The sequence below is a fragment of the Pseudarthrobacter sp. RHLT3-21 genome (genome assembly GCF_059383495.1).
Genome location: NZ_JBWZCI010000006.1, coordinates 113026 through 169603, shown reverse-complemented (window position 1 = coordinate 169603; position 56578 = coordinate 113026). Strand labels below are relative to the sequence as shown.

Genomic DNA, 56578 nt, shown 5'->3' with positions numbered 1-56578 from the left:
GTGGGATACCGCCGCGTCGGATCGATCAGCAGCGCAGCGGCCGACGCATCAGCAATTTGGGGATCGATGCTCATCGCGCCGGCGACGATGTCGGCCAGACCATCCACGCGCAGGGCCAGGAGGTGGGTTTCACCAATGACGGAGTCCAGGCCGCCTCCGATGATGCCGAACCGGACGCGGCGTCCGAGACGTGAAACAAGCGATTCGTGGGACATGGGTCTGCCTCTTCGTCGAGTGATCATGGCGGGCGGCTGCCCGTACACGCTTTCATGCTAGGCCGATCCGGCCTAATGGGCAACCGGTCGACCATTGATTTCTGCAATGGCTAACCAATTTTGACGAAATGGTAGACCGGTGAACCATTCGAGCGTAGGCTGTGATTTATGCCACGAAAAACACCTTTCCCCTTTCGGGGGCCGACTGTCCGGCCACAGGACACTGTAGGAGCGTCATGAGCAATGCCACAGCGGTAGCCCCGCCACGAGTCACACGACCCGGCGGGGGCAGTTCGGCCATTTCAGCAGCCTTGTGGCTGATGAAACTGGGGCCTGTCCTGATCCTGGTGGTCCTGGCCATCGGAATGACCATCGCCAACCCCGTCTTCGCCTCGGCCCGGAATCTGCAGAATCTCTCGATGCAGTCCGCCTCCATCGCCATCCTCGCCCTGGGAATGCTGCTGGTGATCCTGACCGGCGGCATCGACCTCTCGGTCGGGTCGGTACTCTCCCTGAGCAGCGTCGTCGGGGCCACGGCCTTCGTCAACGGCCTCGGCAACGGCCTGCTGGTGATGGGCGTGATGATCCTCGTCGGTGCGGCGGCCGGGTGGATCAACGGTGCGGTGTTCGTGCTGGGCAAGATACCCAGCCCGTTCATCGTGACCCTGGCCATGCTCAGCGTCGCCAGCGGCCTGGCCCTGTCCATCTCCCGCGGGCAGCCGATCATCGGCGTGCCGGATGAGGTGAACTGGCTTGGAAGTGCTTTCATCGGCCCCATTCCGGTGTCCCTGCTGTTCGTCGCCGTACTGGCAGCCGCCGTGTATGTTCTGACCCGCAAGATGACTTGGGGACGGTGGATCTACGCGATCGGCAGCAACGAGGAAGCGGCCCGCCGGGTCGGCATCCCCGTCCGCAAAGTGCTCATCTCCGTCTACGTCTTCGCCGGAGTATCCGCGGCACTGGCGGCGATCATCGTCTCCGGACGCACCAACTCCGGCTACCCGACCGCGGGATCCCTGGCCGAACTTGACGCCATCGCAGCCGTCATCATCGGCGGCGCCAGCTTCACCGGCGGCCGCGGCGGAATCAGCAACGCCCTCATCGGGGCACTCACCCTCGCGGTGATCCGCAACGGGCTGAACCTGCTCGGCGTCGATCCCTTCCTGCAGATCGTGATCATCGGCGTCACCATCGTCCTGGCCGTCCTGCTCGATGTCTACCGCACACGGGCGGAAGGACGGTTCCGGGCCATGCTGGCCGAAAAGTCGATCCTGGCCGAGAACGGAGTAAGCGCATGAACACCACGGAAGTCCCGGTTCTTGAAGTGCGAAGCGCCGTCAAGCGCTTCGGCAACGTCGTTGCCCTTGACGGGGCTTCGCTCACCCTGGGCCGCGGCGAGATCCTGGCCCTGCTCGGCGACAACGGGGCGGGCAAGTCGACGCTGGTCAAGAGCATCAGCGGCACGCACCAGATCGACGGCGGTGAAATCCTCGTTAACGGTGAGCCCGCGTCCTTCCGCAGCAGCGCCGACGCCAGGGCAGCCGGGATCGAAACCGTCTACCAGGATCTGGCCCTCTTCGACAACCTTCCCGCATCGGCGAACTTCTACGCCGGCCGGGAACTCGTCGGCCCCGGCCGGTTCTCCCGCAGCTGGGGGTTCCTGAAGAACCGCGGCATGCAGACCGAAACCACCAAGCTGCTCGAGGAACTGAAAGTCAGGATCCCCAGCATGACCATGCCGGTCGGGCTCATGTCCGGCGGCCAGCGCCAGGCCATCGCCGTGGCACGGGCCGTGGCCTTCGCCAAACAGGTCGTCCTGCTCGATGAACCCACCGCCGCACTGGGCCTACGCGAAACCCGGAAGGTGCTCGATCTGATCAAAACCCTTCCCGCGCGCGGTATCTCCGTCATCCTCATCTCCCACCAGCTCGACGACGTCATCGAAGTGGCCGACCGCGCCATCGTCCTGCGCCGTGGGCGTGTCGTCGGCGAAGAAATACCCAGCGCCGCCACCCATGAACGGCTCGTGTCGCTCATCGTCGGAGGCGCCGACGCGACAGCCTCCCATGGAAACCAATGACCCACCACGTTGACCAACCAAAGGAAAAGCTCATGACACGAAGTAACTGGCTCAAGGCCGGCGCACTGGCCGGGGCCCTCGCGTTCACAATCACAGGATGCTCCGGCGGATCAGCCCCCGCGGGCCAGAGCAACCCGAAAGTCGGAGTCATCCTCAAGACCGCCAACGCGTACTTTAACGCCATGAAAGATGGCATCAACGGCATGCCCAAGGACGGCATCGACTTCCTGGGCGTGGAGGCCCCCGGCGACGGCAAGGACGCGCAGCCACAGATCACCGCCATTGAAGGCATGGTCACCCGCGGCGCCAACGCCATCGCTATCGCACCCATCGGACCCCAGATCCAGCCGGCCCTGGACCGTGCCATCGCTCAGGGAGTGAAGATCGTCCTGATCGACAACGACCTCCCGGGCTGGAAGGGCGCCTCCAGCTACATCGGAACCGACAACCTGGCCGGCGGCACCAAAGCCGGCAAATACATCAACGAACAGCTCAAGGGTCAGGGCACAATCGCCATCATGTCCGGAGTCCCCGGGGTGCCGGCACTGGACGCCCGCGTCAACGGAGTCCTGGACGTCCTCAAGACCACCGGCATCAAGGTCGTCAACACCCTGGCAACCAACTGCGACCAGACCAAGGGCGTTGACGTGATGCAGGCCATCGGATCCGCCAACCCTGAGGTGGATGCGGTCTACAGTGCCTGCGGCCCGCCGGTCCTGGGCGCCATCGAGGCCCGCAAAAAGTCCGACCCGTTCAAGAAGAACCTGCTTCTGGTCGGTTTCGACGCGCTTCCCGATGAGGCAAATGCCATTCTGGCGGGCACCGAAACGGCAAGCATTGCCCAGTTCCCGCAGAAGATGGGCACCACGGCTGTGACGACGGCCGCTGCTGCCGCGCGCGGGGACAAGGTTGAGGCCCGGATCGATACCGGAACCGAGGTTGTCACCAAGGACAACGCCCAAAAGTTCACCGCCTTCCAGTAATCCGGAACCGGAGTACGCGCAGTGCCGGGTCCTCGATGTGGGCGGCCCGGCACTGCGTGGCCGCAGGCGGCGCACAGCCCAAACGAACCGACACCGGCAGCCTCCGGAGCGGGTAACGCCCTTCGGGAAATCATCTCCATCCAAACGTATATGCATCACGACGGCGCCCCCGCGCGCTGAAGAATCGAAGGATTATGACAGCAGACCATTCCCTCCGGGACAGAATTGCCGCCGGAGACTGCCTCTACGGGCTCATTGTAAAAATGCCGAATCAGCCCATGGTTGAAATGGCCGGTTATACCGGTTTCGACCTGGTCATGATCGATACCGAACATGGCATGGCCGATGATTCGGCGCTGGAAAACCACCTGCGGTCGGCCAGATTGGCCGGCGTGTCAACGCTTGTCCGCCTCGGCCACAATGATCCGCTCCTGATCCTGCGCGCCCTCGATGCCGGCGCCACCGGCGTCGTCGTTCCACACGTATCCACCGCCGGGGAGGCCGCTGCGGCGGTCGCCGCCGCACACTATCCGCCCTTGGGGACACGGGGCCTGGCTGTCAGCACCATCGCCGGCCACCACGGAACGGTGCCGCTGAAGACCCACCTCGACGCGGCGGCGGCAACGACCTTCGTCGTAGCCCAGGCGGAAGACAAAGAAGCGGCCGTCAACAGTGCCGCCATCGCCGCGGTCCCGGGCCTGAACGCCGTCTGGATCGGCCCCAGCGACCTGTCCATGTCCCTCGGACAGCCCGGCCAGACCTCCCACCCCGTCGTCGCGGCCGCCATCGAGCGCATAGCCGACAACGTCACCAGCTCAGCGGACTGCGCCCTGTGCGTCATCGCGGACTCCGCCGAAGAGGCAGCCTCCTGGGCGCAACGCGGCGCCCGGATCATTCTCTTTAACTCCACCAAACTCCTCGCGGACGCATTCCGCGGCGCCGTCGGCAGCGCCAGAGACGCCGTTCAGACGGCGGATACCGGCCCGGGGATGACCACAAGTTCCCGCACGTAACTGATCGCATCGCCGACGACTAACACTACAAACTCTGGAGTATCCAATGGCAGTTTCGGTACCTTTCGATGAGCAATACCTCGAGGACCTTATGGAGGGCGCGGGCATTGATGCCCTACTCGCCACAACAAAACACAACGTGCAGCATCTGCTGGGCGGGTACAGGTTCTTCTTCTTCGCTCATGCTGACGCCACCGGGGTCAGCCGCTACCTTCCCGCCGTCGGAATCGTGCGGGGCAAACTCGATGACTCCTTCTACATCGGCGCAGGCAACGAGGACTGGGGCACCGCGGGCGGAGCCATCTGGGTCTCCGATATCCAGAACATCAGCTGGACCAGCATCGACACAGCCCGGGCCGCAGCGGAAGCCCTGGCGAAGCGCGGGCTCACCCACGCCACCATAGGAGTTGAGAAGTCATTCATCCCCGCGGACGCCCTCGACACCCTGCGCGAACTCCTTCCCGACGCGACATTCGTGGAGGTCCATCCGGTTCTGGAATCCCTTCGCGGTATCAAGTCCGAGAGAGAACTTGAGCTGGTCCGTACCGCGTCCCATGGCATCATCGATTCAATGCAGGCCTCATTCGGCCTGGTCCAACCCGGAATGACCAAACACGACATCGCCGAGATCTTCCGCCTCGAGCAGACCAGGAGAGGCCTGTTCTACGAATACGCCCTGGTCACTCTCGGCGGAGGATCCATGAACCGGTCCCCGTCCTCCGATGTGTGGCGCTCCGGCACCAGCCTCTCGATCGATTCCGGGGGCATGTACGAGGGATACATCGGCGATCTGTCCCGGATGGCAATTGACGCCGAACCCACAGCGCGACAGACCGATCTGCTGGCGCAGATCGAAATCGTGCAGCAGGAGGCACGGACCGCTGTCGCTGCAGGCAAACGCGGCGGCGATATCTTCGTCACAGCGCTCGACACGATCTCGAAGCTGCCTGATGGTGCCAACATGAAATTCGTCGCCCATGGAATGGGCCTGATCACCCACGAAGTTCCCCGTCTGACCTCCACCGGACCCGTTCCCTATTTCGGGGCGCATGCGAATGATCCGTTGAAGTCCGGCATGGTCCTCTCCATCGAGTCGTGGTTCGAGGACCACGAGTCCGGATTCATCAAGCTCGAGGACACATTGATCGTGACCGACGACGGCTGGGAAGCCCCCGGCGACTCCGCACGCGGGTGGAACCGCACCGGCGCAAGCCTCTAACCCAACGGCGGTCCGTCCGATACCCGCCGGACGATTGGTCCAGGAGCCAGGTAGTACTTTTGTCAGGGGGCGGGAACTCGTTGGAGCTCCCGCCTCCTACAAGGGAGGACACCGCCGCCGAGATCGCCGAACTGTTCATGCTGGCCAGAAGCACGGTACGCCGCTGACATGCAAAATCAGGGGCGGGAATCCCCCAACCCATGGACATTCTGTCTCCGGCCTTGTCTCGCAACGCCCTTGATCGACATCATTCACGCCATCCAATTAGGCGACAAAGTTGCGAGGCAGGAACGGCGGGCAACCCCGGGTCGTCGAGGACGCGGTCCGCCATCACCCCGCGGTACGTCTCACGCCACGACCGCACATTCACGCGCGCCATCTCGGCAGCGTCCTCGACGCGCGCGAAACGAACCCTCACCGGGGTTTCCATAGGCGAAACTCTACCGAGATCGGCTCGCGGCGTACCCTGAGGCTATGGACTCCGAAGTCCGGGATCTCACGCTCCGCACCGGCATCACAGTGCCGTGCCTCGCAAAACCGGTGCTGCTGCTGCACGCATGGGGCGAATCCCGCGGCAGCTTTGACCGGCTGGTTCCCCTCCTGACCGGATTCAGGGTCTATGTTCCGGACCTCCGCGGGCAGGGCGGGGCGGACAAACCGGAGCACGGCTACTCCCTGGCGGAACAGGCCGAGGACGCCGCCGCGATCCTGGACGCCCTCAACGTGCCGAGCGCCGCCGTCGTCGGCTCTTCCAGTGGCGGTTACGCCGCCCAGCAGCTCGCCATTGCCCATCCGGAAAAAGTCGCGGCGCTGGTGCTGGTGGGCGCTCCGTTGAGCCTCCAGGGACGGACCGACTTCGCTGACGAGGTGGACAGCCTGACCGACCCCCTGGACGAGGACTGGGTACCGGATTCCCTGTCCTGGTTTCCCTTGGTGCATGAGGTTCCTGCCTGGTACATCGAGGACCGCGTGCGCGACGGTCTCAGGATGCCGGCCCGCGCCTGGAAAGGCATCCTGAACGGGCTGTGCGAGGCCACGCCGCCCACGGAATCGGGAACCATCCATGCCCCCACGCTGATCCTGTGGGGAGAACAGGACGGCTTCCTGCCACGCAGCGACCAGGAAACCCTGGCAGCCCGGATCCCCGGTTTCGCGCTGAAGGTCTATCCCGGTGTGGCACATCCGGTGCTCTGGGAGTGTCCGGACCAGGTGGCAGAGGACACGACGGCGTTCCTCGCCTCCCTCGGCTGAGGTCAGGCACCAAACCAGCGGCCGCCGTCGTGATTCCCGACGGCGGCTGTCCGGCAGGGGCTCAGCTGAGGTATCCGTTCGGGTTGAGGACGTATTTGGTGGCCGCTCCGGCGTCGAACTCGGCATAGCCCTTGGGCGCATCCTCCAGGCTGATCGCCTTCGCGTTCACGTTCCTGGCGATGCTCACCTTGTCATGCAGGATGGCCATCATCAGTTGCCGGTTGTACTTCATCACCGGGCATTGTCCGGTGGTGAAGCTGAGCGACTTGGCCCAGCCGGTGCCCAGGCTCAGGCTCAGCGCACCCTTCCTGGCAGCCTCGTCCACGCCGCCCGGATCGCCGGTGACGTACAGCCCGGGAATGCCCAGCGCACCGCCGGCCGCGGTGACTTCCATCAGCGAGTTCAGCACCGTGGCAGGTGCCTCCTTGGCGTCATGGCCATGCCCACGCGCTTCGAAGCCCACCGCGTCCACGCCGCAGTCCACTTCCGGGACGCCCAGGATCTGCTCGATCTGCTCCGCCGGGCCACCCTCCGCGAGGTCAATCGTTTCGCACCCAAAGCTGCGCGCCTGCGCCAGCCGGTCCGCGTTCAAGTCCCCCACAATCACGACGGCGGCACCCAGCAAGTGCGCGCTGGTGGCCGCTGCGAGGCCAACAGGCCCGGCGCCGGCCACATAAACAGTGGAGCCTACGCCCACCCCCGCCGTCACGGCGCCGTGGAAGCCCGTGGGGAAAATGTCCGACAGCATGGTCAGGTCCAAGATCTTTTCCAGGGCCTGGTCCCTGTCCGGAAACTTCAGCAGGTTCCAGTCTGCGTACGGGACCAGCACATAGTTGGCCTGGCCGCCCACCCAGCCGCCCATGTCCACGTAGCCGTACGCGCTCCCCGGGCGGTCCGGATTGACGTTCAGGCAGATGCCGGTCTTGCGTTCCTTGCAGTTCCGGCACCGTCCGCAGGCGATGTTGAAGGGCACCGAACAGATGTCCCCGACTTTGATGAACTCGACGCCGGGACCCACCTCCACCACTTCACCGGTGATCTCATGCCCCAACACCAGGTTGGGCGGTGCCGTGGTGCGCCCGCGGACCATGTGCTGGTCCGAACCACAGATGTTGGTGGCCACGGTTTTCAGGATGACCCCGTGTGGCACCGAACGCCCCACGTTCGCCGGATTCACGCCCGGGCCGTCCTTGAGTTCGAAGCTTGGATAATCGATGTCGATCAGTTCGACCTTGCCCGGTTCCTTGTAGGCAACGGCTTTGTTTCCAGTCATCAGTGCTCTTCTCTTGTCAGCACGGCAAGGCCCGGTGGGCCGCCATGGATCATGAGTGTTGTGATGGACCCTCGAGCGCAGGGGCCTGCCCGTGGCTTGAGCAGTGGGATGTTTTCCCTGGCGTTCGAGGTCTGGCCAGTCTAGGCACGCCGGTGCGAAGAGGTCTATAGCCCGAGCCCCATATCTGCTCCCCTGCCGGTGCGGGTGCTTTCGCTCGGCGTGGTCGCACCATCGGTGCCGGCAGTGGCCTCGGAGAGATGCGCTGACCGCGCCCGTGATCGGCAAACCACTCCGACCCGTCACCCGTGAGCGTGATGCACACAAAGCCCGGCGAAAGCGTCAGGACGCGGGCCACGCGGGTGTCGACGAGCGCATTCGTGGAGGTCTGGAATGGATTAGGCATGAACGGGAAACATTACTGGAGTTCCCGGGCGGACGCCTCTGCGGAATTCAGGCCGCCCGTCGCGGCCCCAACACCACGTCGACGGGCTCCCTTAGGCCGTCAAGAGCTCAGTTGCGTACTTATTCAGAGGCACTCCTTGGTTTGCGGCTTCTATTACAAGCTTTCGGTGGAGCTCAGGGGGTACCCGAAGGTTGAGCCTGCCGCTAAACGTCTGGCTGGAAATGGGAAGAGGCACAGCTTCTCCAGACTGCCTAAGTTCCTCAATGACATCTGACACCAGACGTTCGAGGCCACGGAGAGCCTCGAATTGATCCTCATCGAGCCACGACAAGGATGGGAACTCAAGGACAGTGGCGACGAACTCCTCGTCCTCTTGCGACCACTGCACTGAGTAACGGTATTGTGCAGCCTCGGACGGCACGGCTGCTTTTCGAGTAGACATCCAGTGCTCCTTGCTCCGATCGATGGCGGCTATGGTTTGCTTCACCTGGTAAGACTTCGCCTTGCCATTCTTGTTCTGTAGGTTGATTCTGGGATCACCCTCCCAGGGCATTTTGAAGATTGCATTGTGGCTGCCTGAACCCGACCGCGGCTCCCCAAAATAGTGAATGCAAAAGTTTGAGTATGTCGCTGTAGGAGACGTTTTCGGGTGAGCTTCTGGCCTGCTTTTCGGTCTTAGAGATACTAGCCACATGCCAATGGTGCCACTTTTGGCACCGCCCTTCAAGCAGCACCTCGTGACGCAGGACTCCAGATCCGCGGGCCATCTACGCGCTCGGGCTTGAAGATAGCATGCATGATGGCGCAGCTCGAATGAATGTCTCCAATAGCGCAATCCCTGAGCCCGCCACGGCTACCGCCTGGCTGCCCCGCCAGCCATGGTCGCGGTCAGGCTACTTGTCATAGATGTCGCGTCGATTCCCCATCGAGAGCACCAAAACGATCAGTTCCTGATCCCTGACTTGATAGATGATTCTGTAGTCCCGGACCCTGACGCGAAGCTGCCCCAGCCTGCCCACCAAAGACTTGGCGGCGGCGGGCCGGGGATTGTCGGCAAGCAGGCTAAGGGCGTTGAGCAGGAACGTCTGCACGGGGCGATCAAATTTCTGCAGCTGCTTGCGGGCTGCACTGGATAACCGGACTTCATAGTGGCTATCTGCCAAGTTCAATGCCCAGTTCCGCTGCCACATCCTTCAGCGAGTACGTCGGCTCTCCGGCATCCGTTGCGGCCAAGGCGCGGTCCGCCGCCGCCATGTCTTCCGCATCCTCCAACGCCTGCAGCGCCCGCTCCGCCAATTCCGGATCCATGACCACCGCCACGGCCCTGCCATGACTCAGGACGCGGACAGGCTCCCGGCGCGCCGAATCCAGGGTTTCAGCCCACCGCTGCCTCGCCACTGTTGCACTGACATCACTCATGGCTAAATTGTACAATTTAGCCATTGGACCGTCCACCGCTCGGGAAGAAACCCTGAGCAGCTTCACCCGGCCGGTACCCTTAACCAGTGACTTTGACGCAACCGCCACAGCTCGCCGACCCCGTGATCAGCTCCCTGGTAGGCGCCACCTCAATGGCCCGCGGCCGCACCTATGCGCGCAAGGGCGCGGTCTCGAGCGTTGAGTGGAATCCCAAGAACCTGGAGTTGAAGGGCAAGGTTCAGGGCAACGGCAACTCTCCGTATCGGACCAGGGCCTCGTTCAAGGCCGGCCTGAGCGGTTTGCGCGTTGAGTGGGGCTATTGCTCGTGCCCCATGCAGTTCAACTGCAAGCATGTGGCCGCGTTGCTCCTGGAAATCAGCAGCGGGCCCGTGATGGAGCAGCCGCCCCTCCTCGTCATTCCCCCGGCGCAACAGCAGCTGTTCCCGCCCGCGCTGCAGAAACCCGCCCTAAAGAAGCCGCCCGTCCAGAAGAAGACGCCTCCGTCTCCGTGGCAGGAACAGATCCGCGGCCTGCTGCACCCGGAGCCGGCCTCCAGGTACCAGGGGTTCGGCGGCAGCCAGTGGGCGGGCAGCAGCCTGCCCACGCTGAGACTCGGCGTCCAGCTGGAGCTCACCGAAACCGTGTCCAGCCAGACCGCCTGGCACCAGCGCGGGCGGGTTGATCCCTGGCGGGAGGCAACCGCCCCGTTGGTCGGCCTGACCGCGCGGCCAGTGAAGCAGAACGCCAAGGGCAAGTGGGTGGTTGCCCAGCTGCGCTGGGACACCTTCGGACGTTCGTACTACGGATACCAAAGCGACCAGTTCAGCCCGGAACAGGTTCGCTGGATGCGGACGTTTGCCGCGCTGTACGCCCTCGAGGGCGTACAGGCACCGTCCGCGCATCTTTCGCTGGAGCGTTTCGAAAGCCCGCTGCTATGGCAGCTTCTGACTGAGGCCAGCCACCTCGGGGTGGCGCTCATCTCCTCAAAGTCCGGCGACGCCGTCGTGATTCATGATCCTGTCAGCATTTCCCTGGATCTCCGCGATCACGACGGCGGGCTTCGGCTGGCGCCGCACGTCGGCGTCAGCGCCGGCATCAGTTCCGTGGAGCCCAGCGCCATGGGCGCGATTGGCCAGTCGGGACACGGCGTGTTCTGGTGGGACCCAGCCACCGGCCCGGGCACCTCCACTGACACCCGCGGCCTGCATCTGGCCCCGACCACGTCGCCTGTTCCGGAGGCCCTCCGGCCACTGATCCGGCACCGCCATGAAGTCGTGGTCCCGGCGGCCGCGCGCGATTCCTTTCTCGCAGCCACCTATCCGCAGCTGTCCCAGGCCGCCGATGTCATCTGCAGTGATTCCTCCGTGGATCTGCCGCAGATCCTGCCGCCGGAGCTGGTGCTGACCGCCATCCACGAGGCGCCCACCTTGCACCTTCACTGGCACTGGGAGTACGCCTCCGCCGGCACCGTCACACGGCAGCCGGTGCCCGACGCCGGCGACGGATACCGCGATCACACGTTCGAAGCCCACCTCCTGGCGCAGGTGGCCGGGGTCCTTGCCCCGTTTCCCTCTGCCTGGCAGGAGCAGTTCCCGGACAAGGAGTCCGGCCACCCCGGCAGCAACGCGCCGGCTGCGCTCAGGAACGTGGCCGCCGCCCGGTTCACTAACGATGCGCTGCCCTTGTTGGAACAGCTCGAGCATGTCCGCGTAATCATCACGGGCCCGGCGCCGGACTACAGCGAGCTGACGGACAGTCCGCTGGTCAGCGTCAGCACCAAGGGAACGGACGACGGCGACTGGTTTGATTTGGGCGTCACCGTCACCTTGGGCGGGGAAGACATCCCCTTCGACCTGCTGTTCCGCGCCCTGGCCGCAGGCGATGAACACCTGATGCTGGCCAACAGCTGCTACTTCCGGCTCGACCAGCCCGAATTTCTCCAGCTGCGCCGGCTGATCGAGGAAGCCAGGGCCCTGCAGGACCAGGAAGGGCCCCTGCGGATCAGCCGGTACCAGGCCGGCCTCTGGGACGAGTTCGAGGAACTGGCTGCCACCGCCGACCAGGCCGATTCCTGGCAGCGCAGCGTTGGAGGGCTGCTGCGGTTCTCGGAGATGCTGGACGTGCCGCAGCCGGCGGGCCTCGTCGCATCGTTGCGGCCTTATCAGCAGGACGGCTTCAACTGGCTGGCCTTCCTGTGGGAGAAGGGCCTGGGCGGCGTGCTCGCCGACGATATGGGTCTGGGCAAAACACTGCAAGCCATCGCTCTGATCTGCCACGCGAAAAACGGCATCGGCACACCGGAGCGGGACCAAACCGCACGCCACCCTTTCCTGGTGGTCGCCCCTACCTCCGTGGTGCCCAACTGGGCCGCGGAAATCGGACGGTTCGCCCCCGGGCTGCGCGTCGCCGCTGTTGCCGACACGCTGCAGCGCAGCGGAACGGATCCGGCAGCACTCGCTGCAGCGTCCGACGTCGTGATTGTCTCCTACACACTGTTCCGGCTGGACTACGAGGCCTACGCCGCCCAGGAATGGGCCGGGCTGCTGCTGGACGAGGCGCAGTTTGTGAAGAATCCGGCTACCAAGGCAAGCCAGAATGCGCGCCGTTTCCCCGCCCCGTTCAAGCTCGCAATTACTGGCACGCCCATGGAGAACAACCTGATGGAGTTGTGGTCCATGTTCGCCATCACCGCTCCCGGGCTGTTCCCGTCGTCGAAGAACTTCGCGGACTACTACCAGAAACCGGTGGAGAAAGACGGGGACGCGGAGAGATTGACGCAATTGCGGCGCCGGATCCGGCCACTGATGCTGCGCCGCACCAAGGACTTGGTGGCCAAGGATCTTCCCGCCAAGCAGGAACAGGTGCTGGAGCTGGACTTGGCGCCGCGGCACCGCACCATCTACCAGCGGCACCTGCAGCGCGAACGGCAAAAAGTCCTGGGGCTGCTGGATGATATGAACAAGAACCGCTTCGCGATCTTCAAGTCCCTCACCATGCTCCGGAGGCTCAGCCTGGACGCGTCCCTGGTGGACGAGAAATACGCGTCCGTCCCGTCCAGCAAACTTGATGCCCTGCTGGAGCAACTCGGCGACATAGTAGCCGAGGGACACCGCGCCCTGATCTTCAGCCAGTTCACCGGCTTCCTGGGTAAGGCCGCGGCACGGCTCGACGCTGCAGGCATCCAGTACGCCTACCTGGACGGCAAGACCCGCCGGCGCGGCGACGTGATCGATCAATTCAAGTCCGGAAGCGCACCCGTGTTCCTCATTTCGTTGAAGGCCGGTGGAGTCGGCCTGAACCTGACGGAGGCGGACTACGTCTTCCTGCTGGATCCCTGGTGGAACCCCGCGTCAGAGGCGCAGGCCGTTGACCGCACCCACAGGATCGGCCAGACCCGGAACGTCATGGTCTACCGATTGGTGGCCAAGGACACCATCGAGGAGAAGGTCATGGCGCTCAAGGAACGAAAGGCCAAGCTCTTCACCGCCGTACTGGACGACGATGCAATGTTTGCCTCAGCCCTGACGTCGGACGACGTGAGGGGCCTGTTCGACGGCTGAGCCGCTGACGGCGTCGGCTACCGCCCATCCTTCACAGCACCTTTGAGAGGAACGCTTTGGTCCGTTCCTGCCGGGGGTTGCCCAGCAGCTCACGGGGCGGGCCCGACTCGACCACCACGCCGCCGTCCATAAAGGCGATGGAGTCCGCCACCTCGCGGGCAAAGCCCATCTCGTGGGTCACCGCGATCATGGTCATGCCGCTCGTGGCCAGTTCCTTCATAACGTCCAGCACCTCACCCACCAGCTCCGGGTCCAGGGCACTGGTCGGTTCGTCGAAGAGCATCAGCTTGGGATCCATGGCCAGCGCCCTGGCGATGGCCACGCGCTGCTGCTGCCCGCCGGACAGATGCGCCGGGTAGTGGTCCGCTTTGTCCCCCAGCCCCACGCGCTCCATCAGCTCCTTGGCGCGCAGGGTGGCTTTGGCCTTCGGAATGCGTTTGACCCGCATGGGCGCCTGGATGATGTTTTCCAGTGCGGTCATGTGCGGAAACAGGTTGAACCGCTGGAACACCATGCCGATGTCGCGGCGCTGGAGCGCTGCTTCCTTGGGCTTGAGCTCATGAAGTTTGTCGCCCTTTTGCCGGTAACCCACGAGCTGCCCCTCCACGAAGAGGCGGCCGGCGTCGATCTTTTCCAGGTGGTTGATACAGCGCAGGAACGTGGACTTACCGGAGCCGCTGGGCCCCACGATGCACAGCACCTCGCCGGCCTGGACTTCCAGGCTGATGCTGCGCAGCACGTTGTTGGAACCGAAGCTCTTGGAGATCCGGTCTGCGGTCACCATCGGAGTAGCGTTCATCCCTTGCCTCCCAAATCGTTGCCCAGCGGCGCCGCTGTTATTGCCGCCACCGCTGGATCAGTTTCCGACGCCGGTCCCGCCTGCCGCCGTCCCGTCCCGCGGGAGAACCGCTTCTCGATGAAGTGCTGCCCCACCATCAGGACTGACGTGAACAGGAGGTACCAGATCGATGCCACGATGAGCAGCGGAACCGGGGTGAAGGTCACCGCGGAGATGCCGCGGGAAACCCCGTAGAGGTCGATGCTGAGCGGTATGGCCGCCACTAGTGAGGTGGTTTTGAGCATGGAGATCACCTCATTGCCGGTGGGCGGAATGATGATCTTCATGGCCTGTGGAACCACCACGTAACGCATTGTCTGGCCCCACGACATGGCGAGCGCCGTCGACGCCTCCTCCTGGCCTTCATCAACGGACAGCAGTCCCGCGCGGACAATCTCGGACATGTAGGCGGCCTCATTCAGCGCCAGTCCGATCACCGCGGTGATGTAGAGGTTGGTGAACACGTCGTTGGGAATGGTGATCCACGGCGTCATGAACGGTATCCCGATGGTGAACACGGGGTAGATGAGCGCCACGATGCCCCAGAACACCAGCTGGACGTAGACCGGGGTCCCGCGGAAAATCCACAGATACAGCCAGGCGATGCTCTTGACCACGGGATTCGGCGAGAGCCGCATGATGGCCAGGAGCAGCCCCAGGATGATGGCGCCGGCCATGGCGTAGATGGTGAGCGTCAGGGTCACCCAGGCCGCCTGGCTGATCCGGCGGTCGAAGAGGTACTTTCCCACCTCCGCCCAGCCGTAGTCGGGCCGCTGCGAAGCGTCCACGATGAACAGCGCCAGGAGGAAGACCAGCACGACGGCGATCGAGATCCGCCAGGGGTGGCGGAGGGGAACCGCCACAATGGCGTCCCCCTGCGCTTCAGTTCCGCCCGTTGCAGGGTTGGGCCGCGCCACGGCGGCGTGTTTGGGAAGAGTCACGGCTGGTTACTTGGCCGACGACGCCACGTTGAGCGCCGCCGTCTTCACACCGCCGCTTTCCACGCCCCACTTGGACAGGATCCTGTTGTAGGTGCCATCGTCGATCAGGGCCTGGAGTGCCTTCTGCAGCACCGGGGTGAACGCGCTCCCCTTGTCCACCGGGATTCCGTACGGCGCCACTTCGAAGGCATCCCCGGCGGTCTGCAGCTTCTCCTTCGTCTGGGAGATTGCGTAGAGGGTCACCGGCGAGTCCGCACTCATGGCGTCCACCTGGCCGACGACGAGGGCGTTGGTGGCCTGGTCCTGCGCGTCGTACTTGAAGATCTCGATGGCGGGTTTGCCCGCATCCGTGCACACCTTGGATTTGGCCGGCACCTCGTGGGTGTCCTCATAGGTGGTGGCCTGGACGGCAACCTTCAGCCCGCAGGCGTTGTCCGGGTCCACGGTCTTCCCCTTCGGCGCAGCCCACTGGATGCCGGCCGAGTAGTAGTTCACAAAATCCACCTGCTTTTCGCGTTCCAGCGTGTCGGTGAACGATGACATGCCCATGTCGTCCTTGCCCGCCTTCACGGACGGAAGAATGTTGTCGAACGTGCCGATATCAAAATTGACCTTCAGCCCGAGCGAGGCGCCCAAAGCATTCGTCAGGTCCACCGACCAGCCGGCAGGGGCACCGTTGCCGTCCTTGAATTCGTTGGGCGGGTAATTGTTGGCCATTCCCACATTCAGGACGCCCGCGGATTTCATTTTCTCCGGCAGCAAAGCCGCAAGTTCCTCATTCTTTTGGACTGCGGTGTCTGCGGACGAAGAGGCCTTATCCGCCGCCGCCGGGGCGCTGTTGTCCACGCAACCCGACAGCATGAGGGCCGTTGCAGCGGTCAGGGCAGGGATTAAATAGCGGTTGCGCATTGGATCCTTAGGTGGTTGAAGATGAAGGTCCGGCACCGCGAAAATTGTGCGATTCCCCTGGATGCAAAATCAGCGAGGAATTCAGTGGGGCGGCATGGCACCCGTTAATCGGACCGCATTCCGTAAGTCACGGATAGCTTCCGGGCCTCTGGCCTTCAACTCGGAGATAGTGGATGCGCCTACCAGCGACATGCTAGGCGCAATTCGTTGGAGAAAAGGCCAAAGACACGGCAGGCCCGCGGAATGCCCCGGCGCCGCTACTGCGCGGCAGTCCCGCCCAGCACCACGTTCACCGGTTCTTCTCCGGCCTGCAGCAGCCCGATCTGCTTCCGGATCAGCCGCGCCACCCGGGGCAGCATGGCCGAGCTCGCCCCGCCCACGTGCGGCGTGATCAGGACGCCCGGCACGGTCCACAGGGGATGGTCGCTCGGCAGCGGTTCAGGGTCCGTCACGTCCAGGGCGGCCCGGAGCCTGCCGGATGCGGTCTCGCGCAGCAGGGCCTCAGTGTCAGCCACCGGCCCGCGCGCCACGTTCACCAGCAGCGCGCCGTCGGACATCGCCGCCAGGAACCGGCCGTCAACCAGGTGCCGGGTCTGCTCGCTCAGGGGAACGCTGACCACCACAATGTCGTGCAGCGGCAGCTGCTCATACAGGGAATCAATCCCGTGGATCCTGCCGCGCTCGTCGCGGCCGCGGCTGGCCAGCCGCGTCACCTCGGTCTCGAACGGCAGCAGCCGGGCCTCAACCGCCTTCCCCACTCCCCCGTAGCCCACCAGGAGCACGCGCCGATCGGCCAGGCTGGGGCGCTCGCGGTGGTCCCAGGTTCCCGTCGCCGCATTCCGCACAAAGTCCGGGATCCCCCGCTGGCTGGCGATGATCATGCCCAACGCAAGTTCCGCCGTCGACGTCTCATGCACGCCCGCCGCGTTGGCGAAAAGGCACCCCGCGGGCAGAACCGCCTCGACGCCGTCGTACCCGATCAGTTGGCTCTGCACCAGACCGACGTCCACGGAGTCCAGCGCAGCCAGCGCCCCCACCCCGCCCATGTAGGGCGGCACCACAATGTCGAGACGCTCCGCCGGCGCCGGGCCGGTGAGGTCCCACAGGAAGAGTTCGACGCCGGCGGACGGCCCAAGTGCCTCCACCAGGTTCTGGCTGGGCAGACTGACCCGTAGTTTCGGTGATGCGGGCAAACCGGACACGGGTGCTCCTTCTCTCGACTCACCTGACAGTTAACCAGCCCAGCGTTAGCGGTCGGTCTTGACCACTGTGAACAGCACCGCCGAGTCCTCCTCCGCTTCCAGGCTGTGCAGCCCGTCCGGGACGATCAGGAGATCTCCGGCCTTGCCCTGCCAGGCCTCCCCACCCGCCTTCAGCCAGACCGATCCCTTCAGTACGTAGACCGTGGCCTCGCCGGGGTTCTGGTGCTCGCTGAGCTGCGTGCCGGCACGGAAGGCCATAACGGTCTGGCGCAGTTTCTTCTCATGCCCGCCGAACGCCGTGTCGGCTGCCCGCCCGCTGGGTGCCGCAACAGCGGCAGCGATCTGCTGACGGGCCAAAGCCTCAATCGATATCTTTTGCATGACGCAACCGTACCCACGATTGCCGGCGTTGCCGAGGGGCTGGCATCTCCGGAGGGCTTCCACCACGCCGGGCCCCGCCACCGTTTCCGCCCAACCAGGTCTGGCCGCCTGGACGATCTTGCGCCTCGTGGCGTCCGTCTTCTTCCTGCGGATGCTCTTGACGGGTTGTGTCTCCGGGTCCATATTTGGACCATGCTCCCGGCCCCGGCATTGTCATCGGGCGCCAGGTTCGCCACAGGTGGCTGGCTGCCGTGAACACCCACTCCGTCGGCGCCCGCAATGCCGCATTCATAGCGATCGGCACAATCTGCGGGATTGCCTGGGCCGCGGGCTTCCGGGCCTACATGGTGGAGCTCGCGGGGCCGGCATCCACCTTCGGCTGGTGGGGGACGTTCGGCGCGATCCTCCTGCCTGGAGCCATTACGGGCGGACTGCTGGGCTGGGCTGAAGCACTCCGGCGCACCGGCGGCCGACGCGGATGGCGCTGGCTCGCCCTTGCACCACTCGCATTTGCGGTCGCCCCGATGCTGATGCCCGGTGCGATTGCCGCCCTCCTGACCCAAGGTCTAGGCGGAGGGGCGATCGCCGTCGCCCTGATGGCGGTCGGCGGTGGCTACGCGATCTCCCGTCGGGGGCCGCTTTGGAGCAGGCTGGTCTCCGGACTCATCAGCGCAGCACTCCTCGCAGCACTCGCGCTGGCCGGACCCGGAATCGCTGGCACTGGGCTCGCCCTCACCGAACCGCGCGGCGCCTGGGTTGCCGTATTGGCCACGTCGTTCGTTGTTGTGCTTGCCCTCGCGTCGTCCATCCCGCATCGGCCCATCGTTACAGTCGTGGACCGGGCACCTTCAGGCCGGACCGTCCGGCCAGAATCCGGCGGGGTCCGCTAGTCCGTCTCACGGGCGGTGGCACCCCGGGCCCGGGGAAGGAACCGGGATCGGCGAGCACCGCCGTCGTACGTTTCTTTCAACAGCGACGACGTCGTCGCCGTGCTACCCGTGCGTGACTGCAGCCCCCAGTAGCCCGAACAGCGTTCCGGCCGCCAGGGCAATGAGGGCGCGTCTCCGCGTGGGATACATCCAGCGCACTGCAAAAACAGCCACCGCGAGAATCAACCCGTTCACTACGCCCATTGTGACCGCCAACCATTCGGTCCCGGTGGACACCCCAAAGCCTCCGCCGCTGCAGCCGCTGATCCCGCACCAGGCAAGACCCGCCACGAGCCACTGCGGAAGGCTCAGCAGAACGGCGAGGGGCACCGCCCACCAGAGGTTCCGGACGTTCCGGGTGACCCCGTGAATTGTCACCACCGGAACCGGAGGCACAGCGACAGGCACAGCGACAGGCGGGGCGGCTGGAACCGGCTTCCGGATGCTCAGGATCATCCACCGGAAGAGGACCGCCGTCGGCCTCAACCCGCCCGAGGACGGCGGACCCGAGGAATCAAGGAGGAAGCCCGCGGCGAAATACGCTGCCGATACGGGAAGCGTCAGGACCACCAAGGCCCGCATCAGCCACTCCCGGACCGTCTCATCCAGATCCACGTCGAGGGAGCCGGCGAGGAGCGCAGCGCCAACAACGGAAACCGTCACCGACAGATAAGCGACGACGGCGATCCTGGCCCAGCGCGGTAGCGACCTTTTATCCGGACAAGACCCTGTCCATATGGTCAGGACGCGGCCCGCCCCGAACGGACCATCCGGATTTCGGGCAGCTCTTCCCACTCGGGTGGCAGCTGCCCGCGCCCGCCGTCAGGCCGAAAGCCGTGTTTGAGGTAGAAGGCCAGCGCCCGGGGATTGTTCTCCAGCACCCAGAGATAAGCCGGGCTCTCGCCGACGGCCGCGCTCAGCAACGCGGCCCCCAGCCCGCTGCCGTGCGTCCGCCGGAGCGTGTACAGCGAATACAGTTCCAGCGCCTCCGGGCCGTCCTCATCCCGTCCGGGACCCGAGTCGGCGAGACCCACCACCTCATGGTTGGCGTCCACCGCGATGATCCGCGGGTCGCTCCCGGCCAGGAATGGTCGACGACGCTCCACCCGTTCGGGAATGCTGGCCCGCCGCGCGCGGAAGAACTCCGCTGACAGCCGGTCCCCGTAGCTCTCCTCGTGGGCCAGGGTGTGCACGCGCACCACCGCTTCAGCGTCCTCGGGAGTAGCCTGCCGGATGAGAAAGTCCATGGCCCCAGCCTAGCTACTTCACCCAGCCCCTTTTCTGCAGCCAGTCGGTCAGGATGGGCAGCGCCACGGCGCTGTGCATCGCGCCCATATGATCCAGGCCCGGCAGGACACGGACGTCCCACCCGGCCTTGGTCAGGGCCGCTTGATGCCTCGCCAAGGGCTCCCCGATGGACACCCGCACGCCGCCCCAGACCGGTTTGTAGTCGATCTGGTCCTCGACGCCGGCGAACGCGAGTTTGGCCAGGTCCACCGGGAGCGCGGCGGTTGAATCGTTAAAGTCCTGCAGGGCTTCGTACAGGGTGACGAACTGCTGCGTCTGCGCCTCGGTGGTCTGGACCGACACCGAGTCCCAGTAGCCCGGCTCGGGTTCAGGAACCGGGCCGGCCGGTTCGCCGGCCGTCGCCACGGACATGGCATGCGCGGCCCGGGTGACCGCCAGCATGCTCCGGTACGGACCCTCGAGCGGCGGGAAGCCGCCCATGGCGAGCGCCCGCAGACGGTCGGTACGGAGTGCAAGCTGCAGGCCGCTCAGCGCCAGCCAGGAGTAGCCGTAATAGGCGAAGGCCTCAGCGCCGGCGGCATCCGCGATGGCCAGGAGGTCGACGGCGATGTTCGCCGGGGTGAGCGTCTGCGGCGCAGGGTTGGCCATCCGGTGTGCTTCGTAGTCGGCCGCTATGACCCGGTTGGTTGGTGCCAGTCCGCTGATGAGGTTTGGTCCCAGGTCCGGGTCCCCGCCCCATTGGCGCAGGGTCTCCGCCTTGGCTGCCGTGTGCAGCGCTTGGCTGACCGGCAGGAGGACGGCGGGTCCGTCTCCCTGGACCGTGACAGGGATGGTTATGCCGTCATGGAGAACTGCCGCAACTATGTCTGTGTCCATGGGATTCTCCCCTACTCGGCGTTCAACCCTTTGGCGTAAGCGGCCTGCCCCACGTGCTGGAGACAATCGGCAATGGTGCTGACCAGCCGCACGCCGAGGGTAACGGGCGGATCCCAACGTTTGTCCACGATTCGGTCCATGTCCTCGTCGGTGAGAGTCTCCAGGAATCCCGTGGTCTGCCGGTGGACGGCGTCGTAGTACGCAAGGAGAAGTTCCGGCCGGGCCCGCACCGCGTCGACCTGGTGGGTCGAGTGACCGTACCCGGTGTCACGGTCTGTCAGCGGCAGGCCAAAACGGCCGGCAAAGTCCTGTGCCGTCCAAACCTGGTCCAGGCCGGCGGCGCTGGCCACCTGCGCGTCCTCCACCCTGCCGAGGTGCCAGATCAACCACGCAATCGAGTTCCCGGTGCCCGCCGGCCTCAGTGCCAGCGACCCGTCGTCGAGCCCGTTAAGCGTGGCCTCCACGATTTCGCGGATCCGGCGGAACGCGTCCAGCAGCAGTTCGTTGGATTTCATCAGGTCCTCCTCAACGTGCCATTTTTTACTGAGCCCCATGCTTACACGCTCGCCCCACCGCCGGATAGCGCGGGATAATGGAACCCTTACCCATCCGCGCTGGGGTACTTCAAGGAATCCACCATGAGAAAAGTAAGCGTAACCATTAACCTGTCGCTGGACAGTGTTATGCAGTCGCCGGGCCGTCCCGACGAGGACACCCGCGGAGGTTTCCGGCGTGGCGGCTGGGCGTTGCGCTACAACGACCCCGTCATGGGACGTGTGATGGGCGAGGGAATGGCGCAAACAGGATCCCTCTTGCTGGGGCGGCGCACCTACGAGGACTTCGCCGGCTACTGGCCGCACCAAAAGGACAACCCCTTCACCGACGTCCTGGACAACATCCGAAAATACGTCGCCTCAAGAACGCTCACCGAACCCCTGCCCTGGAAGAACTCAACGCTGCTCCAGGGCGATGCAGGAGCGGCCGTGGCCACGCTCAAGAAGGAGCCGGGGCCGGACATCGCCATCCTGGGCAGCGGCGAGCTGATCCAGTCGCTGAGAAGCAGGAACCTCATCGACGAATACGTGCTCCTCATCCACCCACTGGTTCTCGGTTCGGGCCGCCGCCTGTTCCCGGACGGCGGCCCTTCGTCAGAGCTCCGGCTCGCCAGCAGCGTGACCACAACTACCGGCGTCGTGATCGCTACCTACCAGGCCGTCTGAGCGGATCAGTAGGAGCGGGGCAGGCCCTACTCGAGGATCTCGGCACGGCGCAGCCGGACGATGTCCTCCAGCACGTCGTCGGGGAGGGGCCCGGACGACGCCCACGAGTGGCTTCCCTCAAATTTCAGGGCGGGCATCCCGTAGCTCATCCCCTCCTCAGCCTCCGGCACAACGGCCCTTGCAACAGCGATCACATGTTGCAGGCAGCCGCGGTCCGGCTCAGGCAGATCGGCCAAGGAATCGTCAACGGTGCCCATGGCGCCCATTCTATTCCTGAAGGTGGCGCGTCTGTTCCTGAGCGTGGCGCGCGAGGGGCCGCACTTCCGTTCGCGGCAAGTGCGGCCCCTTCGTGCGCCAATCAGCCTGCGGCTGGCGACTTGCGCTGGGAGATGTTAAGAATGTTTCCTTCGCTGTCCAGGAACCAGGCGGACTTCCCCCAGTCATTATCGGCAACGCCGTTCTCCGTCTTCAGGCCGGGGAAATCGTACTCTTCGAAGACGACGCCGCGGCCCCGCAGTTCCACCATCTCGCCTTCGAGGTTGTCCGTTTCCCAGCCCATCTGGGTGTTCTTGGCTGTCCCGGCATTCTCTGTCTGGTAGATCAGGAAACCCGTTCCATTGCCGCCGCTGTAGAACAGGCTGTCGTCCTCCATGGAATCGGACGGTTCCAGGCCCAGCTTGTCCCGATAGAAATCCTTCGCCCTGTTGATGTCCTTCGCAGCGAGGACGGCCATGATAGTTGAATCCTTGAGCATGATGATTTCCTTTGTGCCTTGCTTTCGTGTTGGTGGCGATGCTCTCCCCCGGTGGCGGATCCGGAACATCGTTGTCCGGTGCCGCGTGGCCGCCCCTTGCGCCAAGTGCCGGAGCGGCCACCTGGGACTCTCAGCCGCGCCAGCCATCATCGGCGCGAGGGTCCCCGATGCCTATGTGGCCATTATGGAACTGAAAGGGCCTCTGCGGATATAGGGGATTTCAACCGCTTCAGGCGGCCCTCCCCGGTTCCCCCACGGTACCTTCACGGATGCCCCCACGGAGGACGGGAACAAGTGTGGATCTGGGGCTGCTTTTGTTGGCGCACACTTAGCTAGTGCGTACTTTTGGTGTTGAAGAAGAATTCCTGATCGTTGATCCCTCCAACGGCAGTCCCCTGCCCCTGGCCGCAGACCTGCTGCGTCTCCAGGACCCGGGCGAACCGGCGGACCTTTCCACGCACCCGATGCTCGCCGTCGAGCTTCACCAGGAACAGATCGAAGTGATCACCCACCCGCACAGCACCCTGAGCGGGCTCTCCGCCGAGATCCTGTCCGGCCGCGCTCTCGCGGACTCGCTTGCCCGAAAAGCGGGCGCCAGGATCGCTGCCCTCGCCACGTCCCCGCTGGCCGTGACACCCCACTCCACCAGCAACACCCGCTATGACGCGCTGCTGGAAAAGTTCGCCCTGACGGCCCGCGAGCAGCTGACCTGCGGATGCCACATCCATGTCTCCGTTGACTCTGACGAGGAAGGCGTCGCGATCCTGGACCGCATCAGGGCCTGGCTGCCGCCGCTGATGGCGTTGAGCTCAAACTCCCCGTTCTGGGACGGCGCTGACAGCGGCTACGCCAGTTTCCGCACCCAGGCCTGGAACCGGTGGTCCTCCGCCGGGCCGACGGAAATCTTCGGCTCGGCCCAGGCGTACCACCAGCGGGTAGCGGACCTGGCCGGCACGGGAGTAGTCAACAACCCTGATTTTGACGCCCGCCTCTCCGCCCGCCACCCCACCGTGGAGATCCGGGTGTCCGATGTTTGCCTAGATCCCCGCGACACCGTCCTGATCGCAGCCCTGGTGCGGGGTCTGGTGGAGACCGCTGCCCGGGAATGGAAATCCGGGCAGGCACCGGACATGGTTTCGGCCATCATCCTGCGCCAGGGGGCCTGGCTGGCCAGCCGGTGGGGAATCCAGGGCGAGCTGCTCCACCCGCTGACCCACAAGCCGGAGTCCGCACGCAATGTCATCGGCGCTCTCCATAACCATGTCCGCGACGCCTTGGACGAGGCGGGCGACTCAGCCTACGTGGAGGCATCCCTGCACCGGATCTTCAGCAACGGAACCGGCGCCAGGCTGCAGCGGCAGGCCTACGCGCGCCACGGCAGGCTGGCTGACGTGGTGAGCGACGCCGTCGTCATTACCCACCAAGAACCTGCAATCAACGAGCCGATCGCCCCGGTTGACCTATCACTTTTGGTCCCCAAAACCGTGGTTTAGCAACGATACGTGATAGAGCAAACCGGGGAATAGGTGGCTGCTCAGCGCGCCCTGGGCCTCGCGTCGGATTCTGCTCAATCATCCAGTCCTATCTGGTCGCCAGGGCTGGATTTCCGGGGTGGCCCGCATGCCGCCGTCGAATGATTGAGCAGAATCCGTCGACGGCGGGTGGGCGGGGAACAGCGGGATAATGGAAGCATGACCAATCAGGACCCGGACCCCTGGGCGGAATTCGACAAGCTCAAGCCCGCCGTCCCGGACCGGGTGGCCGGCTACCCGGGTGGCGAACCGGTGGGCTTTGGCTTCCGGACGGGTGTGCGCAGCGCCAAAGTGGCCCTCGGCTTCGCCGTGTACGCGCTGGCGCTCGGCACCACGCTGGTCCTTACAGGCGCCGTGGTCTTCATCGCCCAGGGGCAGTGGCTGCTGCTCGGGCTGATGGTGCTGATCGAGGCCGTCTTTGTCTACGCGTTCATCCGGCTGGCGCGCCAAGCGCGCAACCGGCGTTCCCCCCGCTAGCCGTTCTAGCGGCGGGTACCGCTGTTGGTCAGCGGTTGTTGCAGCGCCGTCTCCCGGAGCAGCTGAAGACGCAAAGTGCGCGCTTTTTCCATGTGGCTCCGCGCTATTTTTCCGGCGGCATCGCTGTCCTGCTTATCGATGGCATGGATCAGGGCCTCGTGCTCATCCAGCGATTCCGCCCAGCGGTTCCCCGTGGAGAGGGTGGACCGGGGCGCGTGGATGAGGTGCGTTGACAGCCGGTCCAGCAGGTCCCTCAGGACAGGGTTGTGGGCGCAGTTCCAGACGGCGGCGTGGAACTCCAGGTTGGTGGTGATTCGGGTGTGGTCATCCGGTTCCTGGAGTTCACGGTCCCGCTGGAGCAAAGCCTCAAGCCGCATCAGGTCCGGAAACTGCCTGGCCCGGGCGGCCTGACGCGCTGCCTCTTCCTCAAGGAGGATGCGCATGTCATAGATCTGGATGACCTGTTGTGGGTCAACCTGAGGAACCTGCAGGCCCCTGGCGACGCGCTCAAGGAGCCCTTCTTGCTGCAGGCGGGACAGCGCCTCCCGGACGGGTGTCCGGGAGACGCCGAAACGGGTGGCAAGTGACGTCTCTCGAATAGTAGTGCCAGGCTGGTGCACTCCGGACAGGATTTCGCTGCGCAGGGTCCGGAAGATGCTCTCTCCGTCAATGCGTGGGGTTGCTGTTTCCGTCACTTGAGTGGTCCTTGATGCCTGGGAGTGATTGGTAGTTGTTCGAAAGGAACTTTACGCCAGAACGCCTGCCCGCCGGCCGAAGACGCACCCTGCTGCAAGGCCGGTGCCGCCCGGGTAGTTGACACTGAACAGCCCGCCGAGCATTTCACCCGCCACAAACAGTCCTTCGATGTGCTTGCCGTCAGCGTCCAGGACGCGGCCGTGAGTGTCCGACTTGATGCCTCCGAATGTGAAGGTGATCCCGCACGAAACGCCGTAGGCGTAGAAGGGGCCCGCCTCAATGGGGGCGGCCCAGTTGCTCTTGACCGGTTCAGTGGCGGCCTTCCGGCCGTCCTTGATGGTGGGGTCGAACGGGATGGAGCGGTCGATGGAGTTGTTGAAGTCCGTCACGGTCTTGGCCAGGCTCTCCGGGTCCAGGCCGATCTTGGCGGCCAGGTCTTCGATCGTGTCCGCCACCTCCACCGAGATGCCGGGCATGTCGTATTCCTCGCTGCGCAGCATCGGACGAAGGTTTGCGTCGAAGATCTGGTACGCCACCGATCCGGGCTGCTTGAGGATTTCCTTGCCGTACTTGGCATAGGTGTAGTTCCTGAAGTCCGCGCCCTCATCCAGGAAGCGTTTGCCGTCGGTGTTCACAATGATGCCAAACGGGTAGCTCTGCCGGGTCAGCCGATTGGTGAGTTCACGGTTGCTCTCGTTGGTGGCCGTGAAAGCGTCCCACTGCACGCTGTGGCAGGTACTCCAGTCGCCGCCCTTGGTGGCGCCGATCTCCAGCGCAGCGGCGATCATGTCACCGGTGTTGTACGGGGTTCCCCGGACCTTGGCGTTCTCCCAGCCTTCACCCAGGTGTTCCTGCCGCCACTTGGGGGCGGACTCGAAACCGCCTGCGGTGAGGATCACGGACTCCGCCATAAGGCGCTGCTCGCCTTCAGCGGTTTTGATGACGACGCCGGCAACCCGCCCGTTCTCCACGATGAGGCTTTGCGCCGCATTGCCGTAGCGGACATCGATTCCCAGTTCGCCGGCAACCCGGGTGTGGTCTTCGATCAGGCCTTCGCCGCCACCCACATTCCCAACGTGCAGTCCGCCCCAGAAGAGGTAGGACCCATCGGCGCGCTCATACGCCTGGCGCTCGTACATCAGGCGGTACTTCAGGCCCAGCCCATTGAGCCACCGAAGGGTGGACTGGCTCTCGGCGATGAGAACCTCCGTCAGCGCGGGGTCGTTCCGGCCCTCGGTGACTTTTGCCAGGTCCGATGCATATTCTTCGGCGCTGTAAGGGGGGACCACGGTGCGGCCGTGCCGCTCATTCGGTTCCACGAGGCCGTGCAGGTCGTCCAGCCCGTTGTGAACGATCCGGGTGGCGCCGGCGGTATAGAAGCTGTTGCCCCCGGCCATGTCCTTCTCGCCCTTTTCCAGCAACACAACTCGCCGCCCGCGTTCCGCCGCAGCATGCGCCGCCGTGAAACCGGCGTTTCCGCCGCCCACCACAATTACGTCAACGATGTCCGCACTCTGGGGTCCGGCTCCATTACCGATAGACATTGGTTGTCCTTTCGCTGGGTTAATGAATCCCACTGTATACAAACGTATGCAATTGATGCAAGGCTGTTTCTGCTGGCATCGACTTGCCAGTGATTGTCATCACAGGTATAACTGTATTTCATTGTGTACAAAGGTATTCGAATCGAAGCCATGCACTTTCGCCCCGCCCAACAACGTCGTTACGGAACGAGAACCATGAAAAAGCCCCTACGCAATGCCGTGTTCGGCCTGGTTGTGGCCGTCATCGCTGCGCTTGCGTTCGTGAATGCCGGCACCGCTGGTGGAACGAGCACTGCCAGGAACAAACTCACCCTGATCGCTCCCGCGGCCCCGGGCGGCGGTTGGGACGGATTTGCCCGCGAAGGACAGCAGGCCCTCAAGAGTGGAGGCGTCGTCAATAACGCCCAGGTGGTCAACGTTCCCGGTGCCGGCGGGACCATCGGCCTTAGCCAGTTCGTTCAGACTCCGGGGCGCGAAGACGCCCTCCTGGCGACCGGTGGCGTGATGGTGGGGGCCATCGAACTCGGCGACAATCCGGAGTCAATGGCTGACGTTGTTCCCATCGCGCGGCTGGCCGATGACTATGCGGCGCTGGTGGTCCCTGCCGATTCCGATTTCAAAACCCTCGATGATTTCCTGGCCGCCTGGAAGAAGGATCCCGGCGGAACCTCGATCGGCGGCGGCTCCCTGGGCTCCATTGACCACCTGCTTAGCGCGATGGTAGCCAAAACCGTAGGCGTAGACCCCAAAGATGTGAACTACATTGCGTACTCCGGAGGCGGGGAGGCACTGACCTCCCTGCTGTCCCACACCACGTCCGCCGGCATGTCCGGCTACAACGAAGTCAGCGACCAGATCGAAGCGGGAACGCTGCGCGCCCTGGCGATCTCTTCGGAGGAGCGGCTCGACGGCGTGGACGTTCCCACCTTCAAGGAACAAGGCGTGGACGCATCCATGTCCAACTGGCGTGGGTTTGTGGCCGCGCCCGGCACTACCGACGAAGTGAAAGCGGAATTCATCGCGATCGTCACCGAGATGCGCAGCAGCGCCCACTGGCAGGAAGCCCTCAAGCGGAACAACTGGACAGACACCTTCTCAACCGGCGAAGAATTCGATCTGTTCATCAACAACGAAGTTGCAACGGCCCAAGAAATCGTAAAGGACCTCGGCCTATGAGCATCACCCAGCACCAGCAAGAAACAGGATCCGCTACGGAACCGCAAAGGAGAACAAAAGCAGGATTCGCGACCGGCCGCAGTGAATTCGTAGTGGTCGGAGTGCTCTACGCAGTGGCCATCTTCCTCACTGTGGGCACAGCGACCATGAACGTGCAGGGCAAGTCAGCTCCCGGACCGCAGTTCTTCCCCATCCTCGTCTGCATTGTCCTGTACTCGGTGGCCACCCTGCTGGCGATCCAGATCATTCGTTCACCGAAGGTCCCGGACAACTCCATCCACCCCGGAAGAGGGCAGTTCTCCGCAGACATGCTGCACGACCTTGGCCATCTGGGCAAGGCAGAAGACGAGGCCTGTGAAGATGAAACACCCCAAAATCCGGCCAAAACCTGGAAGACCTACTCAGACTGGCGGACGCTTGGCCTGCTGCTGGCCGGCTTAGTGGCATTTGTCCTGCTGCTCAACCCTCTGGGCTGGATCATCAGCGCTGCGATGCTGTTCTGGGTTGTTGCCTATGCCTTGGGCAGCCGCCGCCAGGTCTTCGACATCGGCGTTGGCCTGCTCTTTTCTTCAATTACTCAACTGGCCTTTGGCGCCGGGCTGGGCCTCAGCCTGCCTTCCGGCATCGTGGGAGGGATTTTCTAATGGAACAGTTCGAACTCCTGATGGGCGGCTTCGCCAGCGCACTGACACCCATCAACCTCCTGTGGGTGCTGATCGGCGCAGTCCTGGGCACCGCCGTCGGCGTCCTTCCCGGGCTTGGCTCCGCTATGGCGGTGGCGCTGCTGCTGCCCGTGACCTTTTCACTGGAACCGACGGCAGCGTTCATCATGTTCGCAGGCATCTACTTCGGCGGCCTTTTCGGTGACTCCACGTCCGGAATCCTGCTCAACACCCCCGGCCACTCGTCCGCTATCGCGTCCACGTTCGAGGGCCACCGGATGGCAAAGAACGGACACGCCGCCAAAGCTTTGGCCACTTGCGCCATCGGAGCTTTCATCGGCGGCCTGATCGCCACCACCCTGGTGGTCTTCTTCGCGCCGACCCTGGTCAAAATGGCCACCGTCTTCGGCCCGGCCGAGTACTTCGCGCTGGCGGTGTTCGCGTTCCTGGCCATTTCCGCCGTCGTCTCCGAATCAGTGATCCGCGGCATCGCGGCACTGGGAATCGGCCTCGCCCTCTGCCTCGTGGGAATCGACGGCCCCAGCGGCACCGCCCGGTTCACCCTGGGCATGCCCCAGCTCTTCGACGGGATCTCGATGATTGTCATCACAGTGGGGCTGCTTGCCCTCGGCGAGGTGTTCCACATCGCCTCCCGCATCCACCGCGACCCGGTAGCCACCCAAATCGAAACCAAAGGGCGAGCCAGGCTTACCCTCGCCGATTTCAAGAAGGCACTCCCAGCCTGGCTCCGCGGCACCGCGTTCGGCGCCCCGTTCGGGCTGATCCCCGCCGGCGGCGCGGAGGTGCCCACCTTCCTGGCCTACGGTACCGAGAAGCATCTGGCCAAGCGCCGGAACGATCCCGAGTTCGGCACCACCGGCTCCATCCGCGGCCTGGCCGCTCCCGAAGCCGCGGCCAACGCCACCGCCGGCACTGCCATGGGTGCCCTGCTCGCTTTGGGATTGCCGACGTCGGCCACAGCGGCGATCATGCTTGCCGCATTCCAGCAGTACGGCATGCAGCCCGGCCCCCTGCTCTTCGAACGAAGCGGCGACCTGGTGTGGGCGTTGCTGGCCTCGCTGTTCATCGGCCTGGTGATCCTGGTGATGATCAACATTCCGTTCGCCTCCGTCTGGGCCAAGCTGCTGAGCATCCCCAAGCACTACCTCTACGCCGGCATCACCGTCTTCTCGATGCTCGGCGTCTACGCGGTAAGCTCCGCGGTGCTTGACCTCTGGCTGTTGATCGCCATCGGGCTCACCGGATTCCTGATGCGCCGCTACAACATCCCCCTGGCCCCGGTCCTGATCGCGGTGATCCTGGGGCCGATGGCGGAGACCGAACTGCGCCGCGCGCTGGCCGTTTCCCAAGGGAACCTTGGCATCCTGGTGGACAGCCCAATCACCATCACCCTCTACCTGGTCCTCGCTGGCGCCCTCGCCGTTAGCGCCGTCCAACACCTCCGTCACCGGGCCAGCCGGAAAGCCTGATGACGGGACCCAACCAAAAAGGGAGCCCTTGCGTCTCAACTACCCACCGGGCAGTCGAGGGCAAGGGCTCCCTTTCTAGGACCGTGCAGCGCGGATGGCCCGGCCCGCTGCGGCGCCGGCGGCCAGGATCACCGGGACCAGGCACATCAGGGTGACCACGGTGTTGGGACGGAACGCCGCGCGGCCGCCGACGCTCCGGTACACACCCAGCGGCAGCACCATTCCGCCGCCACCCCCGCCGGAGGCACCGTTGCCAGCTTCGCCGCCTCCTCCGAACCCGAAGGACACCAGGGCAACCGGGACGATTTCTTCCCCGTCCACCCGGACGGCCGGGCCATAAGCCTTGGTGACGCCAATGTTTTTGAAGGTGTCCACAAAGGACGAGAAGGAATCAGACATAACCTCACCATAGGCGCGCGGCGTGGCGATCACCATGGGTGAGCGGCCGCCGTCGGGCCTTCCCCAGCGAGCCGCGCATTGCCGCGGGGCCCTGCCCTTGCAATACTTCGGGGATGCCTGCTCCCTCAGCCGCGTTCGCCGAGAACGCCATCCACCAGACCGTCCGCGCCCAGTTCGAGGCCTTCATAGATGACCACCGGAACATGCTCAACGCCTGCCTGGACGGCCTCACCGAGGAGCAGGCGCGCCGCTCGCTGGTGGCGTCCCGCACCACGCTGCTGGGCCTCGTAAAGCACGCGGCCTTTGTCGAGAATGTCTGGTTCGACGAAGCCATCACGTGCCGGTCGCGCACCGAAATCGGCATCCCTGCCACGCCGGACGAGACGTTCATCCTCACGGACCAAGACACCATTGCCAGCGTCCGGCAGGCCCACCGCGAGGCTTGCGAGGCATCGCGCCAGGCGACGTCGTTGTTGGATCTCGACGACCTGCTCCGCGGCAACCGTCGCGGACCGCTCCCCCTGCATTGGGTATACCTGCACGTGCTGCGTGAGCTCGCCCAGCACTGCGGGCACGCAGACATACTTCGTGAACAGATCCTCAACGGCTGACGCCTGAGGCATCGTGCGGCCGTCATCGTGCCGCCCGCCCAGATGGCACTTCGCGCTAGGAATGCGCGCCGCGACCAGCACGAAGTGCCATCTCGCGGCCGCGAAGTCAGGCTTTGTTGGCCGTTGCCGCTGCAGAAAGCGCAGCCAGCCCGCGCTCGAAGTCGCCTCCCACCATCTTGTCCATGTTCACAACCATGGCGAAAATCTTCGCGAGTCCCTTGTTCTCGCCAGTCATCCGCCACGTCACCTGAGTGCCGCCGTCGGCCGGAGTGAACGTAAACGTGGTGGGGTTCACAGCCTTGAACGGTTTGGTGAACTCCAGGCGCACGTTGATGCTCCCGGGAAAGTCGGATTCGACGATCTCCATGTTTCCGCTGCCTGCCTTGCGGTTGCCGCTCCAGGCATACTTGGCCCCCACACCGGCGTCGCTGCCCGAATACGAGCGGTTCAATTCCGGGTCCACGTTCTCCCAGGGCGACCATTTGGTCCACTCCAGGAAGCTGTTGACCAGCGGAAAGACGTCTTCAGCAGGGGCAGGAATGAGGGCGCTGCGAGTGACTTCGTAAGATGACATGCCGCAATCATAGGCGGATTTGACCGGCAATCATTCAGTCCCGCGTGTGGCGTTCACCAAGTGTTCCAGAACCCGAAACCTGGCTTGCCTACTGTCACAGGGTCGACGGCCGGACGCGCGGCCGCACCAGTGAAAGAGGAAACTATGACCACCGGACTCAACCAGCACAACCTCAGCCGGAGGGCCGCGCTGGCTGCCGCCGGAACGCTTGGCGCGCTGGGACTCACAGTGGCCGCAGCGGCCGGAAGCAGCGCGGCCCCGGGGCCAAAGGCACCCAAGCCCACCCTCGCTTTCCGGACCGACGGCCGATTCAAGGTGGTCCAGTTCAACGACACCCAGGACGACGAGCAGACTGACCGCCGCACCATCGAACTGATGGACAAGACCCTGGACGCGGAGAAGCCGGACTTCGTGGTGATCAACGGGGACGTGATCAACGGCGGCTGCGACTCTGAGCTGGAGGTCAAGCAGGCGCTCAACCACGTGGTCCAGCCCATGGAGCGCCGGCAGATCCCGTGGGCCGTCACGTTCGGCAACCACGACGAGGATTCAATGGCGCGGACCGGCATGACCGAAGCCAAAATGCTGCAGTTCCTGCAGACCTACGAATTCAATTTGAACAGCGACTCCACGCCGGGCCTCACCGGTACGTCCAATTCGCTGCTCCTGGTGCAGTCCGCCAAATCCAAGGCACCGGCGTTCGGACTCTGGCTTATCGACACCGGCCGTTACGCCCCGGACGCCATCAACGGACAGGACTTCGAAGGCTACCCCGACTGGGACTGGGTACGCATGGACCAGGTCACCTGGTACCGCAACCTGTCCATCGCCACCGAGCAAAAATACGGCAAGAAGGTCCCCTCCCTCATGTGGGGCCACATCGCGCTCCACGAGCACCGCAACATGTGGTTTTCCAGCCTCGACTCGCGGACAGAAGCGGACCACGCCCGGGCCCTCACGAAGCACAACATCGTCGGCGAACGGAACGAAGACGAGTGCCCCGGTCCCATCAACTCCGGCCTGTTCAGCGCCTTCCTGGAGCGCGGGGACGTCCTGGGCTACTTTGTGGGCCACGACCACGTCAACACGTACGTGGGCAACTACTACGGCGTTCAGCTTGGCTATGCGCCCGGAACCGGATTCGGCGCCTATGGGCTCTCCGGCGCCGAACGGAACCGCCTGCGCGGCGCGCGTGTCTTTGAGCTGGACGAGAACCACCCGGGCATCTACAAGGACACCCGGCTGGTTTCCGCCAAGGAGATGGGCATCGACCTGACGGCCAACGACCAGCCGATCGTTCCCCAGCCGCTGGATCCGCGGCAGCTCTAGTCCGTCCGCTCTAGTCCGCCTGCCTTCGGCGGAGCGTGGCAGGCGGGCTCGTATTCGTAGTCCCGTTGGGCCTCTGCGGCAGCTGACTGTCTCTGCAAACGGTCTCCGAGGACCGCCCGCCTTCGTCCGCGCGTCTTCAGCGGCCTATGGGGCAGGGCCCAGGATCACGCCCGGGCGGCCAGGGCGGTGTCCAGGAACTCCAGGTGCGGCGGCGTAGTAGCCACCGCGGCATCCGCATATTCAGGGTGCTTGCCGAGGTACTTCTTGATGAAGGGGCAGACCGGGACGATGGCTCGGCCCTCGTCAACCGTTTCATCGAGCGCCGCCTTGGCGAGCTTGCCTGCGAGCCCCTGACCACCGTATTCCTCGTTGATCACGGTGTGGTAGAAAATCCGCTGCGGCGAGCCGCCGGCGTCGTACTCCTTGTACACGGCTTTACCAATGACGTTCCCGCCGGTCAGCACCTCGAAGCGCTGACGCTCCGGGTTGTGGCGGATGGTGACATCGTGCACGGGATCTCCTCTGTTCGGCTTCCGGTACAGCCTAACCCCGTCACTCCGCCCTGTTTTCGTCGCGGGCTAACAGGCCAGGTTAGGCGCTGCCACGGAAAAACGGGCTGTCAAGGACGCTGCGGCAGCCCGGTGACGCAGCGGCCCAGGCCTTGTAGTGTCGTGGGCAATGGGCAAGGACTCCCCCTGCCGCCCACGAGCAGCGAACCGGGAACTTAGGAGCGAACATGGCTGTTGACGAGAACGAAGCGCAGGTCCTGGACCAGTGGACCCACCGGCTGGCCCAGGCACTGCAGATCCTGGACCTGGAGGTGGATCAGGAACTCCTCCTTGATCTGGCCAGGAAGTCGGCGGGCTCGGTGATCCATGCGGCCGCACCGGTCACCACGTTCCTGGTGGGTTACGCCGCTGGGCTCGCCGCCGGCAACGGCAGCGCCGGGTCCAAGGCCGGGTCGACGGCGGCGATTACCCAAGCGGCCGACGTCGCCTTCCGGCTGTGCGAGGACGGGCACGACGGCGGCCCGGCGGTTAAGGGCTGGGCGGACACAGGTCAGTAAAGGCCCCGGGTCTTCATAAGCGGTTCTGGCCCGCTTGAGCGGTTCTGGGCCCGCACCGCTCATGCGGGCTACGGCCGCTTATGCAGCCTGGACCACCGGTGGCCCTATCCCGCGGCGGTCAGTTCCAGCCTGACGATCACTGCCTTCGACGCGGGCGTCTGGCTGCCCTCGGCCACACTGTCCAGCGGAACCAGCACGTTGGCCTCAGGGTAGTATGCCGCCGCGCAACCGGCCGCCGTCGGGTAGGAGACCACCCGGAAGTTCCGCAGCACCCGTTCCACGTTGTCCTGGTACACCCCGTGGATGTCCACGTGCTGACCGTCGCTGAGTCCCAGTTCGGCGAGGTCCTCGGGGCTGACAAACACCACTTCGCGGCCCTTCTTGATACCCCGGTAGCGGTCGTTGTTTCCGTAGATGGTGGTGTTGAACTGGTCGTGCGAGCGCATGCTCTGCAGGATCAGCGTTCCGGCCGGCCGCTCCACGTGCTCGAGCTCGTTGACCGTGAGCATGGCCTTGCCAGTCGGGGTGGTGAATGTCCGCGAATCCCGCGGCCCGTTCGGCAGCACAAAGCCGCCGTCCTGCCGGATCTTCCGGTTGTAGTCCTCGCAGCCGCTGACCACGTGCGAGATGTGGTCCCGGATGAGGTCGTAGTTCTTCTCGAACCCCGCCCAGTCCGCCTGCACGGAGTCACCCACCACTTTGTGGGCCAGCCTGCTGACGATGGCCACCTCGGACAGCAGGTCCGGGGCCACCGGCCGCACTGTTCCGTGCGAGGCGTGGACCGCGCAGACTGTGTCCTCCACGGAAACAAACTGCGGACCGGATTCCTGCATGTCAATCTCCGTGCGGCCCATCGTGGGCAGGATCAGCGCCTCGGATCCGGTGATCGTGTGTGAGCGGTTGAGTTTGGTGGAAATCTGGACCGACAGCTCCGTGTTTTCCATCGCCGCGAACGCGGCATGGGTGTCCGAAATGGCTCCCACGAAGTTACCGCCCATGGCCACGAAAACCTTGATCCCGCCGTCGCGCATTTGCCTGATGGTTTCCACCGCGTCGATGCCGTGTTCGCGCGGCGGTTCAAAGTTGAATTCCTTGCCGAGAGCGTCTATAAAGGCCGGCGGCATCTGCTCCCAAATGCCCATGGTGCGGTCGCCCTGAACGTTGCTGTGACCGCGGATGGGCGACGCGCCGGCACCCGGCTTGCCGATGTTGCCCCGGAGCAGCAGGAGGTTGATGATCTCCTTGATGGTGGCCACCCCCTTCTTGTGCTGGGTGATGCCCATGGCCCAGGTGATGATCACTTTCTCCGCCCTGAGGTAGCGGTCGGCCAGTTCGTCGATCTCCCCGGTCTGCAGGCCGGTGGCCGCCAGCACGGCAGCCTCGTCCAGCTGGGCCAGATGCTCGCGGAGCTCCTCCAAACCTTGGCAGTGTTCGGCGAGGAATGCGTGGTCCAGCACGGTCCCCGGATTCGCAGCCTCGGCGTCGAGGATCCGCTTGGAAACTGCCTGGAGCAGGGCCATGTCCCCGCCGATGCGGACCTGCAGGAACTGATCAGCGATCTCCGTGCCGCGGCCAATGATTCCCTTGACCTTCTGCGGGTTCTTGTACCGCATCAGGCCCGCTTCCGGCAGCGGATTCACGGCCACAATGCTGGCTCCGGCCTCCTTGGCTTCCTCCAGGGCGGTCAGCATCCGCGGGTGGTTGGTGCCCGGGTTCTGGCCCATCACGATGATCAGGTCCGCCTTGGCGAAGTCATCGTAGGAGATTGTGGCCTTGCCGATCCCGATGGTCTGGCCCATGCCCCAACCGGAGGATTCGTGGCACATGTTAGAGCAGTCCGGCAGGTTGTTGGTCCCGTAGGCGCGGACAAACAGCTGGTACAGGAACGCGGCCTCGTTGGACGTCCGGCCGCTGGTGTAAAAGGCGGCCTGGTCCGGGCTCGGCAGCCCCTTGAGCTTGTCCGCGACGATGGTGAAGGCCTGCTCCCAGCTGACAGGACGGTAATGGTCCTCCTCGGCGGGCTTGTGCACGGGCTCGGTGAGGCGGCCCTGCATCCCCAGCCAGTACTCGGACCGCTGCCGCAGTTCACTGACAGGGTTCCCAGCCCAGAATTCGGAGCCGATCACCACCGGCGTGGCTTCCCAGGTGACAGCCTTGGCGCCGTTTTCGCAGAACTCAAACGTCTTGCGGTGCCCGGGGTCCGGCCAGGCGCAGCTCATGCAGTCGAAGCCGTCCTTCTGGTTCAGTGCCAGCAGGGTCTTCCCGGTCCTGACCACACCCATGTGCTGTAGGGCCGGCTCCAGGGAGTGATAGACGCCCGGCACACCGGCGGCCCACGTCTTCGGGTGGCCGCTGACCTCAATGTCAGCCTCGTTGGCCTCTTCCACGCGCGGATTCTTGCGTGCCACGTTGCACTCTCCTTGTTTCAAGCCCTCACCGTCAACGCGCCGGTTTTCAGCGCTGCGACGGTCCCAGTCCACCCTTATCGAGGGGGGTCATCCAAGTCAAGCAGGACTAACGGCAAACGCCTAGGTAGGGTGGACAGATGGACGTCCCTCCCTTTGTCTGGACCCTGACCATCGTGGCAATCGTGGGCCTGCTGGCTTTCGATTTCTTCTTCCATGTCCGGAAGGCCCACACCCCCACACTCAAGGAATCGGCCATCTGGTCCTCCATCTATGTGGGGATCGCCCTCCTCTTCGGGCTGGGGGTGCTGTTGTTCGGCGGCACCACCATGGGCACCGAATACTTCGCCGGCTACGTCACGGAGAAGGCCCTGTCCGTGGACAACCTCTTTGTGTTCCTGATCATCATGGCCAGCTTCAAGGTCCCCCGCGCGGACCAGCAGAAGGTACTGCTGTTCGGCATCGTCTTCTCCCTGATCGCCCGGACCGCCTTCATTTTCCTCGGCGCCGCCCTGATCAACAGCTTCGCGTGGGTGTTCTACATCTTCGGCCTGATCCTGCTGATCACCGCAGGGAACCTGCTCAAGCCGGACAATCACGACGACGACTCCGAAGGTTTGGTGGTCAGGCTCGCCAAAAAGTACCTCCCGGCGTCGGCCCATTACGACGGCGACAAACTGTTCACGATGGAGAACGGCAAGCGCGTCCTCACCCCGATGCTCCTGGTGATGGTGGCCATCGGCGGCACCGACATCCTGTTCGCACTGGACTCCATCCCCGCCATCTTCGGCCTGACCCAGAACGTGTTCATCGTCTTCACGGCCACGGCGTTCTCGCTGATGGGCCTGCGCCAGCTCTTCTTCCTGATCGATGGGCTGCTGGACCGGCTGATTTTCCTTGCCTATGGCCTCGCTGCCATCCTCGGCTTCATCGGTGTCAAGCTCATCCTGCATGCCCTGCACGAGAACAACTTGCCGTTCATCAACGACGGCGAGCACGTCAACGTCATCGAAGTGAGCACCGGTGTTTCCCTGACCGTGATCCTGGGCGTCCTGGTGGTCACCGTGCTGGCCTCGATCTTCAGCCCCAAGGGCAAGGCCAAAAACGCGGTGTCCGGCGCCAAACGGCACGCCACCGAATACCTGGACCTCAACTACGAAACGGACATGGCGGAGCGGGACAAGCTGTTTGCCCGGATGGTCCGGGAGGAAGACCTGCTCCGCAGCCTGCCGGAGAAGTACAAACGGCTCATCCGCAACGAAACCGAATTTATGGACCTTCTCCGCAAGGCCCACACCGAGCACGACGAGGCCCAGGTCAGGGCAGCGAACCCTTAAAGCAACGCGGGGTCACTTACGGCCCATCCAGAGGCCCGTGATGGGCCGTAAGTGACCCCGCGTTGTCAGTGGCTGTTGCTAGATTCAAACCAGCGCCAGGGGAACTGTCCTCGGGCCAGGCACGTCACCAGGCACATCAATGGGGAGGCCCCGTGTTTCTGCTCGATCCAGCCAGCGTTGATCCCGGATCTGTTGATCCCCGCCCCGCTGATTCCAGTTCCGGCACGCCGCAGGACCTGGTGTTTTCCGCCAGCGATCTGGTGGCTGCCAGCGAATGTGAGTACCGCACGCTCCGCATCCTGGACGAGAAACTGGGCCGGTCCCCCAAGGCGCAGTTTTCCGACGACGAAATGCAGCGCCGTGCGGGGGCGCTCGGCGACAAGCACGAGGCCAAGGTCCTGGCCGGCCTGATCGCGCAGTACGGCGCCTGGGACGCCGGCCGCGGCACCGGGGTGTACTCGATCGAGCGCGGGGAGAACACGCGCGGCGAGCTGCTGGCCAGGCACGCTGAGACGGAACTCGCGCTCCGTGCCGGGGCCGACGTCGTTTTCCAGGCAACCTTTTTCGACGGCGAGTTCCTGGGCTACGCGGACTTCATCGTCAACGAGGCCGCAGGCACCGGCAACCCCGTCCGCTACGAGGTCTGGGACACCAAGCTGGCTCGGCATGCGAAGGTGGGCGCGCTCCTGCAGCTTGCCGCCTACGGCGACCAGCTCATCGGCATGGGCCTGGAACCGTCGCCCCGGGTCACGCTGGTGCTGGGCGCTGTGGTGGATGGCGATTACGTCCGCAGCCACCACTCCCTGCCGGACCTGCTGCCGGTGTTCCGCGAGCGCCGCGACCGCTTCCGCGCCCTGACCGCTGCCCACCGCGAGGCCGGTTCGGTGCAGTGGCAACAGCCCGGCGTCGCGTTCTGCGGGCGGTGCAACTACTGCGCCGAGCAGGTCCAGTCCCACCGCGACCTCCTGATGGTGGGCGGCATGACCACCCTCCGGCGGAAGAAACTCATCGCCGATGGCATCACCACCATCGACGCGCTGGCCGATCTTCCGCCGGGCAAGGCCACAGGCTCAGTGGCCCGGCTCCGCGACCAGGCCAGGATGCAACTGGGCCGGGACGTCCCGGACGGTTCCCGCACCTTCGCCAAGGACGGCGGGGAGCACACCGTCACGTTCAAGGTGCTGCCGGAGAATGCCTTGGCCGAGATTCCCCGGCCCAGCCCCGGCGACATCTTCTTCGACTTCGAGGGCGATCCCCTCTGGCAGGACCCCGCCACCAGCAAATGGGGGCTGGAGTACCTGTTCGGCGTGATCGAGGCGCCAGCTGCTGACGCGCGCGCAGCGGGCAAGCCCGTGTTGGATGATAAGCCCGTCTTCCGGCCCTTTTGGGCGCATTCGCGCAACGCGGAGCGGCAGGCCTTCCTGGACTTCCTCGCCTACGTGGAAGAGCGCCGCGCCAGGTACCCGGATATGCACGTCTACCACTACGCCGCCTACGAGAAATCGGCGCTCCGGAACCTGTCCGTCACGCACCTCGCCGGCGAGGACATCGTGGACAACTGGCTCCGCGACGGCTTGCTTGTGGACCTCTACGCCACGGCCCGGCATTCGCTGCGGATCTCGGAGCCGTCCTACTCCATCAAGAAGCTTGAGCCCCTGTACATGGGCGACAACCTCCGTTCCGGGGACGTCAAGGACGCGGGAGCGTCCGTGGTGGCGTATGCCGGTTACTGCGCTGCCCGGGACGACGGCGACGCCGCCAGGGCCGCAAACATCCTGGCCTCCATCTCCGATTACAACGAGTACGACTGCCTCTCCACCCTCCGCCTCCGCGACTGGCTGCTGGGCCTTCGAGGGACGGCTGCCTTAAGCGCGGCGACAACCGGAACAGCCGACGACGGCGGGCGGCCGGCGCCGTCGTCGTCCGCTGTTGCGGCCCCGCCACCGCTTCCGGAACCCGAGCCAACTCCGGAGGAGCGCCGCCTGCAGGACTACCTGGCCGGCCTCCCGGACAACCGGCCGTGGACCAACGACGAACGGGCCATCGCCATGGTGGCCGCAGCCACGGGGTACCACCGCCGCGAGCGCAAGCAGTTCTGGTGGGAGCACTTCGACCGCACCGAGTCCGAGATCGACCACTGGTCTGAGCACCGCAACGTGTTTGTGGTGGATACCGCGGAAATACTGACGGACTGGGAGCTCGCAAAGCCCACGGCCCGGATGCGCACCCGCACGCTGAGGCTGACGGGGGTCATGAGCGAAGGTTCGGAGTTCAAGCCCGGGAGCACCTGGTGCCGGCTCTACGATTCGCCGGTGCCTCATGGCCTGGAGGATCCCTTGGGCGCCGCCACGGGCCGCGGGTTCACCTTCGGCACCCTGGTGACTGCGGTGGAGGACCACCCGCGGGTTGCCGGCCAGACCATGATCACCATCGAGGAGCGGGAAACAGGAAAGGTCCCCGCCTATCCGCACATTCCGGTGGCGCTCACCGAGGACCAGCCGATCCGCACGGCCAGCATCGAAGCCGCCCTGGCCGAGCTGGCCCAGAGCGTCGGTGCTTCGGTGCCCGCGCTACCGGAACATCCCGGCGTCGACATCCTGCGCAAGGTGCCGCCGCGCTTCCATTCGGTGCCAGGTCCCGCCACCGTCGGAAAAGACGTCTCCGGCGCGGCGGACTACGTCACGGCGATCACCGCCACGCTGCTGGACCTCGATCATTCGTACCTTGCCGTGCAGGGGCCTCCCGGGACGGGCAAGACCTACGTCGGCTCGCACGTCATTGCCCGGCTGGTGGAGCAGGGCTGGAAGATCGGGGTGGTTGGGCAGTCCCACGCGGTGGTGGAGAACATGCTGTGCACCGCGATCGAAACCGCGGGAGTGGATCCGGCGCGGGTGGCGAAGAAGCTGGCCGCCCCGCACCCGGTGCTGTGGCACCGCACGTCCGACGACGACGTCGCGGCCCTGCTGGGCTCCCCCGGCGGCTGCCTGGTGGGCGGCACCGCCTGGACCATGACGGGCAAGTCCGTCCCCGCGGGATCCTTGGATCTGTTGGTCATTGACGAGGCCGGCCAGTTCTCGCTTGCCAACACCCTGGCCGTGGCCCGTGCCGCCAAGCGCCTCCTGCTCCTCGGTGACCCGCAGCAGCTGCCGCAGGTCACGCAGGGCTCACACCCGGAGCCCGTAGACGAGTCGGCCCTGGGCTGGCTTGCTGCCGGGCACGCCACGCTCCCCGGCGAACTGGGCTATTTCCTGGCGGACAGTTGGCGCATGCACCCGGACCTATGCCGCGCCGTGTCCGTCCTCAGCTACGACGGAAAACTGGAAGCTGCGCCGGCGTCATCCCTCCGCAGCCTCGCGGAACTGCCGGCCGGGGTGGAAACAGTCTTTGTGGACCACAGCGGGAACACCAAGTCCTCCGTTCAAGAAGCCGCCGAAGTGGTCCGTCAGGCCCAGCGGCACATCGGGCTGAAATGGCTTCCCGGCGACGACAAACCGGCCAGGCCACTGAATCCGGAAGACATCCTGGTGGTGGCCGCCTACAACGCCCAGGTCCAGCTGATCCGGCAGGCCCTGCACGACGCCGGCCTGCCGGGTGTCCGGGTGGGCACGGTGGACAAGTTCCAGGGCCAGGAGGCACCGGTTGTCCTGGTGTCCATGGCCTGCTCCGCGGTTGCCGAAGCTCCGCGCGGGGCCGAATTCCTGCTGAACCGGAACCGGATCAACGTGGCCGTGTCACGGGGCCAGTGGCGGGCCGTGATCATCCGCTCCCCCGAGCTCACCAATTACATGCCGGCCAAACCGGCTGTGCTGGAGGAGCTCGGTGCCTTCATCGGCCTCAGCGCTGGTATCCACGGCCCGCGCAACACGCTGAGAAACCGTGTTCTCACCGCTGAATCAAGGTAAGTTCGAGGGGTGACATCCCAGAGCAACAGGCTGCCTGTCGGCGCCCTGATAGTCCTTGCCGCCATCGGCTTCACCGCCATCACCACCGAACTCCTGCCCTCCGGCCTGCTGCCCCAGATCAGCGCCGACTTCCGGATCTCCGAGGCGACGGCCGGGTACCTGACGGCAGGCTATGCGGCCATCATCGTGGTCACCGTGATCCCCTTGTCGCTGCTGCTGTCGCGGGTCCCGCGGCACTACCTGCTGATCGCATTGATCCTGTTCTTCGCGGCCAGCAACGCGCTGGTGGCCATCGTCACCGATTTCGGTGCCGCCATGGGTTCCCGGGTGGTTGGCGGCATCGCCCACGGCCTGCTGTGGTCTGCCATGGCCCCGTTTGTGGCGCGGATTGTCCCCGCCCACAAAGTAGGCAAGGCGCTGGCCATCGTGTTCAGCGGCAACAGCCTGGGCCTGGCCATCGGCGCCCCGGTAGGGACTGCCCTGGGCAACATCGTCGGCTGGCGCGCGGCGTTCCTGGTCCTGGCCGCCTCAGGGGTGCTGCTGGCGCTCCTTGCCGTGTGGCTGCTTCCCCCGGTGCGGCGCATCCCCGATGCTCCGCACCCATCTATTCGCAAGGCGATCGGCCAGCCTGGAGTGAAGGCAGTCGCCGTTGGCTGGCCCCTGATGCTTATGGCGCATTTCGCGTTGTTCACCTACATTGCGCCGTTCCTGCGCGAAGTGCGGCTACCTGACTTCAGCATCCCGCTGTCCATCAGTGTCCTGGGTGTCGCCGGGCTGGTGGGCATCTGGATCGCCGGCATCACCGTGGATTCCCGGCCGCGGCGCTGGCTCCTGATCACGGTCGCCGGTGTTGTGGCGTCCCTGGCCTTGCTTCCGCTGGTGGGCAGCGTCCTGCCGGCCTTGGCGCTGCCGGTCACGCTGGTCCTGATGTTTGTCTGGGGCACAGGCATCGGCGCCATGGGGATTTACAACCAGTCAGCCATCCTCCGGGCCGGCGGCGAGTACAGGGACGCCGCCAACGGACTCACAGTACTGACCATCCAGATAGGAATCATGATCGGTGCGATGTTCGGCGCCGCCGCCCTCACCATCGCGGGGCCGCTCCTGATCCCGGTGGCCGCCGCCATTCCCGCCGTCGTCGCGTTTGTGCTGATCCTGGCCGGACGGCGGCACGCCTACCCGCCGGGGCCGAAGGAACGCCAAGCCACTTTGGCCGAAGCAACGTCCACATAGCCTCCCGCGCGGGGCTGGCGGGGAACTCTCCGCGGGGGCCTCTCACTGGCGGGGAGCCGGTAAGCTGGCCCGCTCAGCGGGCCCGGAAATCCCGGAACGATCCGTCCGCAGCGGAGATTGTCTCCTCCACCCGTTCCACCCTGCCGGGGGCGTTCTCCGACCTCAACCAGTCCAGGAGCTTTTGGACCTGCTGCTCCGGCCCTTCGGCCACGATGGACACCGAGCCGTCGTCGAGGTTCCTCACCACACCCTTGAGCGCCAGTTCGTCGGCCTTGCCCATCGTCCAAAAACGGAATCCGACCCCCTGCACCACGCCAAAGACGCGGGCAGAGAGCCGGATATCGCCGTTATCCCGGCCAGGGTCATCCCGGCCGGAGTCATGCAGGCGCCCGGAAAAACTCATGGCAGTCAGGACTGCTTAACCAGCGCCGCTTCGACGTTGATCTTGACCTTGTCGCTCACCAGCAGGCCGCCGGCTTCCAGGACAGCATTCCAGGTCAGGCCGAACTCCTTGCGGCTGATGTCGCACTCCGCGGAGAATCCTGCGCGGGTGGCACCAAAGGGGTCCACGGCTACTCCGGTGAACTCGACCTCCAGCTCCACCGGTTTGGTGATTCCGCGGATGGTGAGATCGCCCGTGAGTGTGTAATCCTCGCCGTCGCCCTCCACCGAGGTGGCCCGGAACGTCATCTCGGGGTACTCCTCCACATCGAAGAAGTCCGCCCCCTTCACGTGTCCGTCGCGGTTGGCGTCGCCGGAATCGAAGCTGGCCGTTTTGACCGTGGCGTGAAGCGAGGCGTCGGCGAGGGATGCGCCAACGCGGGCTTCGGCCGAGGCGTCCGTGAAACGTCCGCGGACCTTGCTGATGCCCGCGTGCCGGACAGTGAAGCCGATCTCACTGTGGGACATGTCCAGGGTCCAGACGCCGGATGTAAGGCCTGAAGGTAGGGTCACTTTTGCATCTCCTTTATGGGAAACAGTGGTGTGGAAACCGGCCAGGACGGCCGGTTTCCACACTGCTTCACTCCGGAGTTTTTGTCCAGATAATGCCCCCAAATCCCCACGCCACCCAGAGCCGTTATCTAGACAAAAACTCAGCTGGATAGGTGGGGCGGGTGGGGTCTGGAGCGCGGTTGGGGAACGGAACTCAGCAGGGGACCTCGGACCCGGTCAGTTGATGGTGATGTCCCGCGTGCGGTGGTCGTAGCGGATGGTGACCGTGCCGCCGTCGTGGTGCAGTTCGTGGTTGGGGCCATCGAACGTGCCGAACGCGCCGTAGTTCTCATCCCACGAACGGTTCAGCGCGATCTTGAAGGTGTAAGAGCCGGCGGGCAGGTCGGGGCTGATCTTCCACAGCTGGTCCAGGGCATCGAGCGTCAGCTGGGCCTCGTCGTACTGCGGCGCCCAATTCTCCGGCGCGCCCAGGATGGTGTTGAAGTCGCCGGCAACCGCCACGGCCTCAGGCTGCGGGAAAGTCTCCACAGCAGGCGCCTCTGCCGTTTCCTTAGGCGCTGCTTTTGACGCAGCTTTGGGGGCCGCCTTGCGTGAGCGGACGGCCTTGACCACGGGCTCTACGGCGTCCTCGACGGCCTTGGTGGCCTTCCCGACGGCGTCGGCGGCAATCTTAGCGGGAGTCCGCTTCGCCGGGGCCTTCTTGGCGGGAGCCGTCTTGACTGCCGGTGCGGGTGCCGGCGCCGGCGGAACGGCGACGTCGGCTGGAACCGGAGTGCCGGCGTCGAGCGCTGTGGCGAAGGAATCCGCATCGGGGAATGCCACCGTGGCGCGCATGCCGTCATCGGTGATGGTCCAGCCGGAACGGCCCTTGATCAGCCAGCCGGCCTTGACCAATTTGGCCGTGGCGGACGTGAGCGTCTTGTGCCCACGCGGAATGCCGCCGCTGAGCAGCGTGGCCTCGTGATCACTGAACGGCACGCGCGCGGTGGCTTCCGCCAAAACCTCGCCGGCGTTGAGTGAACCGCCGGACCATACGCCTTCGGTCAGGACGTGCAGCACGGTCTTGAGTCGGAGGTCGGTGTTATCTGCGATGGACTTGGCCATGATTCCCCTTGCATAATGCGATCTGTCACTAGGCATCCTGCCAAGACCCTGTTAAATCGCGCGACTTGAAATGGTTAACTCTGCGTGTCGTGACCGACTATGACGCGGATTACAGCAGAACTGAGGCAGGAGTCTCGGCTAAGGGGCTGTTTACTCAACCCTGAAGCGCAAATCCCGGGTATCGCCGGACTCTTCCCGGACGCGCCCGGGCACTAGTGTAGCGAGCCGGAACCCGCGGAGCTACCCGCCGTTCAGCTCGTCCAGAAGCTCCGCTTTGCGCTCCTCGGATGCGAACGACGAATGGATGGAATTGGCCGCGAGCCGTGCCCTGTCGAAGTCTGAAAGGTCAAAAACGGCCTTCAGCTGGGAGAAGTTGTCGTCCACGTACCCACCGAAGTAGGCCGGATCATCCGAGTTCACGGAGACATTGAGCCCGGCGGCGAGCATGGCCGGCAACGGATGGTCCGCCAGGGTGTCCACGGCACGCAGCCGCACGTTCGAGAGTGGGCAGACAGTCAGCGGAATCCGGTCCTCCACCAGCCGTTCCACCAGGTCCGGGTCATCCATGCAGCGGATGCCGTGGTCAATCCGTTCCACTCCCAGGACGTCCAGCGCTTCGATAATGTACGACGCCGGCCCTTCCTCGCCTGCGTGCGCGGTCAGCCGCAGGCCCGCTTCGCGGGCTTTGGCGAACAGCCGCTCAAACTTGGCCGGCGGGTTGCCCACTTCGGCCGAATCCAGGCCGATGGCGGCAATAGGAGCGTTCATGGCCAGCAGCCCGTCCAGGACCTCCAGCGCAGATTCCTCAGACAGGTCCCGCAGGAATGCCGCGATCAGCAGGGTGGATATGCCGAAGTCCTCCTGGGAGGTGGCCAAGGCCGATGCCACTCCGTTGACACAGGTTTCCAGGCTGACGCCGCGCGACAGGTGCGCCTGCGGATCCATCATGATCTCGGCGTGCCGGACCCCCGCGGCAGCGGCGCGGGCCAGGTAGGCGCGCGTCATGTCGGCGAAGTCCTGTTCGGTCTGCAGCACCGCCATGTTGGCGTAGTACAGGTCCAGGAAAGACTGCAGGTCTGTGAACTCGTACAGTCGCCGGAGCTCATCCAGGCCGGAGTAGGGAAGGGTGATGCCGTTGCGCTCGGCCAGTTCGAGGATCAGCTCCGGCTGCAGGGTGCCCTCAATGTGCAGATGAAGTTCCGCGACGGGCAGGGGCTGCGCCGCTTCGGTCTCGGGCAGATCCGTCTCGGAAGGTTCCGTCCCTGGAAGTTCCGTGGCTGGAAGTTCCGTGGCTGGTAGTCCCGTCTCGGGCACTTCCGTGGCTGGTAGTCCCGTCTGTGGCAGCGGATCGGCGGCAGTGTCCGGGTTGTTGTCCATCGGGTCAGGATATCGCCCGCCGGCCGGTTCGCGGCTAGAGTCGGATCAATGCGCAACCCTCGGCAGGCTGACGATCTTTCCCTTCCCACTCCCGGCCATCTGGCGGACGGCTTCGTCCGTGTCCGGGGCGCGCGGGAGAACAACCTGCGGAACGTGGACGTGGATGTGCCCCGCGACTCCATTGTGGCTTTTACAGGGGTCTCCGGCTCGGGAAAGTCGTCACTGGCTTTCGGTACCATCTACGCCGAAGCCCAGCGCCGCTACTTCGAATCCGTGGCCCCATACGCACGCCGCCTCATCCAACAGGGCCATAATCCCAAGGTGGAGATGATCTCCGGGCTGCCACCCGCCGTCGCCCTTCAACAGCGCCGCGGCGCACCCAGCAGCCGCTCCACCGTGGGCACGGTAACCACGCTCTCCAATTCGCTCCGCATGCTGTTTTCGCGGGCGGGCACTTACCCGGCTGGCGCCGATCAGCTGGACTCCGACGCGTTCTCGCCGAACACAGCGGCCGGCGCCTGCCGTGAATGCCACGGGCTGGGGGTCGCGCACACTGTAAGCGAGGAATCCCTGGTCCTGGACCCCGCGTTGACCATCCGGGAAGGTGCCATCGCGGCGTGGCCGGGCGCCTGGCAGGGCAAGAACCTCCGCGACATCCTCAGCCACCTGGGCTACGACGTGGACGTGCCCTGGCGGAAGCTGCCCAGGAAGCAGCGCGACTGGATCCTGTTCACGGACGAGCAGCCCGTCGTGGAAGTCACGCCCGAGCGGGACCGCGTGGCCAAGCCCTACAAGGGTCGCTTCTGGAGCGCCAAAAGCTACGTGCTGCACACCCTGGCGGACTCCCAGAGCGCCGCCATGCGCGAGCGCGTGCTGGCGTTTATGGAGTCCGGCCCGTGTCCGCGCTGCAGCGGCACCGGGCTCCGGGCCGAAGCCCTTGCGGTGTCCTTCGCCGGCCGCAACATCGCCGACCTCAACGCCGCACCGATGGCGGAGCTGGCCGAAATCATCCGCCCCACCGCCGGGCTCAAGGAAGCCGGAAGCGCGTCACGCCGGCAGGCCTCCGGCGAGGAAAACGAGGTGGCAGTGGCCATCACCGCCGACCTCCTGCAGCGCATCACCGTGCTCCTGGATCTGGGCCTCGGATACCTGGCGCTGGGCCGCGCCACCCCCACCCTCTCCCCCGGCGAGATGCAGCGGCTCCGGATCGCCACCCAACTCAGGTCGGGACTGTTCGGCGTGATCTATGTGCTCGATGAACCGTCCGCCGGCCTCCATCCGGCCGACGCCGAACCGCTCCTGGCGGTACTGGACCAGCTCAAAGCCTCCGGCAACTCGGTGTTCGTGGTGGAACACAACATGGACGTGGTCCGCCGGGCCGACTGGCTGGTGGACGTGGGTCCCCGCGCCGGGGAAGGCGGCGGCGAGGTGCTATACAGCGGGCCTGTGGCCGGGCTCGCGGCCATCGAGGAGTCGGTCACCCGGCCCTTCCTGTTCGACGACGGCGGGGCGCGTGGCGACGGCGGGGCGCGCGGCGGCGGGTCCAGCGGGCCCGACGGCGGGACTTCCGCCGGCGGGACTTCCGACGGCGGCAAAGCACCTCGTGCAGGCCAGGTCCGGGAGCCCGACGGATGGCTGGAGCTCGCGGGAATTAGCCGGCACAACCTCAAGGACCTGGATGCGCGGTTCCCGCTGGGCGTTCTGACGGCAGTGACAGGGGTGTCCGGCTCCGGCAAGTCCACCCTGGTGACGCATGTCCTGGGGGAAGTCGTGGGATCCGGGCTGAAGAATCACCAGGCTCCGCAGCTGGCCGAACCTGATGATGCGGGCCCGGCCACGGCGTTGTCTGTGGGCCCGGTCAGCGGCGCGGAACGGATCGACAGGCTGGTCACCGTGGACCAGAAACCAATCGGGCGAACCCCCCGCTCCAACCTCGCCACCTACACAGGCCTGTTCGACGCAGTGCGCAAAGAATTCGCGGCGACGGAGCAGGCCAGGGCACGCGGGTTCGGCGCCGGGCGCTTCTCCTTCAACGTGGCCGGAGGCCGCTGCGAAACCTGCCAGGGCGAAGGCTTTGTGGCAGTTGAACTGCTCTTCCTCCCGGGCAGCTACGGGCCGTGCCCGGAGTGCGACGGGTCCCGCTACAACCCCGAGACCTTGGAGGTGACGTACCGGGGCAAGACTGTGGCGGAAGTGCTGCGCCTGACGGTGGATGCGGCCACCGCGTTCCTGGCCGACATTCCGGCCGCGGCCCGCAGCCTGAAGAGCCTCGGGGATGTGGGCCTGGGATACCTCCGGCTGGGCCAGCCCGCCACGGAGCTTTCCGGCGGCGAGGCCCAGCGCATCAAGCTGGCCACCGAGCTTCAACGTGCCCAGCGCGGCCACACCCTTTACCTCCTGGACGAGCCAACCACCGGGCTCCACCCGGCCGACGTTGAACTCCTGATGGCCCAGCTCCACGGCCTGGTGGATAGCGGCAACACCGTGGTGGTGGTGGAACACGAAATGGCCGTTGTGGCAGCGGCGGACTGGGTCATTGACCTGGGCCCCTCGGGCGGGGACGCAGGCGGCCGGATTGTCGCCGCCGGAACCGCCGCCGACGTCGCGAGTTCCACCGCCAGCCGCACCGCGCCCTACCTGGCGGCTGCGCTTCCCCAGCTGGCCGCCAGCTGACCACCAGAAATCATCTCGGTTTGATAACGGACCGGCGATGTCCTAGCGTGAAACGTAAGCCCGCCAAGCGGGCGAATGAATGCCCGGTGCTGCCTCCACCAGAACTGCCCGGCCGGCAGACACCGAAAATTGACCTCTAATCGTCAGGGGCGGGCAGTGGCGCGATAACCTCCGGGGACGGACCGAGCGCTGGTGGCCTTCAGGAGCATCACACATGAAAAACACCACCATTCGTACTGCCGCACGCCGTGGCGTAGCCGTCGCCGCCATTTCTGCGGCCGGCCTTGCACTCTCCGTCACCGCAGCCAACGCGGCCACCGACGGCTCAACCTGGGATTCACTGGCGCAGTGTGAGAGCGGCGGAAACTGGGCCACAAATACCGGCAACGGCTACTCGGGCGGCCTGCAGTTCAGCGCCAGCACCTGGGCTGCCTACGGCGGCACTGGTTCCGCGGCCGACGCCAGCCGCGAACAGCAGATCGCCGTGGCCGAACAGATCCAGGCATCGCAGGGTTGGGGAGCCTGGCCGTCTTGCGCCGCGGAGCTTGGCCTGAGCGGTGGAGGAGGCGCGACGGCGGTGACTCCCCAGAGCGCACCGGTCCAGGCTGCACCCGTTCAGAGCGTGCCAGTCCAGGCTGCACCAGTGGAGAGTGCTCCGGTTCAGGTGCCGGCGGAGCAGGTACCCGCCGTGCCGGTCCCCACTGATGCCGTGACGGCTCCGCAGCACGCGGCGCCCGCGGCGTTGAGTGGCGAGACCTACACGCTTGAGCCCGGCGACACCCTCAGCACCGTCGCCGACAAGCTTGGCATTGAGGGCGGCTGGCAGAGCCTGGCGGACGCGAATTTGGACACCATTGCCAACCCGGACCTCGTGTTCTCCGGGCAGGTCCTCCAGCTTCCCGCCTAAGCTTCAACACTTTCCGCGGAACCGCCCCTTTCCCCAAGAATGACGGCCCGCGGAAACACAAAACCCGGCAGCAACAACCCCGGGAAACAACGACGCCGGAGCGCCCCTCACTGGGGAGCTCCGGCGTCGTCCGTTGTTCTGTTCTGAATGGCTGGCAGGCGCCTGACCTTCCCGCCCGCCTGTCCGCGTTCTGCTCGCTTAGGCTGCTGCCTTGGCGGCCGGAATCTCGCGGATGATGCGAACCTTCCACGCGGCGTCGTCGGTGGTGTCCAGCAGGGCCACCGTGCCGTGGGCGAGGTTCAGTGCCACACGCTTGGCCGCCAGCAGTTCAAGGTAGAGGTGCTCGTTCATGCGGCTGGGGGTGTCGATCATGTACTTCACGGCGTCGCGGACTTTGCGGTAGTTGGCGCTCTTCTCGCGGTGCAGGTGCAGTTCCAGCATATGGCGGTGGCGCACTTTGGGCTCGTGCTTGTTGAGCCAGGAGACGGCAAGATGCACACCAACCACCAGCGCCAGGGAAACGGCGTAGATCCACCAGCCGCTGGACATCAGGAACAGGGGCAGGTTGCCGATGGCCACGAGCGCGATCACGATCCGCAGCGCGACGATCCGGCGAAGGGTCAGGGCCACGGAGGCCATGGCCGCACGAAAACCGTGCTGCTCAGTCCGCGCCGCGGCAGGATCAAGGGTAAATTCATCAAGGACCAGGATGCCCTTGGCCTCCGGATCAAGCATCTGCCCGAACTTGGGCACAAAGAGCTGCGTTGAACCGGCGGTTACTTCAGGTGAAATTTTCATGAGGGGGCTTCCAGGACGGTGGGGCGTTTCGGTGATCTTAGTGGTTAGCGACACCTGTTGTATGTATCGGTCCACTATGTGAACTATTCCGCGGCGACGTCGTGGTTGAGGGACCCTGCCACCGGATCCCGCGCGTGTGGCGCCGGGCACTGCAATTGGCACATCCGCCGCATGCCGTCAGACTGAAGGGATGCAAACCTTCCTTCCGTATCCCGATTTCCGGCAGAGCGCCGCAGCACTGGACACCGCCAGGCTTGGCAAGCAGCGTGTCGAGGCGCTGCAGACCCTCCGGGCTCTGGTGATTCCCGAGTACGGCTGGCTGGACCACCCCGCCGTCCGCATGTGGATGGGCCACGTTCCGGCGCTCACCATGTACGGCCTGGCGATGGTGGACGAATGGACCACCCGCGGCCATGAAGACAACACGCGCGCCAACATCACCGAGTTCGCACCCCAGGCAGCACACCCGGACTACGCGGCCAAGATTCCGCTGCCGGAGTGGCTCGGAAATCCTGATTTCCACCTGAGCCACCGCGCGAAGCTGCTCCGCAAGGAACCGAAGTTCTACAAGACGGTGTTCCCTGACGCCGACTTAGACCTGGACTTCATTTGGCCTGAGCCCAAGCACGAGTTCTACCCGGCAGAACCCGAGGGCGACATCCTCTGGATCCTCCGCGACCCGCACACAGAAATCGATCCGCAGACGCTGGATACCGTGGCGCTGCCGCCGATCCGCCGCGGCGGCGCTGTTGCACCGGCCGCCCCTGAGGACGGCTACTCCCCCGTGTACGTCGACGACGGCTCCCGCCGCCCGTCCAAGCAGCCGCGCAAGTTGCCGCCCAAGCAGCTCGTGAAGAAGCCCACCCGGAAGCGCCAGGCGCAGGAGGAAGCATTCGCAACCCTCCCCGGCAAGACCACCGTCGCGGTTTCATTTGAGGACGGCACCAAGTTCGCCGTCGGCCAGGTGCTGGGCCGTCCCATCACGCTCGACGACGGCCGGTTCGGCCGCACGTTCAGCGTCACCGAAGTGATCGACCGGTCCGCGTTCGATTACCCGGCCCTCCTGCAGGACCCCCGGGTGTTCTTCCCGGTTCCCGCTCCCTGAGTCCGTGACCATCCTCCTAGCCGGCTGCGGCGATCTGGGCACCGAGGCCGGACTGCGCTTCGCCGCGGCAGGGCACCGGGTGGTGGGCTGGCGCCGTTCGCCCGAGAAACTGCCCTCTGCGATTGAAGGCGTGGCGGCGGACCTGGGCTCTGTGGACCTGCCCGCTGTCCCGGCGGACACTACCGCCGTCGTCGTAGCCGTCGCGGCTGACACACCCACGGAAGCCGCCTACCGTGCCGCCTATGTGGACGGGCTGACGCACGTCCTTGACGCCCTGGAACGCGACGACGTGACGCCGCGCCGGGTGCTCTTTGTGTCCTCCACCGCTGTCTATGGGGACGCTGCCGGTGGCTGGGTTGATGAGAGTACGACGGCGGCACCTGGCGGCTTCTCCGGCCGTATCCTCTTCGAGGCGGAGGAACTCCTGGTTTCGCGGTTGCGCGGCACTGGCACCTCGCCTGTTGTGCTGCGGCTGGGCGGGATCTACGGTCCCGGCCGGACCCGGCTGATTGATCAAGTGCGCAGCGGGACTGCCGTGCTTCCCGACGAGCCCCGCTTCACTAACCGGATCCACCGGGACGACGCCGCTGCGGCGATCGTCCACCTGGCCACCATGGAAGCTATGCCTGCGCCGGTATATGTCGGCGTGGACAACTCTCCCGCTGAACTTGGGGACGTACTGCGGTTCCTGGCCGCCGAAATGGGCTATCCGGAACCGCCCGTCGGACCGGCCGGCGAGGCCCGCGGCGGCAACAAGCGCTGCAGCAATGCTTTGCTCCTCGGGACTGGGCTTGAGTTCACGTACCCGACGTTCCGGGAAGGTTACCGGGCTGTTCTGGCACGCACCGGAGTCCGCCACCCGTAACCTCCGGGCGCCAGCGGACACTTGAGGCACCTCCACGCGCCGACGACCCCGCGCGAACCGACACTTAAGGCCACTCCACGCGCGGGGACATTTGAGGCCCTGAACTGCAGCGACGCGACTGGAGGCACCGATCGTCGCTTCGACGTTTCATAGCTATTCAGCCTCGCCGTTATTGTCAGACCCTCCGGGGATGATTTGAGTATGGATAGCAGAGGAGCTGTGGAGACGGCGGAGGCCCTTGCGGCCTCTTTCGCTGAGCTGGCTCTGGTGTTGCGTGGCGCTGCCGAATCCGGGGATCCTGATCCGCTGCGCCGGAGGGCCGAGATCGCCTTGGCAACTCTGGCTGCCGTCGCCCGCGGGGAAGCGACGATGGCGGCCCTGAAGGTTCACGCGGCCGTCGATTATGCCGACGCCACCCAGACCCTTGCAGGCCCTGCCGAGTCCCCGCAGGACCATAGCGGGCAGGAGATGGCGGTGATTGCTGAGGTCGCGTGCGTGCTGACAGTCAGCGAACGGGCCGCGGGTGCTCTGCTCACGGAGGCACATGAGCTCACTACCGCGCTGCCGCTGACAATGTCTGCCCTGCAGTCCGGAAGTATTTCGTGGCAGCACGCGAGGGTCATGGTCGATGAAGCCGCCAATCTGGACAGGCCTGCTGCGGCTGCTCTGGAGGCGCATTTCCTGGACCCCGACGCACTGAATCCCGCACGTGGGTGCCCGGCCGGTGAGCTCATCCCCGGGAGGTTCCGACACAAGGCACGCACCTGGCGGGAACGCCACCACCCGGTCAGCATCGAAAAACGCCACGCACGCGGTGTCCACGATCGACGTTTGGAATACGCCCCGGACCGCGACGGCATGGCCTGGCTCTCCGCCTATCTGCCCGCCGACACCGCAGCGGGGATCTGGGACCGGACCACCACCGCCGCGAGAGCACTCCAAGGACCTCACGAGGACCGGACCCTGACCCAGCTCCGCGCAGATACGGCCGCCACCTGGCTCCTTAGCAACAACATCGCCGGCGCCGGAACCGGAACCGGTGGCATGACGGACGTGACCGGTGGCATCGGCGAAACGGGCATGGCAGTGGGCGAAGGTGTTCCGTCGCCGCGGGCGCAGGTCCTCATCACAGTCCCGGTGTTAGCCCTGTTGGGCGTCACGGATGAAGCGGCCACCCTCGACGGATACGGGCCGATCCCGCCGTCCATGGCCCGGCGACTGATCGCCGACGGCGCGGAGTCCTTCCACCGCGTCCTGATCGACCCACGTGACGGCGCACCGCTGGAGATCGGGCGGACCAGCTACCGCGTCACAAAAGCCCAACGCCAATGGCTACGGTTGCGGGACGGCAAATGCCCGTTCCCCGGCTGCAGCAACCAATCTTTGGACAACGAAGCGGACCACCTCCTCGCCTGGGCCAAGGGAGGCAGCACGGGGATCCTAAATCTCGGCCAGCCGTGCCCCAAGCACCACAGGCTCCGCCACTCGACAGGTTGGACACCCACCGGAGCCACCAAGAATGAACCACCCGGCTGGATATCACCCACTGGACGGCACTACGTCAGCGAACACCCCGACTGGGAACCACCCCGCTGGCCAGACCACATTCAGGAAATGGCCGAAGATATGGCTGAACATCCGGAACCAGCGATCCCCCGACCGAGTCCTGTCCAAATACCGTGAGCTGTACCGTGACGTCTCAATGCCCGAATATCCGGTCTGCACTGCCGTTGTGTGACGACGACTTCCCACCGCAAACTTGACCGTCTAGCCAATATGAACGATCTACTCCAGGCAGGCGCCACCCAACACGTCGCTATTTGCCGAGGCCAGCCCTACGGAGCGCCTCGGCCATGGCGGTGTTTGCCGGCGCCGGATTCGGCGCCGGCGGCCGGCCGCTAGAAGACTTCGGATCCGGCTTCGAAGACGATGCGTTCTTGTTCCCCGGGCTCGGCGCCCCGGATCCGCGCTGCCCACCCGAGTCGCGCCCGCCCAAGTCGCGCCCGCTGGAGTCACGCTGCGGATTTGCCGTACGGCCCCCTTCCGGTCGTCCCCCAGCCGGACGACCGCCTTCAGAGCGGCCCCCTTTCGAACGCCCGGCTTCCGGTCGCCCTACGGCCGTACGCGTACCCTCCGAACGCGTACCCTCCGAACGCGTACCCTCCGAACGTGTGCCCTCCGAACGCCCGCCTTGCGCCCGCCCACCGGAAGGCGACGGTTCGTCGTCGAGCCTAAGCGTGAGCGAAATCCGTTTCCGCTCCGGATCGGCTTCCAGCACCTTCACGCGGACAACCTGCCCGGACTTCACCACCTCGCGGGGATCGGAGACAAAGCGGTTGGCCAGCGCAGATACGTGAACCAGGCCGTCCTGGTGCACTCCCACGTCCACAAATGCGCCGAACGCGGCCACGTTGGTGACCGTCCCCTCAAGCACCATGCCGGGCTTCAGGTCGGAGATCTTCTCGATCCCTTCGGAGAACGTCGCCGCGGCAAAAGCGGGCCGTGGATCGCGGCCGGGTTTGTCCAGCTCCGCCAGGATGTCCTGGACCGTGGGCAGGCCAAAGGTTCCGTCAACGAAAACGCGGGGATCAAGGGTCGACGCCGGCGCCGAGCCGGCGGCGACCAGGATTTTCCGGGCAATCGGATACGCCTCGGGGTGCACGCTTGATGCGTCCAGCGGTTCGGCTCCCCCGGTGATCCGCAGGAAGCCAGCGCACTGCTCAAACGCCTTCGCACCCAGGCGGGGCACTTTCTTCAGTTCGCTGCGCTTGGCAAACGGTCCGTGTTCGTTCCGGTACGCCACAATGTTTTCGCTCAGCAAAGGTCCGACGCCGGCCACGCGGCTCAGCAGCGCGGGCGACGCTGTGTTCACGTCAACGCCGACGGCGTTCACGCAGTCTTCGACCACCGCGTCCAGGCTGCGGTCCAGCTTCGCCGCCGTGACGTCGTGCTGGTACTGCCCAACGCCGATGGACTTAGGGTCAATCTTCACCAGTTCCGCCAGCGGGTCCTGCAGCCGCCGCGCGATGGAGACGGCTCCGCGCAGGGAAACATCCATGCCCGGCAGCTCCGCCGAGGCCAGCGCCGATGCGGAGTACACCGACGCGCCGGCCTCGGAAACCACCAGTTTCTGCGGTTTCGCCTCCGCGGCCGGCAGCAGTTTGATCAGTTCCGCGGCAAGCTTGTCCGTCTCCCGAGACGCTGTGCCGTTTCCGATGGCCACCAGTTCAACGTTGTGCTTCCGGGCGAGCCGGACCAAGGTGGCTAGGGCTTCGTCCCACTTCCGTGCAGGCGCGTGAGGGTACACGGTGTCGGTGGCCACCACCTTGCCCGTGCCGTCCACAACAGCCACCTTCACGCCGGTCCGCAGTCCCGGGTCCAGCCCAAGCGTGGCTCGGTTACCGGCAGGTGCGGCCAGGAGGACGTCGCGGAGGTTGGCGGCGAACACCCGGACAGCCTCATCCTCAGCGGACGCAAACAACCGTCCGCGGAGGTCGGCAGTCAGCCGGGCCAGCACCCGCGAGCGCCAGGCAAGCTGCGCGGTCTGGATCAGCCACGCGTCGGCGGGACGGCCGCGGTCGGCGACCCCGAGGCACCTGGCCACGGCGGATTCGTAACGGGAACGCGCGGCGGCCAGGGCGTCGTCGT

At 65.2% G+C, this 56578-nt stretch carries 53 protein-coding genes (2 of these 53 running past the window's edge); 25 read left to right on the top strand and 28 right to left on the bottom strand.

What is annotated here, in order from left to right; genetic code table 11:
• On the bottom strand, positions 1-215 hold the 5' portion of the coding sequence (locus AC50YA_RS09215; protein WP_494981982.1) for a Gfo/Idh/MocA family protein. It extends 988 nt beyond the left edge of the window; the window shows 215 of its 1203 coding nt (coding positions 1-215); it begins with the start codon at positions 213-215; its stop codon lies off the left edge, out of view.
• Positions 216-451: 236 nt separating this feature from the next.
• On the opposite strand from AC50YA_RS09215, the gene AC50YA_RS09210 reads away from it, so the two are divergent.
• From AC50YA_RS09210 to AC50YA_RS09185, 6 genes are all read left to right on the top strand, one after another.
• On the top strand, positions 452-1513 hold the full coding sequence (locus AC50YA_RS09210) for an ABC transporter permease (RefSeq protein ID WP_494981981.1): 1062 nt from the start codon (positions 452-454) through the stop codon (positions 1511-1513).
• The gene (locus tag AC50YA_RS09205) at positions 1510-2295 is read left to right on the top strand and encodes an ATP-binding cassette domain-containing protein (RefSeq protein ID WP_494981980.1); all 786 of its coding nucleotides are present in this window, start codon (positions 1510-1512) and stop codon (positions 2293-2295) included. The genes AC50YA_RS09210 and AC50YA_RS09205 overlap by 4 nt, the downstream gene beginning before the upstream one ends.
• A gap of 32 nt (positions 2296-2327) precedes the next feature.
• Entirely contained in the window at positions 2328-3278 is a 951-nt protein-coding gene (locus AC50YA_RS09200) for a sugar ABC transporter substrate-binding protein (protein WP_494981979.1), read from the top strand.
• A 194-nt stretch (positions 3279-3472) separates the two neighbouring features.
• Positions 3473-4291: an HpcH/HpaI aldolase family protein gene (locus AC50YA_RS09195; RefSeq protein WP_494981978.1), complete on the top strand. Its 819-nt coding sequence runs from the start codon at positions 3473-3475 to the stop codon at positions 4289-4291.
• Between the two features lie 46 nt (positions 4292-4337).
• Positions 4338-5510 (top strand): M24 family metallopeptidase, encoded by a 1173-nt coding sequence (locus tag AC50YA_RS09190; RefSeq protein ID WP_494981977.1) that lies wholly within the window; start codon positions 4338-4340, stop codon positions 5508-5510.
• A gap of 474 nt (positions 5511-5984) precedes the next feature.
• Positions 5985-6761, top strand: coding sequence for an alpha/beta fold hydrolase (locus AC50YA_RS09185; RefSeq protein ID WP_494981976.1), 777 nt, complete (start codon positions 5985-5987; stop codon positions 6759-6761).
• Positions 6762-6822: 61 nt separating this feature from the next.
• Here the strand turns inward: AC50YA_RS09185 and fdhA are convergent, their stop codons facing one another.
• From fdhA to AC50YA_RS09165, 4 genes are all read right to left on the bottom strand, one after another.
• Positions 6823-8034 (bottom strand): formaldehyde dehydrogenase, glutathione-independent, encoded by a 1212-nt coding sequence (fdhA, locus tag AC50YA_RS09180; protein ID WP_494981975.1) that lies wholly within the window; start codon positions 8032-8034, stop codon positions 6823-6825.
• Between the two features lie 494 nt (positions 8035-8528).
• The gene (locus tag AC50YA_RS09175; RefSeq protein ID WP_494981974.1) at positions 8529-8879 is read right to left on the bottom strand and encodes a type II toxin-antitoxin system HicB family antitoxin; all 351 of its coding nucleotides are present in this window, start codon (positions 8877-8879) and stop codon (positions 8529-8531) included.
• Between the two features lie 451 nt (positions 8880-9330).
• Positions 9331-9627: a type II toxin-antitoxin system RelE family toxin gene (locus AC50YA_RS09170; RefSeq protein ID WP_494981973.1), complete on the bottom strand. Its 297-nt coding sequence runs from the start codon at positions 9625-9627 to the stop codon at positions 9331-9333.
• A complete protein-coding gene (locus AC50YA_RS09165; RefSeq protein ID WP_494981972.1) occupies positions 9590-9856 on the bottom strand; it encodes a type II toxin-antitoxin system Phd/YefM family antitoxin in 267 nt (88 codons plus the stop codon). The genes AC50YA_RS09170 and AC50YA_RS09165 overlap by 38 nt, the downstream gene beginning before the upstream one ends.
• 86 nt (positions 9857-9942) lie before the next feature.
• On the opposite strand from AC50YA_RS09165, the gene AC50YA_RS09160 reads away from it, so the two are divergent.
• Positions 9943-13416 (top strand): DEAD/DEAH box helicase, encoded by a 3474-nt coding sequence (locus AC50YA_RS09160; protein WP_494981971.1) that lies wholly within the window; start codon positions 9943-9945, stop codon positions 13414-13416.
• A 31-nt stretch (positions 13417-13447) separates the two neighbouring features.
• Here the strand turns inward: AC50YA_RS09160 and AC50YA_RS09155 are convergent, their stop codons facing one another.
• From AC50YA_RS09155 to AC50YA_RS09135, 5 genes are all read right to left on the bottom strand, one after another.
• Positions 13448-14215, bottom strand: a complete 768-nt coding sequence (locus AC50YA_RS09155; protein WP_494981970.1) for an amino acid ABC transporter ATP-binding protein — start codon at positions 14213-14215, stop codon at positions 13448-13450.
• Positions 14212-15171 carry an amino acid ABC transporter permease gene (locus AC50YA_RS09150; RefSeq protein WP_494982038.1) on the bottom strand — a complete coding sequence of 320 codons (960 nt, stop codon included), beginning with the start codon at positions 15169-15171 and terminating at the stop codon, positions 14212-14214. Before AC50YA_RS09150 ends, AC50YA_RS09155 begins: the two co-directional genes overlap by 4 nt.
• Positions 15172-15201: 30 nt before the next feature.
• The gene (locus AC50YA_RS09145; RefSeq protein ID WP_494981969.1) at positions 15202-16104 is read right to left on the bottom strand and encodes an ABC transporter substrate-binding protein; all 903 of its coding nucleotides are present in this window, start codon (positions 16102-16104) and stop codon (positions 15202-15204) included.
• A gap of 257 nt (positions 16105-16361) precedes the next feature.
• A complete protein-coding gene (locus AC50YA_RS09140; protein WP_494981968.1) occupies positions 16362-17306 on the bottom strand; it encodes a 2-hydroxyacid dehydrogenase in 945 nt (314 codons plus the stop codon).
• 45 nt (positions 17307-17351) lie between these two features.
• Positions 17352-17687 (bottom strand): cupin domain-containing protein, encoded by a 336-nt coding sequence (locus AC50YA_RS09135; protein ID WP_494981967.1) that lies wholly within the window; start codon positions 17685-17687, stop codon positions 17352-17354.
• A 251-nt stretch (positions 17688-17938) separates the two neighbouring features.
• Between AC50YA_RS09135 and AC50YA_RS09130 the strand changes: the two genes are divergently transcribed.
• Positions 17939-18577, top strand: a complete 639-nt coding sequence (locus AC50YA_RS09130) for a hypothetical protein (protein ID WP_494981966.1) — start codon at positions 17939-17941, stop codon at positions 18575-18577.
• A gap of 102 nt (positions 18578-18679) precedes the next feature.
• Here the strand turns inward: AC50YA_RS09130 and AC50YA_RS09125 are convergent, their stop codons facing one another.
• From AC50YA_RS09125 to AC50YA_RS09110, 4 genes are all read right to left on the bottom strand, one after another.
• Positions 18680-19279, bottom strand: coding sequence for a hypothetical protein (locus AC50YA_RS09125; RefSeq protein ID WP_494981965.1), 600 nt, complete (start codon positions 19277-19279; stop codon positions 18680-18682).
• A gap of 77 nt (positions 19280-19356) precedes the next feature.
• The gene (locus AC50YA_RS09120; protein ID WP_494981964.1) at positions 19357-19863 is read right to left on the bottom strand and encodes a GNAT family N-acetyltransferase; all 507 of its coding nucleotides are present in this window, start codon (positions 19861-19863) and stop codon (positions 19357-19359) included.
• A gap of 13 nt (positions 19864-19876) precedes the next feature.
• A complete protein-coding gene (locus AC50YA_RS09115) occupies positions 19877-20740 on the bottom strand; it encodes an alpha/beta hydrolase (RefSeq protein ID WP_494981963.1) in 864 nt (287 codons plus the stop codon).
• A gap of 11 nt (positions 20741-20751) precedes the next feature.
• Positions 20752-21255, bottom strand: a complete 504-nt coding sequence (locus AC50YA_RS09110) for a mycothiol transferase (RefSeq protein ID WP_494981962.1) — start codon at positions 21253-21255, stop codon at positions 20752-20754.
• Positions 21256-21378: 123 nt separating this feature from the next.
• Between AC50YA_RS09110 and AC50YA_RS09105 the strand changes: the two genes are divergently transcribed.
• Complete coding sequence (locus AC50YA_RS09105; protein ID WP_494981961.1) at positions 21379-21960, top strand: dihydrofolate reductase family protein; 582 nt, start codon at positions 21379-21381, stop codon at positions 21958-21960.
• Positions 21961-21986: 26 nt separating this feature from the next.
• Here the strand turns inward: AC50YA_RS09105 and AC50YA_RS09100 are convergent, their stop codons facing one another.
• Positions 21987-22217: an iron chaperone gene (locus AC50YA_RS09100; protein ID WP_494981960.1), complete on the bottom strand. Its 231-nt coding sequence runs from the start codon at positions 22215-22217 to the stop codon at positions 21987-21989.
• Positions 22218-22318: 101 nt separating this feature from the next.
• Complete coding sequence (locus AC50YA_RS09095; protein ID WP_494981959.1) at positions 22319-22714, bottom strand: VOC family protein; 396 nt, start codon at positions 22712-22714, stop codon at positions 22319-22321.
• A gap of 335 nt (positions 22715-23049) precedes the next feature.
• Here AC50YA_RS09095 and AC50YA_RS09090 point away from each other — a divergent pair, with 335 nt between their 5' ends.
• Entirely contained in the window at positions 23050-24207 is a 1158-nt protein-coding gene (locus AC50YA_RS09090) for a glutamate--cysteine ligase (protein ID WP_494981958.1), read from the top strand.
• Between the two features lie 198 nt (positions 24208-24405).
• Positions 24406-24723: a hypothetical protein gene (locus tag AC50YA_RS09085; protein WP_494981957.1), complete on the top strand. Its 318-nt coding sequence runs from the start codon at positions 24406-24408 to the stop codon at positions 24721-24723.
• Positions 24724-24728: 5 nt separating this feature from the next.
• Here AC50YA_RS09085 and AC50YA_RS09080 read toward each other — a convergent pair whose 3' ends face one another.
• Together AC50YA_RS09080 and tcuA are read right to left on the bottom strand one after the other, a co-directional pair.
• A complete protein-coding gene (locus tag AC50YA_RS09080) occupies positions 24729-25418 on the bottom strand; it encodes a GntR family transcriptional regulator (RefSeq protein WP_494981956.1) in 690 nt (229 codons plus the stop codon).
• A gap of 51 nt (positions 25419-25469) precedes the next feature.
• Positions 25470-26963 (bottom strand): FAD-dependent tricarballylate dehydrogenase TcuA, encoded by a 1494-nt coding sequence (gene tcuA, locus AC50YA_RS09075; protein ID WP_494981955.1) that lies wholly within the window; start codon positions 26961-26963, stop codon positions 25470-25472.
• Positions 26964-27158: 195 nt separating this feature from the next.
• Here tcuA and AC50YA_RS09070 point away from each other — a divergent pair, with 195 nt between their 5' ends.
• From AC50YA_RS09070 to AC50YA_RS09060, 3 genes are read left to right on the top strand one after another with little or no spacing between them, the layout of a single operon-like run.
• On the top strand, positions 27159-28139 hold the full coding sequence (locus AC50YA_RS09070; RefSeq protein WP_494981954.1) for a Bug family tripartite tricarboxylate transporter substrate binding protein: 981 nt from the start codon (positions 27159-27161) through the stop codon (positions 28137-28139).
• Complete coding sequence (locus tag AC50YA_RS09065) at positions 28136-28783, top strand: tripartite tricarboxylate transporter TctB family protein (protein WP_494981953.1); 648 nt, start codon at positions 28136-28138, stop codon at positions 28781-28783. Before AC50YA_RS09070 ends, AC50YA_RS09065 begins: the two co-directional genes overlap by 4 nt.
• Positions 28783-30291: a tripartite tricarboxylate transporter permease gene (locus AC50YA_RS09060; protein ID WP_494981952.1), complete on the top strand. Its 1509-nt coding sequence runs from the start codon at positions 28783-28785 to the stop codon at positions 30289-30291. Before AC50YA_RS09065 ends, AC50YA_RS09060 begins: the two co-directional genes overlap by 1 nt.
• 75 nt (positions 30292-30366) lie before the next feature.
• Here AC50YA_RS09060 and AC50YA_RS09055 read toward each other — a convergent pair whose 3' ends face one another.
• Positions 30367-30690: a hypothetical protein gene (locus AC50YA_RS09055; protein WP_494981951.1), complete on the bottom strand. Its 324-nt coding sequence runs from the start codon at positions 30688-30690 to the stop codon at positions 30367-30369.
• A gap of 113 nt (positions 30691-30803) precedes the next feature.
• On the opposite strand from AC50YA_RS09055, the gene AC50YA_RS09050 reads away from it, so the two are divergent.
• Complete coding sequence (locus tag AC50YA_RS09050) at positions 30804-31301, top strand: DinB family protein (protein ID WP_494981950.1); 498 nt, start codon at positions 30804-30806, stop codon at positions 31299-31301.
• Positions 31302-31407: 106 nt separating this feature from the next.
• Here the strand turns inward: AC50YA_RS09050 and AC50YA_RS09045 are convergent, their stop codons facing one another.
• The gene (locus AC50YA_RS09045; protein WP_494981949.1) at positions 31408-31875 is read right to left on the bottom strand and encodes an SRPBCC family protein; all 468 of its coding nucleotides are present in this window, start codon (positions 31873-31875) and stop codon (positions 31408-31410) included.
• 144 nt (positions 31876-32019) lie between these two features.
• Between AC50YA_RS09045 and AC50YA_RS09040 the strand changes: the two genes are divergently transcribed.
• A complete protein-coding gene (locus tag AC50YA_RS09040) occupies positions 32020-33204 on the top strand; it encodes a metallophosphoesterase family protein (protein WP_494981948.1) in 1185 nt (394 codons plus the stop codon).
• A 164-nt stretch (positions 33205-33368) separates the two neighbouring features.
• Here AC50YA_RS09040 and AC50YA_RS09035 read toward each other — a convergent pair whose 3' ends face one another.
• A complete protein-coding gene (locus AC50YA_RS09035) occupies positions 33369-33716 on the bottom strand; it encodes a GNAT family N-acetyltransferase (RefSeq protein WP_494981947.1) in 348 nt (115 codons plus the stop codon).
• A 224-nt stretch (positions 33717-33940) separates the two neighbouring features.
• Between AC50YA_RS09035 and AC50YA_RS09030 the strand changes: the two genes are divergently transcribed.
• Positions 33941-34270 (top strand): DUF6457 domain-containing protein, encoded by a 330-nt coding sequence (locus AC50YA_RS09030; RefSeq protein WP_494981946.1) that lies wholly within the window; start codon positions 33941-33943, stop codon positions 34268-34270.
• A 104-nt stretch (positions 34271-34374) separates the two neighbouring features.
• On the opposite strand, the gene AC50YA_RS09025 is transcribed toward AC50YA_RS09030, so the two are convergent.
• Complete coding sequence (locus AC50YA_RS09025) at positions 34375-36678, bottom strand: FdhF/YdeP family oxidoreductase (RefSeq protein WP_494981945.1); 2304 nt, start codon at positions 36676-36678, stop codon at positions 34375-34377.
• Positions 36679-36815: 137 nt separating this feature from the next.
• Here AC50YA_RS09025 and AC50YA_RS09020 point away from each other — a divergent pair, with 137 nt between their 5' ends.
• The 3 genes from AC50YA_RS09020 (at position 36816) to AC50YA_RS09010 (ending at position 43147) form a co-directional block, all read left to right on the top strand.
• On the top strand, positions 36816-38012 hold the full coding sequence (locus AC50YA_RS09020; protein WP_494981944.1) for a TerC family protein: 1197 nt from the start codon (positions 36816-36818) through the stop codon (positions 38010-38012).
• A 152-nt stretch (positions 38013-38164) separates the two neighbouring features.
• A complete protein-coding gene (locus AC50YA_RS09015; RefSeq protein ID WP_494981943.1) occupies positions 38165-41914 on the top strand; it encodes a TM0106 family RecB-like putative nuclease in 3750 nt (1249 codons plus the stop codon).
• A gap of 9 nt (positions 41915-41923) precedes the next feature.
• Entirely contained in the window at positions 41924-43147 is a 1224-nt protein-coding gene (locus AC50YA_RS09010; protein ID WP_494981942.1) for an MFS transporter, read from the top strand.
• A 73-nt stretch (positions 43148-43220) separates the two neighbouring features.
• Here the strand turns inward: AC50YA_RS09010 and AC50YA_RS09005 are convergent, their stop codons facing one another.
• From AC50YA_RS09005 to AC50YA_RS08990, 4 genes are all read right to left on the bottom strand, one after another.
• A complete protein-coding gene (locus AC50YA_RS09005) occupies positions 43221-43550 on the bottom strand; it encodes an acylphosphatase (protein WP_494981941.1) in 330 nt (109 codons plus the stop codon).
• Between the two features lie 5 nt (positions 43551-43555).
• Complete coding sequence (locus AC50YA_RS09000) at positions 43556-44101, bottom strand: YceI family protein (protein WP_494981940.1); 546 nt, start codon at positions 44099-44101, stop codon at positions 43556-43558.
• Between the two features lie 216 nt (positions 44102-44317).
• Complete coding sequence (locus AC50YA_RS08995) at positions 44318-45205, bottom strand: pullulanase X25 domain-containing protein (RefSeq protein WP_494981939.1); 888 nt, start codon at positions 45203-45205, stop codon at positions 44318-44320.
• Between the two features lie 240 nt (positions 45206-45445).
• Positions 45446-46582, bottom strand: coding sequence for an adenosine deaminase (locus tag AC50YA_RS08990; protein ID WP_494981938.1), 1137 nt, complete (start codon positions 46580-46582; stop codon positions 45446-45448).
• A gap of 48 nt (positions 46583-46630) precedes the next feature.
• On the opposite strand from AC50YA_RS08990, the gene AC50YA_RS08985 reads away from it, so the two are divergent.
• Complete coding sequence (locus tag AC50YA_RS08985) at positions 46631-49255, top strand: excinuclease ABC subunit UvrA (RefSeq protein ID WP_494981937.1); 2625 nt, start codon at positions 46631-46633, stop codon at positions 49253-49255.
• A gap of 214 nt (positions 49256-49469) precedes the next feature.
• Complete coding sequence (locus tag AC50YA_RS08980) at positions 49470-50162, top strand: transglycosylase family protein (RefSeq protein WP_494981936.1); 693 nt, start codon at positions 49470-49472, stop codon at positions 50160-50162.
• A gap of 198 nt (positions 50163-50360) precedes the next feature.
• On the opposite strand, the gene AC50YA_RS08975 is transcribed toward AC50YA_RS08980, so the two are convergent.
• Positions 50361-50960, bottom strand: a complete 600-nt coding sequence (locus tag AC50YA_RS08975) for a hypothetical protein (protein WP_494981935.1) — start codon at positions 50958-50960, stop codon at positions 50361-50363.
• Positions 50961-51150: 190 nt separating this feature from the next.
• Between AC50YA_RS08975 and AC50YA_RS08970 the strand changes: the two genes are divergently transcribed.
• The 3 genes from AC50YA_RS08970 (at position 51151) to AC50YA_RS08960 (ending at position 54613) form a co-directional block, all read left to right on the top strand.
• On the top strand, positions 51151-52065 hold the full coding sequence (locus AC50YA_RS08970; protein WP_494981934.1) for an MSMEG_6728 family protein: 915 nt from the start codon (positions 51151-51153) through the stop codon (positions 52063-52065).
• A gap of 4 nt (positions 52066-52069) precedes the next feature.
• Entirely contained in the window at positions 52070-52930 is an 861-nt protein-coding gene (locus AC50YA_RS08965; protein WP_494981933.1) for an NAD-dependent epimerase/dehydratase family protein, read from the top strand.
• 201 nt (positions 52931-53131) lie between these two features.
• Positions 53132-54613: an HNH endonuclease signature motif containing protein gene (locus AC50YA_RS08960; protein ID WP_494981932.1), complete on the top strand. Its 1482-nt coding sequence runs from the start codon at positions 53132-53134 to the stop codon at positions 54611-54613.
• A gap of 133 nt (positions 54614-54746) precedes the next feature.
• Here AC50YA_RS08960 and AC50YA_RS08955 read toward each other — a convergent pair whose 3' ends face one another.
• A protein-coding gene (locus AC50YA_RS08955; protein ID WP_494981931.1) for a Tex-like N-terminal domain-containing protein crosses the window boundary here: on the bottom strand, positions 54747-56578 show its 3' portion. 781 nt of this gene lie beyond the right edge of the window; 1832 of the gene's 2613 nt are visible here — the last part of the coding sequence; its start codon lies beyond the right edge, outside the window; its stop codon occupies positions 54747-54749.

Bases quoted from the DNA above. Each gene is read 5' to 3' on its own strand.
- AC50YA_RS09210 (WP_494981981.1), top strand. From the start codon at position 452: ATGAGCAATGCCACAGCGGTAGCCCCGCCACGAGTCACACGACCCGGC.
- AC50YA_RS09005 (WP_494981941.1), bottom strand. From the start codon at position 43,550: ATGAGTTTTTCCGGGCGCCTGCATGACTCCGGCCGGGATGACCCTGGC.
- AC50YA_RS09105 (WP_494981961.1), top strand. From the start codon at position 21,379: ATGAGAAAAGTAAGCGTAACCATTAACCTGTCGCTGGACAGTGTTATG.
- AC50YA_RS08960 (WP_494981932.1), top strand. From the start codon at position 53,132: ATGGATAGCAGAGGAGCTGTGGAGACGGCGGAGGCCCTTGCGGCCTCT.
- tcuA (WP_494981955.1), bottom strand. From the start codon at position 26,963: ATGTCTATCGGTAATGGAGCCGGACCCCAGAGTGCGGACATCGTTGAC.
- AC50YA_RS09040 (WP_494981948.1), top strand. From the start codon at position 32,020: ATGACCACCGGACTCAACCAGCACAACCTCAGCCGGAGGGCCGCGCTG.
- AC50YA_RS09165 (WP_494981972.1), bottom strand. From the start codon at position 9,856: ATGAGTGATGTCAGTGCAACAGTGGCGAGGCAGCGGTGGGCTGAAACC.
- AC50YA_RS09030 (WP_494981946.1), top strand. From the start codon at position 33,941: ATGGCTGTTGACGAGAACGAAGCGCAGGTCCTGGACCAGTGGACCCAC.
- AC50YA_RS09095 (WP_494981959.1), bottom strand. From the start codon at position 22,714: ATGCTCAAGGATTCAACTATCATGGCCGTCCTCGCTGCGAAGGACATC.
- AC50YA_RS09120 (WP_494981964.1), bottom strand. From the start codon at position 19,863: ATGGACTTTCTCATCCGGCAGGCTACTCCCGAGGACGCTGAAGCGGTG.
- AC50YA_RS08985 (WP_494981937.1), top strand. From the start codon at position 46,631: ATGCGCAACCCTCGGCAGGCTGACGATCTTTCCCTTCCCACTCCCGGC.
- AC50YA_RS08980 (WP_494981936.1), top strand. From the start codon at position 49,470: ATGAAAAACACCACCATTCGTACTGCCGCACGCCGTGGCGTAGCCGTC.
- AC50YA_RS08975 (WP_494981935.1), bottom strand. From the start codon at position 50,960: ATGAAAATTTCACCTGAAGTAACCGCCGGTTCAACGCAGCTCTTTGTG.
- AC50YA_RS08995 (WP_494981939.1), bottom strand. From the start codon at position 45,205: ATGGCCAAGTCCATCGCAGATAACACCGACCTCCGACTCAAGACCGTG.
- AC50YA_RS09020 (WP_494981944.1), top strand. From the start codon at position 36,816: ATGGACGTCCCTCCCTTTGTCTGGACCCTGACCATCGTGGCAATCGTG.
- AC50YA_RS09110 (WP_494981962.1), bottom strand. From the start codon at position 21,255: ATGAAATCCAACGAACTGCTGCTGGACGCGTTCCGCCGGATCCGCGAA.
- AC50YA_RS09170 (WP_494981973.1), bottom strand. From the start codon at position 9,627: ATGTGGCAGCGGAACTGGGCATTGAACTTGGCAGATAGCCACTATGAA.
- AC50YA_RS09045 (WP_494981949.1), bottom strand. From the start codon at position 31,875: ATGTCATCTTACGAAGTCACTCGCAGCGCCCTCATTCCTGCCCCTGCT.
- AC50YA_RS09175 (WP_494981974.1), bottom strand. From the start codon at position 8,879: ATGTCTACTCGAAAAGCAGCCGTGCCGTCCGAGGCTGCACAATACCGT.
- AC50YA_RS09185 (WP_494981976.1), top strand. From the start codon at position 5,985: ATGGACTCCGAAGTCCGGGATCTCACGCTCCGCACCGGCATCACAGTG.
- AC50YA_RS09065 (WP_494981953.1), top strand. From the start codon at position 28,136: ATGAGCATCACCCAGCACCAGCAAGAAACAGGATCCGCTACGGAACCG.
- AC50YA_RS09190 (WP_494981977.1), top strand. From the start codon at position 4,338: ATGGCAGTTTCGGTACCTTTCGATGAGCAATACCTCGAGGACCTTATG.
- AC50YA_RS09050 (WP_494981950.1), top strand. From the start codon at position 30,804: ATGCCTGCTCCCTCAGCCGCGTTCGCCGAGAACGCCATCCACCAGACC.
- AC50YA_RS09115 (WP_494981963.1), bottom strand. From the start codon at position 20,740: ATGGACACAGACATAGTTGCGGCAGTTCTCCATGACGGCATAACCATC.
- AC50YA_RS09145 (WP_494981969.1), bottom strand. From the start codon at position 16,104: ATGCGCAACCGCTATTTAATCCCTGCCCTGACCGCTGCAACGGCCCTC.
- AC50YA_RS09100 (WP_494981960.1), bottom strand. From the start codon at position 22,217: ATGGGCACCGTTGACGATTCCTTGGCCGATCTGCCTGAGCCGGACCGC.
- AC50YA_RS09205 (WP_494981980.1), top strand. From the start codon at position 1,510: ATGAACACCACGGAAGTCCCGGTTCTTGAAGTGCGAAGCGCCGTCAAG.
- AC50YA_RS09070 (WP_494981954.1), top strand. From the start codon at position 27,159: ATGAAAAAGCCCCTACGCAATGCCGTGTTCGGCCTGGTTGTGGCCGTC.
- AC50YA_RS09155 (WP_494981970.1), bottom strand. From the start codon at position 14,215: ATGAACGCTACTCCGATGGTGACCGCAGACCGGATCTCCAAGAGCTTC.
- AC50YA_RS09135 (WP_494981967.1), bottom strand. From the start codon at position 17,687: ATGCAAAAGATATCGATTGAGGCTTTGGCCCGTCAGCAGATCGCTGCC.
- AC50YA_RS09200 (WP_494981979.1), top strand. From the start codon at position 2,328: ATGACACGAAGTAACTGGCTCAAGGCCGGCGCACTGGCCGGGGCCCTC.
- AC50YA_RS09055 (WP_494981951.1), bottom strand. From the start codon at position 30,690: ATGTCTGATTCCTTCTCGTCCTTTGTGGACACCTTCAAAAACATTGGC.
- AC50YA_RS08990 (WP_494981938.1), bottom strand. From the start codon at position 46,582: ATGGACAACAACCCGGACACTGCCGCCGATCCGCTGCCACAGACGGGA.
- AC50YA_RS09085 (WP_494981957.1), top strand. From the start codon at position 24,406: ATGACCAATCAGGACCCGGACCCCTGGGCGGAATTCGACAAGCTCAAG.
- AC50YA_RS09195 (WP_494981978.1), top strand. From the start codon at position 3,473: ATGACAGCAGACCATTCCCTCCGGGACAGAATTGCCGCCGGAGACTGC.
- AC50YA_RS09060 (WP_494981952.1), top strand. From the start codon at position 28,783: ATGGAACAGTTCGAACTCCTGATGGGCGGCTTCGCCAGCGCACTGACA.
- AC50YA_RS08970 (WP_494981934.1), top strand. From the start codon at position 51,151: ATGCAAACCTTCCTTCCGTATCCCGATTTCCGGCAGAGCGCCGCAGCA.
- fdhA (WP_494981975.1), bottom strand. From the start codon at position 8,034: ATGACTGGAAACAAAGCCGTTGCCTACAAGGAACCGGGCAAGGTCGAA.